The organism is Arthrobacter sp. Leaf337 (assembly GCF_001423745.1).
Classification (GTDB): domain Bacteria; phylum Actinomycetota; class Actinomycetes; order Actinomycetales; family Micrococcaceae; genus Arthrobacter.
The window spans coordinates 169,865-227,535 of the sequence record NZ_LMPC01000027.1; the positions used below are offsets into that span (position 1 = coordinate 169,865).

Sequence of the window (57,671 nt, forward strand, 5' to 3'; positions counted from 1 at the left end):
GCACCCTGATGATCGGCGGCTCGCTGGTCGGAGTCGCCGCCCTGGCCCTGGTGGCCCTTGCACCCGTCCTGCCGCTGTTTGCCGCCGCCTGGCTGTTGGCCGGGACTGCGCCGGCAGCGGTCCTGTACCAGCCGGCGTTCACCGTGATCACCCGCTGGTACGGCACCGGGCGGGTCCGGCCCCTGACCATCCTGACCCTGGCAGCGGGGTTCGCCTCCACCATCTTCGCGCCGCTCACCGCAGCCCTGAGCAGCAGCATCGGCTGGCGGGCGGCCTTCCTGGTCCTCGCCGGGCTGCTGGGACTGATCACTGTGCCGCTGCACGCCCGCTACCTCAACAAAACCTGGAATGCCGGCCCTCGAAGGGGTGCGGGAACCCTGGACCTGAGCAGCGTGCGCGCCATCCGCCGCAGCCCTGAGTTCCGCCGCCTGCAGGGCCTGATGGTGCTGCTTTGCCTCGGCCTCTACGCCACGACACTGAATATCATTCCCCTGCTGATGGAAAAGGGCGCCAGCTATGCCGCAGCCGCGCTGGGCCTCGGACTCGTGGGCGCAGGCCAGGTCGGAGGCCGGCTGCTCTTCGGCTTCATTCCGGTCCGGACGCGCCTGCCTGCCATCACCGGCGCTGCCGCCGGCGCGGTCTTGCTGCTCGCCGCACTGCCGGGACCCCTGCCTGTCCTGATCGCAGCAGGCATCCTGGCCGGCGCTGTCCGCGGCTGCCACACCCTGCTGCAGGCCACTGTCGTCGCAGACCAGTGGGGAGCGCGGAACCTCGGCACCCTGCAGGGAACCTTCGCCGCACCGCTCACAACAGTCACCGCTCTCGCCCCCGCTGCCGGCCCGGCGGCCGCGGTATGGCTCGGCTCCTACACGGGCATGGCGTACGCCATGGCCGGCGTGGCAGCGGTCGCTGCCCTCATGGCCGTTCTGGCCTCACGGGGCCCGGATAGTCCGGCGCGGTAGTCCGGACCGGCGGCCTTGCTACAGTCCCGAGTACGAGTGCAGGCCGTTGAAGAACTGGTTCACGATGGTGAAGTTGAAGACCACGCAGAGGTAGCCCACGATCGACAGCCACGCGGCGCGGGTGCCGGTCCAGCCGCGCGTGGCTCGGGCGTGCAGGTAGCCCGCGTAGACCACCCAGATCACGAACGTCCAGACTTCCTTGGTGTCCCAGCCCCAGAAGCGGCCCCAGGCCTTCTCGGCCCAGATTGCGCCGAACATCAGGGTGAAGGTCCAGCCGACGAAGGCGATGGCGTTGATGCGGTAGGACAGGTTTTCCAGGCTCAGCGCCGAAGGCACCAGGCGCATGAAGCCCAGCTTGTCCGCGCCGCCGGAGGCGATGGTCTTCTGCCGGTGTGCCTGCACCAGCTGCAGCGCGGACATCGCGAACGTCAGCGTGAACAGCGCCGAGGACAGCACCGCGATGGACACGTGGATGACCAGCCAGTAACTCTGCAGCGCCGGCACCAGGTGCCCCACGGGGGTCCAGTAGGCCACCGAGGCCGCCACAAGCATGATGATCGCCAGGCCGATCACGAACGTGCCCAGGAACCGCAGGTCGCGGCGGATCAGGACCAGCAGGAAGACAGCGACGGCAACGAAGGCGCCGGTGGTGAGGAACTCGTACATGTTGCCCCACGGCACGCGGCCCGCACCGAGGGCACGGGTGAGCACGCCGGCGCCGTGGATCACAACGCCCAGCACTGTCAAGGCAACAGCGACGCGGGCGGGAACGCGGCGTTCGGCAGCGTAGCGCATGCCGGCGTCGGCCGTCTGCCCGGCGCCAGCTACGGCCCCCTTGGAGGCGCGTCCGGTGGCCGACGACGGCCGCTCGGCACGGCCGGCAGGTCCGCTGACGTCCGAATCGGCGCGGTCAACCGCGGCGTCGTCGGCGTCGGTAAGGTCACGTCCTGCACGGTCAACGGAGCCTCCGGCACCGACGCCGGCAGCCACGGGGACTTTGGCCGTCGCTGCCGCGGACGCCTCGGCCGCGGCCGCAGCTTTGAGGTCCACCGCGAGGAGCGCCTTGCTGCTCTTGGCCAGGTCCCAGGCGAAGGCGATAAAGGCAACCGTGTACGTTCCGGCGGCCAGCAGCATAAAGAGCTCGCTGTACTGGCCCATGGTTTCGTTGATGGCGAGCATTACTGGTCCTTCTTCGACTCGGATGAGCCGGCTGTTGACTGGATGAAGTCTTCTGGGCGAGATTCCGGGGAGGCGCCCTTGGTGGCACTCTCCGCGGGGCCATTATCTTCCGGCCCGCTGGGAGCTGTCTGTGAAGCCGTCCGGGAGTCCAGGCCCCATTCCTCCGTCAGCAGTCCGCGGATGGTTTCCGCCTCCGCCGCGAGCCGGTGGTCTTCGCCGCGGGCCAGGAGACCGTACTCCACCATGGTGCGGCCGTCCGGGTGCGTACCCGTGCGGACCCAGACCCGCCGGCGGTTCACGTACAGGGAAGTCACGAGCCCGGCCACCGCCAGCAGGGCGAAGATCAGGGCGTAGAGCTGGCCCGGGTTGTGGTGGATGTCCACGCCGATGTAGCGCTTCACGCCGTCAAAGCTGATGGTGCCCTTGCCGTCCGGGAGCGTATAGGTGCTGCCGGGAGCCAGGGTGATGCCGCCGGCGTCGAGGTTCCGGGCATTGAGCGGCGTCAGCTTTTTCACGTCGAGCTCAAACACGTTCTGCGGTGCCCCGGCGTTCAGTCCGAGGTCGCCGAAGTACGAGTTCAGCGTGAGCTGCGGGTTGATCAACTCCGGGTCCCCGCTGAAGGAAACTCCTTCCTCGGTGACGAACGCCGTGGGCAGGAAGAACCCGGCGAACCCGAGCTGGTCCGGCTTGGCGTCCGGGACCTTGATCACCACGGAGGAGTAGTAGTTGTCGCCCTGCAGCTTCGCCACCACCGGGCCCTGCATGGCGACGTTGCCGGCGCCGTCGCGGATGGTCACCACGGGGGCGTAGCCGTTGCCGGTGAGGTAGATGCTGGTGCCGCCCAGGCTGACGGGATCGTTGACCTTCAGCACCTGCTTCTCGGCCGGCGCATCCGGGGTTTCCCGGGTGGTCACGTCCGCCTTGAAGTCGATGGGCTGGCCGAACTTGCCCTTCGATTCACGGTCGAAGGTGATCTGGAACTTGTCCAGCTGGATGGAGTAGGGCTGGAGCTGGCTGCTCTGGAAGTTGGTGCCCGGGGTGAACTGGTCGTAGCCCACCAGGGTGTTCACGAACGTGTCGCCCTCCACCAGGATCCGCTGCCCGCTGTACCCGAACAGGCCACCGGCCGCCACGGAGACCAGCACGCCGATCAGCGACGTGTGGAACACGAGGTTGCCCACTTCCTTCAGGAAGCCGCGCTCGGCCCCCAAAGAGGGCCGCTCGCCGTCGTCGTCCCTGACATCAACGCGGTAACCGCGTTTCTTCAGCTTCGCGGCAGCGTCCGCAATAGCGTCCGACGCCGGGATCCCGGCATCCGCGGGGATCACCAGCGTGCCGTACTCGGGAAGGCGGGAGAGCCTGGCCGGGGTGCGCGGAGGCTGGGAGCGCATGGCCTTGTAGTGGGCGATCGCGCGGGGAACCACGCAGCCGATCAGCGAGATGAACAGCAGGATGTAGATGGCGGAGAACCACGCGGAGGAGTACACGTCGTAGAGCTGGAGGGAGTCCAGGATCTTGCCGTAGTCCGGGTGGTCCGCAATGTACTGGGTGACGATTGAGGGGTTCGCAGGGCGCTGCGGGAACAGCGATCCGGGCACGGCCGCAACGGCCAGCAGCAGGAGCAGGAACAACGCGGTGCGCATGCTGGTCAGCTGGGTCCAGGCCCAGCGCAGCATGCCTTTGACCCCCAGCGCCGGCATGGCAGCTTCGGCCTTGGCCTTCGCCACGGGGTTCGCTGCAGCGTTGTCTGCGGGTGCAGGCTTCTTCTTTTCGTTCACTCGCTCGCTCATCAGATCGGCAATTTCACATCGGTTTGGAACCAGTACTGCAGCCCGGACACCCAGGCTCCCCATACCCCGCTGGCCATCAGCAGGCCGAGGACCACCAGGATTCCCCCGCCGATCCGCTGGATGGCGAGCCGGTGCTTGCGGAAGAAGGACATCACGCCCACGCCCCGGCGTACGGCCAGGGCAATCAGCAGGAACGGGATGCCCAGCCCGAGGCTGTAGACGAAGGCCAGGAACGCGCCCTTGGCGGCCGAGGACCCTCCGGACATGCTCAGGAGCTGGACGGCGGAGTAGGTGGGCCCGATGCACGGCGCCCATCCGAGGCCGAAGGTGATCCCCAGCAACGGCGCGCCCCACAGTCCGGCCGGCGGTTTGGCGTGGATTTTGGCGTCGCGCTGCAGCCAGCTGAAACCGCCCATGAACACGACGCCCATGATGATCACCAGAACGCCCAGCACCTGGGTGATCCAGGCATTCTGGCCACCGCTGATCATCGAGCCCAGCTGGCCGAACGCTCCGCCGAGCAGGACGAATATCACCGAGAAGCCGAGCACGAACAGGCCGATTCCGGCCAGCATGCGGCCGCGCTTCTGCTTCTCCAGGTCCACGCCGGTCAGCCCGGTCACATAGCCCAGGTATCCCGGCACCAGGGGCAGGACGCACGGTGAGAGGAAGGACACGAATCCCGCGAGCAGTGCCACCGGGATGGCAAGCAGCAGGGAACCGTTCAGGATGGCTTCGGCGAAGGGGCTGTTCACGTGGGAGCGCCGCCGTTACTCTGCCACGGCGGCGGCGATCAGGGCCTTAAGCGTGCCCTTTTGGATTTCCCCGAGGACACGGGAGGCCACCCGGCCCTGCTTGTCGAGCACCAGCGTGGTGGGCACGGCACCAGGAGGAACCAGTCCGGACACGGCCAGGAGCACGCCGCCGTCCTTGTCGTGGAAGCTGGGGTAGGTCAGGTTGAACGTCTTGTCGAACGCCTCGGCTGCGGCCTTTTCGTCGCGGAGATTGACGCCGTAGAACTGCACTCCCTGGGGCTTGAACTCCTGGTGGAGGGCTTCGAGGGACGGCGCTTCGACGCGGCACGGCGCACAGGCTGCGAACCAGAAGTTGAGCACGGTGACTTTTCCGACGAAGTCCGCCGGCTCCACGGTGGTGCCGTCGAAGAGCGTCCCCTTGATGCTGACGGCGGATTTGCGGTCGGCAGCAGCGAACTCGGTCACGGATCCGTCACCGGCCACGTAGTTCTTGTTGTCCCCGGCCTTGGCCTGCTTGGCCAGGGCATCCTCCTGGGCGCACGCGGAAAGCCCCAGGGTGAGCGCGGCCAGCCCCAGGCCGCCGGCGGCCAGGACACTGCGGCGGGAGGCGGCGTTGGTCGCTTCGTGTGCGCTGGCTGCCTTGTTGAACTTGAATCCGGCCACGCTCAGGCCCCCGGGGTGTTCGAGGCGCCGGGCAGGAGTGCGGCGGCAGGCTCGCTGTATTCCACGCGCAAGAGGGTGCCGTCGTCGTCGAACACCAAAGACGTGATGGACGTGAGGGTGCATTCGCGCTTGCGCGGATCGTGCCAGAGGGGCTTGCCCTCGGCGCTCAGGCGGGTGGACCAGATGGGGAGCTGGTGGCTGACCAAGATGGCTTCCGCCTGGTCGCCGCCCAGCTCAATGGCCCGGAGGCGTGCATCCTGGACTGCGGCGATGACGCGTGCAGCCTGGGCTTTGTACGGCTCGCCCCAGGACGGGGTGAACGGGTTGCGCAGATGCGGCCAGTGCCTGGGCTTGAGGAGTTCGGCCTTGTTGACCCGGAGCCCTTCGAAGTGGTTGCCGGCCTCGATGATGCGCGCTTCGGTGTGGATTTCGAGGTTCAGCGCTTCAGAGATGGGGAGGGCCGTTTCCTGGGCGCGGGTCAGCGGCGAGGCCACGAGATGCACAATGTTCGCCCCGCCGGCAACGCGGTCGCTGAAGTGCACAGCGAGCGTGTTGGCCATCTGCTGCCCGAGTTCGGAGAGGTGGAATTCCGGCAGCCGTCCGTAGAGGATTCCGTCCGGATTGTGGACCTCGCCATGGCGAAGGAGATGAACAGTGGCTTGGGGCATGTTTACCAGTTTCTCAAAGATGTCGGGTGATCTGAAATCTTCTACAGGAAGTAGAACTGAGAAGTTTGGAGAAATGTTCCCCGGAGTTGGAATAAAAGATGCATATGCATGTTTATACTGGGTGAAGCAGTTAGTTGAGACTTCAAGCAAAGAAGTTTCGGCTGGCGATCAGATGTCCTTCCGCAAGAGAACTTCCACCACAGATCACAAGGAGCAACACCATGGCACTGCCCGCCAACATCACCACCGGCACCTGGACCCTCGACAACTCGCACAGCGAAATCGGCTTCACGGTGCGCCACGCAGGCATCAGCAAGGTCCGCGGCCAGTTCACCGATGCCGTAGCCACGCTGGACCTCGCCCAGAACGTTGCCGACTCCAAGGTCAACGCAACCATTCAGACCGCCAGCTTTGACTCGGGCGACGCCAACCGCGACGGCCACGTCCGCGGCGAAGATTTCTTCGACGTCGAGGCGTTCCCGGAAATCTCCTTCGTCTCCAACGCGATCGTTCCCAAGGGCGACGCCTACGAGCTCCAGGGCGATCTCACCATCAAGGGCGTCACCCGCCCGGTGGCGCTCGAGACCGAGCTCCATGGTGTGGCTGTCGATCCGTTCGGCAACACCCGCGCCGGCCTCACCGCCGAAACCACCATCAGCCGCAAGGACTTCGGCCTGACCTGGAACGCCGTCCTCGAAGCCGGCGGCGTGCTGGTCAGCGACAAGGTTGCCATCAACCTCGAGCTCGCGTTCATCGCTCCGGCGGCCTAGTTCTTCGCCTTATAGTTCTGCACCCCACAGCACCCTGCTCCGTCCCCGCGACGGAGCGGGGTGCTGTGCTTAATCCGGCTGCTGAACCTGACCGGCGAGAATACCTCTGCGGAATGATCCATCGGGCCACCGCAGCGGGGTACGGTGGAACCAAACCATGCTGGGGGCAGGGGAACCGTCACTGATCCCGGTACCCGTTTTGTCAGTAGTCGACCCGCGAAGGACCAACTATGAGCACGCCTCCAGCCACCCCGAACGAACCCGAGAACGGCAAGCCTGGCCCCGACGCTCCCCAGTACGGGCAGAACGCGCCGCAGTCACCTGCCGCCCCCCAGTACGGGCAGCAGCCCCCGGCCACGCCGCAGTACGGCCAAAACACGCCGCCGGCCGCTCCCCAGTACGGGCAGAACGCGCCGCAGTACGGGCAGCAGCCTCCCGCTGCCCCCCAGTACGGCCAGAACGCGCCGCAGTACGGGCAAAACGCACCCCAGTACGGACAGCAGCCTCCCGCTGCTCCCCAGTACGGCCAGCAGCCCTACGGCCAGGCGCCGCAGCAGTACGGCCAGTCCCCCTATGCCCAGTACCCGTCCGAACAGCCGCAGGGTCCCGGAGCCGGCGGGGTTCCGAAGATGGTCAACAATGCCTTCTGGATGATCATTGCAGCGGGCGCCCTCTGGCTCATCTCCCTTCTGGTCGCCATTCCCGCGCTGGATGATCCCGCCATGCGGAGCACGTTCGAGGAGCAGATGCGGGCAGGCGGTGCAGACATCGATTTTGAATCGATCAAGGGCGTTGTCATCGGAACCATGGTTGTGATGGGCCTCATCGGTGCCGGGCTCTACGCACTGGTTGCCTTCAACGTGCGCAAGGGCAAGAACTGGGCGCGCATCCTGGGCACCGTTTTTGCTGCCCTCTCGATCTTCAGCCTGCTTCCGCTCAGCATCGGCACCATCGCCGTCCTGCTCGGGATCGCGGCCATCGTGATGCTCTACCTCCCGGCATCGGCCCCGTACTTCCAGAAGCAGCAGCCGTTCGGCGGTCCGTACACCCAGCCGGGCAACCCCTACGGCCGCTAACTCACACCGAAGCACCACACCACAGCACAGCACAGCACAGCACAGCACAGCACCACTGTTCCACACCCGGAGGGCGTGGACTTTGGACGGCACCCGCGGCATCAGTCGCGAGCCTCCGGAGTCCGCGCCCTCTGTGTTTGGCCGGCAACCTCTTGAGCGGAAATTGAGCCGCAAACTATGCCCAGAACGCCCTTCCGCACGGTACCGTGTTACCAAAATCACGCTGGGGGCAGGTGAGGTGGCTGATCCCGGTGCCGATTACTGAGTAACCGACTCGCAAAGGATCACTAATGAGCACTCCGCCCGTCCCGCCGTCGTATCCCAGCGATCCAAGCGGCGGTTCCTACGGCCAGCAGGCACCGCAGTACGGGCAGGATCCGTCCGCCTTTGCGCAGGCACCGCAGTATGCGCAGGCGCCCCCGTACAGCCAGCCCGCGCCGCAGCAGTTCGGGCAGGCGCAGTACGGGCAGGCTCAATATGCGCAGCCGCAGCAGTCCGGGAAGCCCCAGTACTTCGCCTACCCCTCGGAACTGCCGCAGCAGGGAACCTCGGGCACCGCCGCTCCCCCGCTGGTCAACCTCTCGTTCTGGCTGCTGATCGTCGCGTGCGCGCTCTGGGTGGGCTCCGTGTTCCTGTCAATAGGTTCCATCGACGACCCCGCGATGCGGAGCCAGTTCGATGCCAGGCTGGCCACCAGCGGAGCCGACGTGGATTTCGAGGCCGTGAAGGGCGTCATTGTGGGAATGGTGGTGCTGATTGCCGCCGTCGGCGTGCTGCTGTACGCGCTGGTGGCGTTCAACATCCGAAAGGGCCGCAACTGGGCCCGTGTCCTGGGCACCATCTTCGCGGCGTTCTCCCTACTGGGCGTTCTGCAGATGGGACTCGGAACGCCGTCCATCCTGGCCGGCGTCGCGGCGATCGTACTCCTGTACCTCCCCGGGTCAGCGCCGTATTTCCGGAAGTACCAGCCGTACGCCGGCCCCTACGGGCAGCCGGGCTACCCCTACGGCCGCTAGCGGCGGCACGACTCGACGACGGGATTACCCGACGGCGGGATTCGACGACGGCGGGAGACCCGGCGGCGGGGATTACTCGCCGTCGTCGGGGTTCTGGATCCGCTGGGCGTGGTAGGCCAGGATCTGCAGCTCGGTGGCCATGTCCACCTTGCGCAGGTTCACGCCCGGCGGCACCTGGAGCATCACGGGCGCAAAACTGAGGATGCTTCGCACGCCGGCCGCGATGACGCGGTCGCACACGCCCTGGGCCACGGCGGCCGGCAGGGCGAGCACCACCATGTTGGCACCGGTCCGCTGGAGGACAGGTTCCAGGTCCGCGACGTCGCTGACGCGCAGCCAGCCCACCTCGTTGCCCACCACCATCTGGTCGGCGTCAAAAATCGCCACCACGTCGAAGCCCCGCGATTCGAAACCGCCGTACCGTGCCAGGGCCTTGCCGAGGTTACCGGCGCCCACGATTGCCACTTTCCAGTCCCGGGTGAGTCCGAGTGCGGCCGAGATGTTGCGGCTGAGGTACTGCACTTCGTAGCCGACGCCCCGGGTGCCGTAGGACCCGACGTGCGAGAGGTCTTTGCGGAGGGTGGACGAGCTGACGCCGGAGGCTTCAGCGAGGGACTCGGACGAGACGCGTTCGACGCCTTCGGCCAGCATTGTGGTGAGGGCGCGCAAATAGATGGTCAGCCGGGCCACGGCTGCGGGCGGAATCTGCTTGGCCGCAGTTCCGCTATCCCCATGGACAGCCTCGGGGGATGAATCCAGCGAAGTCACTATCTGCTCCATTGCGTCGCGTTGTGAGTCCACTCTAGAGCCCCCTCCGCACTGCCAACAAAGCAGAAGTCGCTGCGCCTATTTGGCCACAGCCTGGCGTAGGATCCGCTCCAGCCGGGTTTCGTCGATCTTCCAGAAGTCCCGCTGGATGCCGTCCACCAGGACAACGGGGATCTCTTCGGCGTAACGCTCGCGCAGCTCCGGCTGGTTGTCCACCAGTTGTTCCGTCCACTCGAGTCCCAGTGCCGCAGTGACCCGTCCGACGGCGTCGCGCGCCGCCTCGCAGAGGTGGCAGTCAGCTTTGGTGATCAGGACGACGTCGGGTTTTGCCATGCCTTAACCGTAGCCCGGCCGCCGCCCGGCTGCGACGGCAAGCCCGCGACAGCGTGGACTCGACGGCGTGGACTCGACCATTGACTAGACTCAAGTCATGCCCGAGGAGAAGTACGTCGCCGTAATCCGGCAGCCGGCCGGTGCGCTGCAGCACGGCGAGGCCGCCTTCTTCGACGTCGACAACACCCTCATGAAGGGCGCCAGCCTCTTTCACGTGGCCAGAAAGATGCATCAGCGCGGCGCGTTCACCCTGCCGCAGGCGGCAGGCATGGCCTGGAAGCAGTTCAAGTTCATTCTCCGCGGCGAGAACATGGATGACGTCCATGCGGTCCGGGACTCGGCCCTGACGCTGGCGGCCGGCATCACCGTGGAGGACATCAAAGCCCTTGGCGAAGAAGTCTTCGACGAAATGATCGAGTCCAGGATCTGGCCCGGCACCAAGGCACTGGCCCAGCAGCACCTCCGGGTGGGGCGAATGGTGTGGCTGGTGACGGCGACACCCATCGAGGTGGCCACCGTGATATCCACCCGGCTGGGCCTCACCGGGGCCCTGGGCACCGTCGGCGAAGTCAAGGACGGGGCGTACACCGGCCGGCTGGTGGGCGACATCCTGCACGGCCAGGCCAAGGCTGTGGCTGTCCAGGGCATCGCAGACGCCGAGGACCTGGACCTCAAGCGCTGCTGGGCCTACAGCGACTCACACAATGACATTCCGCTGCTGAGCATGGTGGGCCATCCCGTGGCGATCAATCCCGACGCCCGGCTCCGCCGCCACGCCCGGGACAACAACTGGCCGGTGTACGACTTCCGCTCCGGACGCCGCGCGGCCACGCTTGGACTGAAGGCCGCCACTGTCGGCGGCGCCGCCTACGGCCTGTGGCGGGGCTTCACCCGCTTCCGCGGCCCCACGGTTTAGGACTCTGCCGCGGCGGCCGGCCCGGAGGCGCCCGGCGCAGCACTGCGGCCGGGACCTGTCAGGGCCCAAAGAAAAATGCCCGCTGCCAAAGGCAACGGGCATCTCACGCTGTAGGAAGTATCTCTACTTCTTGTTACGGCGCTGGTGGCGGGTCTTACGAAGCAACTTGCGATGCTTCTTCTTGGCCATACGCTTGCGACGCTTCTTAATAACTGAACCCACGAAAGTTCCTTACAAACTAGATGGAGTACCTGTCTGATGGAAGAGGTCCGTGGACTAGGCAACAGACTAAACAACAAACAGATTCTTACAATAACGAAAAACGTTCCCTAACAGGGTACCGCTTATCCGGCGCTCCCACTGACCCCGCCCGACCGCACACCTTGGTTGCGGCCGCTGCGGAGGTTAGGCGGTGTCCGTCTGGCCTTCCACAACAGCACCTTTGACGTACTGTTCGACGGCGGACTCGGGCACCCGGAAGGAGCGGCCGAACCGGACGGCCGGCATCTCTCCGGAATGGACAAGGCGGTACACGGTCATTTTGGAAACGCGCATGAGCTCGGCCACTTCGGCCACAGTCAGGAACTGAGCGTTCGAGAAGTTAGACTCTGCGGACATTTCCCTTATTCCTTTGTTAACAGCTGATAAAGGCAACCCCATTGAAACCCCATTGCGGTGTGCCGATGCTGAGCCATCAACCTACCCTGTGCTAGTTACTCTAGTGGCTGATGGTGCCATTGTGAAAGTCATTTTGAGTAACCACTTTCGCTGAACCACTAGGGACTTTCAGCCCTGGCAGGCGCCCCGGCGCTTGCGGGCTGACGATGCCAGCTGGCCCAGTACCGACGCCGTGACGTCCCATTCCATACAGGCATCCGTCACGCTCTGGCCGTAGACCAGTTCGTCCGTACCGGCGGCGTGCTCGGCCACGTCGAGGTTCTGTGCCCCGCCCACCAGGAAGCTCTCCAGCATGACGCCGGCAATCGCCGCGGCTGCCGCTCCGCCGTCTTCCAGTTGCGCGCCGATTTCAAGGGCCACCTCGGCCTGGCGGTGATGGCTCTTGCCGCTGTTGGCGTGGCTGGCGTCCACAATGAGCCTGGGGTTGAGCTGCTTGGCCGCCAGCTTGGCGGAGGCGGCTTCGACGTCGGCCGCGGAGTAGTTGGGTCCCTTGCGTCCGCCGCGGAGGATCACGTGCGTGTCCGGGTTGCCGGCCGTGGCCACCAGCGCGGCCCGGCCGTCGCCGTCGATCCCGAGGAACGCCTGGGAGGCCGCTGCGGCACTGCAGGCATCCACTGCCACCTGGAGGTCGCCGTCGGTCCCGTTCTTGAACCCGATGGGCATGGACAGCCCGGACGCCAGCTGGCGGTGGATCTGGCTTTCCGTGGTGCGTGCACCGATGGCGCCCCAGGACACAAGGTCGGCCATGTATTGCGGGCTGATGGGTTCCAGGAATTCCGTGGCCGTGGGAAGGCCAAGCGACGTGACCTGCTGCAGGAACCGGCGGGCTGCCCGCAGGCCGGTGGCGATGTCGTGGCTGCCGTCCAGGTGGGGATCGTTGATGAGGCCCTTCCAGCCCACCGTGGTGCGGGGCTTCTCGAAGTACGTCCGCATCACGATCAGCAGGTCTTCCTTGTGCTTCTCGGCCTGGCTCACCAGTCTGCGGGCGTATTCCAGGCCGGCCTTGGGGTCGTGGATGGAGCAGGGGCCCACGATCACCAGCAGGCGGTCGTCCACGCCGTCCATGATGGCCCGGACTTCGTCCCTGCCGCGTTCGACGACATCTGCCACCCGGGCGTCAAGCGGCAGTTCCGCGATCATGTCCTGGGGTGACGGCAGTGCCTGGAATTCGCTGACGCGCAGGTTTGAGGTGGACTTGGAAGGCTGTGTTTCGGTGGCTGCTGCGGTGCTCATGGGTGCGGGGTCCTGTTCCGGAAGGTGCGGAGCGGGCCCAGATCAGAACCCGCCGGAGAAATGGCGAAGGGCAGAGAATGATCTCTGCCCTGTTGGCTCTGAAGGAAAGTTGGATGCGTGTCAGTTAGACGCGGGCCCCTCCAGAGCCAACGAAAAATACGCATACCAACGGTTAGTCATAGCCAAGACCATAACCGCGGAAACCATCCGCCGCAAACCCGGAGGCGTCACAAAACTCCACCGACGCCCTCCCCCGGCTCACCGCCCTCCCCAACTGACTCGCAGTTAACGCTCCGAAATCGCGTTTTCGGAGCGTTAACTGCGAGTCAGTTGGAGGCGTAGGCATTACCCGAGCAGCTTGCGCAGGTACTCGAGCTGGCGGTTCCACTGGTGTTCCTGGCCGCCCTCATGGTTGTTGAACCGGTACACCTCGATGTCCTTGGCCGGCGCCCCGCTGCCAGCGCCCGCGCCGTAGGCGTTGAAGCTGGCAAAAACGGTCGACGGCGGGCAGATGTCGTCCGCCTGCGCGGCCGAGAACAGCGCCGGCGCCGTGGCCGCCCGGCCCAGGTTGACGCCGTCGAAGTAGTTCAGCACGGCGAGGATCGACTCATATCGGTCGCGGTGGCGGGCGAGGAATGCGGCGATTTCCGGATAGGGCCCGCGCGGGGTGATGTCGATGGCGCGGGGGAAGTCCTGCAGGAACGGAACGTCCGGCAGCGCGGCGATCACGCCGTCGAGCCTTCCGGCCGCAAGCCCGGCCACGGCAACGGTGATGCCGCCGCCCTGGCTGACGCCGGCAACCACTACCTTGGAGGCGTCGACGGCGGGATGCGCCTGCGCCGCCTCCACCGCGCGGAAGGCATCCACATAGACCCGGCGGTAGTAGTAGTCCTCGCGGCTTCCGGCGCCGCGGGTCATCAGTCCTGCGTGCGCCACGTCGCCGGCGGAGGGGTGCGGGTCCGCGGTGTGCCCCAGGAGTCCGCCGTAGCCCTGCCCGCGGGTGTCCATGATGAAGTGCGCGTAGCCGGCCTGCGCCCACTTGGTGTCCTGGTTGGACAGCCCGCGGCCGCCCGAATAGCCCGCGTACTGCACGACGACGGGGAGGGGCTCGTCCGCCGGGCGGTTCGCCGGCAAGTGCAGCCAGCCCTTCACCGGGGAACTGCCGAATCCGGCAAACGTAACATCGAACGTGTCTACTACCGTGAGGTAGTTGTCCACGGGCTCGAAAACCGCGTCCAGCGGGTACGCCCGGGCTTCGCTGATGGTGCGGTCCCAGAAGGCATCGAGATCCGCCGGCGCGGTGACGCCGGACGTGTAGTTTCGGAGCTGCTCAAGCGGTAGGTCGAAAAGGGGCATCGGGATTCCGGTTCTGTGAAGCGGGCTGACATAGGCGTTGTAGAGATCGTGTCAGGCAGTCGCAGTGGTTGCCAGCCGCCGTGGCGCCAGGTTGAGGACTGTGTCCGAGTGCGGCCTGGGGTTACGTTCCTGGACGTGGCCGCGCACCTCTCAGACCAGCGCCGCCTGAAAGCTTTCCAGGGGCTGCGAGCCCCGCACCAGGGCCCGCAGCTCGCCGAGCCCTCCCGACACCACGCCTGCCGCCCGGGCCTGGACCAGCACGTTGCCGAGCGCGGTGGCCTCGACCGGTCCGGCGATGACGCGCTTGCCGGTGGCGTCGGCCGTGAGCTGGCACAGGAGCCGGTTCTGCGAGCCGCCGCCCACGATGTGCACAACATCGACGGGCACATCGGCGAGGCGTTCGGCGTCGGCGATGGTCCGGGCGTAACCCGCGGCGAGGCTGTCCAGGATGCAGCGGGTGATCGCGGCGGGGTTGTCGGTGAGGACCGCGCCGGTGTTGCGGACGGCCGCGCGGATCCGTTCAGGCATGTTGTCCGGGGCGATGAAGTAGGGGTCGTCGGCGTTGACCTGGGGTCCGCCGAACGGCAGCGCCGCGGCGCTGGCCAGCAGCTCGTCCAGCGTCGCCGTGTAACCCTGCTGAGCCCAGGTGCGCTGGCATTCGCTGAGCAGCCAGAGCCCGCCGACGTTGCGGAGGTACCGGATGGTGCCGTCCACGCCGCGTTCGTTGGTGAAGTTCGCCTGCCGGCTCGCATCGGTAAGCACGGGCTTCTTCAGCTCGACCCCGACGAGCGACCAGGTTCCCGACGAGATGTAGGCGAAGTTCCCGTGTTCGGCCGGGACGGCGGCGACGGCGGACGCGGTGTCGTGCGATCCGACGGCCACCACTTTCGTGGCCTCGGCCAGCCCGGTGCGGGCGGCGATGCCGGGCAGCAGGGTTCCGACCGTTTCGCCGGGCTGGATCAGCGGCGGGAACAGCTTCTTGGGCAGGCCCAGGGCGGCCAGGAACTCGGTGGCCCACTCCCCCGCGACGGCGTCAAACAGGCCCGTGGTGGAGGCATTCGTTGATTCCGTGCGCCGCTGCCCGGTGAGCAGGAACGCGATCAGATCCGGGATGAGCAGGGCCTGCAGCCCGTCCAGGTCCTTCTCGGTGGCCAGCTGGTAGATGGTGTTGAACTGCAGGAACTGCAGGCCTGTGGTGGCGTAGAGCCGCGCCGGGTCGAGTTTCTTGTGGACCCGGGCGACGGCGGCACGGGACCGGTCATCGCGGTAGCTGAAGGGCTGGGCGATGAGGTCCCCGGCCGCATTCACCAGGCCGTAGTCCACTGCCCAGGTGTCGATCCCGATGCTGCTGATCGTCTCGCCGCGCCCGGCCGCGGTGCGGGCCGCGGCAGTGAGCCCGGTCAGCACCTCGGCGAACAGGGCGTCGAAATTCCAGCGCAGGCCGCCGTCGGACTCCACCACCCTGTTCGGGAAACGGTGCACCGTCTCCAGCTTCGCTGTGCCTTCAGCACCGGCGCTATCCGAACCGGCACGGCCGGAAACACGGCCGAGGATGACCCGGCCGGAGGAGGCACCGATATCGACGGCAGCGAAGACACTGCCGGCGAACAAACCGCCGTCGATATCGGTTGATGGCACGTTACTCATCGCAGGAAGGCGGCGGCCACACCGGCGTCCACGGGAATGTGGAGGCCGGTGGTGTGGGACAGTTCGGCACTCGTCAGGACCGCGGCGGCGTTGGCCACGTGCTCAGGCAGGACCTCGCGCTTGAGCAGGGTCCGCTGGGCGTAGTACTTGCCCAGTTCCTGCTCATCCACACCGTAGACCGCGGCGCGCTTTGCGCCCCAGCCGCCGGCGAAGATCCCTGAGCCGCGGACCACGCCGTCGGGGTTGATGCCGTTGACGCGGATGCCGTATTCGCCCAGTTCGGCCGCGAGCAGCCGGACCTGGTGGGCCTGGTCGGCCTTGGTGGCGGAGTAGGCGATGTTGTTCGGGCCGGCGAACACGGAGTTCTTCGAGGAGATGTAAATGATGTCCCCGCCCATGTCCTGGTCGATCATGACCTTCGCCGCGGCCTTGGCCACCAGGAACGAACCCTTGGCCATGACGTTGTGCTGGATGTCCCAGTCCTTCTCCGTGGTTTCCAGCAGCGGCTTGGAGATGGAGAGCCCGGCGTTGTTGACCACCAGGTCCAGCCCGCCGAACGCCAGCACCGCTTCCTGGATCGCCGCGGCGATCTGGGCTTCGTCGGTGACGTCGGCCTGCACGCCGATGGCCACGTCCGGCCCGCCGAGCTCGGCAGCGACAGCCTGGGCGTTCTCAAGGTTCAGGTCCGCAATCACGACGCAGGCGCCTTCCGCGGCGAGGCGGGTGGCGATGGCCTTGCCGATGCCGGACGCCGCACCGGTCACAAGGGCGATGCGGGTGGCGTGCGACTTCGGCTTGGGCAGGCGGGCCAGCTTCGCTTCTTCCAGCGCCCAGTATTCGATCCGGAACTTCTCGGATTCCTCGATCGGGGCGTAGGTGGAGACCGCCTCGGCGCCGCGCATCACGTTGATCGCGTTGAGGTAGAACTCACCGGCAACGCGGGCGGTCTGCTTGTTGGCGCCGAAGGAGAACATCCCCACACCCGGGACCAGCACGATGGCCGGGTCCGCGCCACGCAGGGCGGGGGAATCTGCGTCGGCATGGCGGTCGTAGTAGGCCTGGTAGTCCTCGCGGTAGTCGGCGTGCAGCTCATGCAGCCGGGCGATGGAGTCCTCCACCGAGGCGTCGGCGGGCAGGTCCAGGATCAGCGGCTTGACCTTGGTGCGCAGGAAGTGGTCCGGGCAGGAGGTGCCCAGGGCTCCCAGCCTTGGGTGCTCCGCAGACTCCAGGAACTCAAGCACGACGGCGTCATCACTGAAGTGCCCCAGCTGCGGTTTGTCCGTGGACGCCAGCCCGCGGATCACCGGTGCCAGCGCGGCGGCCTTGGCCCGGCGTTCTGCTTCGGGGAGTGCGGCGTAGCCGGGAAGCTTCGCGCCGAACGGCTGCGGACGGCCGTTTTCGGCGATGTAGTTTTCGGCCTGGTCGATGATCCAGAGCGAGTTCGCTTCCGCTTCCTCGCTGGTGGCGCCCCAGGCGGTGATGCCGTGGCCGCCCAGGATGGTGCCGACGGCCTGCGGGTTGGCTTCCTTGATCGCGGCGATGTCCAGGCCAAGCTGGAAACCGGGGCGGCGCCACGGCACCCACACCACCTTGTCACCGAAGATCTTGGTGGTCAGTGCCTCCCCGTCCACCGCGGTGGCAATGGCGATGCCCGAGTCCGGGTGCAGGTGGTCCACGTGCGCCGCGTCCACCAGGCCGTGCATCGCGGTGTCGATCGACGGCGCAGCGCCGCCCTTGCCGTGCAGGCAGTAATCAAAAGCGGCCACCATTTCGTCTTCGCGGTCCACCCCGGGGTAGACATTCTTCAGTGCGTTCAGCCGGTCCAGGCGGAGCACTGCCAGGTTTTCGGCTTTCAGGGTGCCGAGGTCCCCGCCGGAGCCCTTGACCCAGAGCAGCTGGACGTCCTCGCCCGTGACCGGGTCCTTCTCGGTGCCCTTCGCAGAGGTGTTGCCGCCGGCGAAGTTGGTGTTCCGCTTGTCCGCACCCAGGCGGTTGGAACGTGCAATCAGGTCTTCAACAGTCTTGTTAGTCATGCTCTTATGCGCCCCATCCGGCCTGGTGACCGCCCACGCGGTCTTCGTTGATCTGTTTCTGGTAGCCGCTGGCCCTGAAGGCCGCCAGCGGGTCCGCGGGCAGGCCGCGGGACTCGCGCCAGTCGGCCAGGATGGGCCGGACGTCTGTGTAGAAGGCATCGTTGAACACCGCATTCGCGGCCAGGACATCGCCGGCGCGCTGGGCTTCGCCCAGGGCGGCGGTGTCGATCAGCAGCGCCCGCGCGGTCATTTCCTGGACGTTGAGGACGGAGCGGATCTGGCCCGGGATCTTCTCTTCCAGGTTGTGGCACTGATCCAGCATCAGGGCCACACCGGAGTCCTTCCCGAACCCGCCGCCGCGGATCACCTCGTGCATGATGCGGAACAGCTGGAACGGGTCCGCCGCACCGACGATCAGGTCATCATCGGCGTAGAAGCGGGAGTTGAAGTCGAAGGAACCGAGCTTGCCCAGGCGCAGCAGCTGCATGACGATGAACTCAATGTTGGTGCCCGGCGCGTGGTGGCCGGTGTCCAGGCAGACGAACGCCTTCTCGCCCAAAGCGAGGGTCTGGGCGTAGGACGTGCCCCAGTCCGGAACGTCGGTGTGGTAAAAAGCCGGCTCGAAGAACTTGTACTCCAGCACCAGGCGCTGGTTATCGCCCAGGGCGGCGTAGATCTCCTGCAGGGACGCGGCGAGGCGGTCCTGCCGGCCGCGCATGTCGTCCTGGCCCGGGTAGTTGGTGCCGTCCGCCAGCCAGATCTTCAAATCGCTCGAGCCCGTGGCGTGCATGATCTCCAGGCACTCGAGGTGGTGATCGATGGCCCGGCGGCGCACTGAATCGTTCGAGGAGGTCAGGGAACCGAACTTGTACTCGTCGTCCTGGAACGTGTTCGAGTTAATGGTGCCCAGCCCCACGCCCAGGCCCGCCGCGTACTCGCGCAGGGCGGCGTAGTCATCCACCTTGTCCCACGGAATGTGCAGGGCAACGGTGGGAGCCAGGCCGGTCAGTTCGTGCACCTTCGCGGCGTCGGCGATCTTCTCCTGCACGGTCCGCGGGGTGCCCGGCGTGCCGAACACCTTGAAGCGGGTGCCCGAGTTGCCATAGGCCCAGGAGGGTACTTCAATGGCAAGCTCTTCCAGCCTGCCCAGCGCCGTTGCTACGTCATTCATGTTGGTTATTCCGGTCTCTTGTGTTGCTGCGGTATGGGGGTGGTGGTGCTGCGGCCCCGCTGCTGGAGCCTGGGTGACTCAGCGTGCTGTGGCCTCCGCCGCCGCAAGCTGATCGTCAAGATTGAAGACTTCTTCGAGGACCAGGAACCCTTCGTCGGGGGCTTGATCCGTGTTGTCCGGATTGTCAAAAAGAGAGGCCATCTCCGCCTGCCAGCGGGCGTTGACTTCCGTGAGCGCCATCCGCGCCCTCACGGCGTCGAAGTCGTCGCATTCCACGTAGCCCACCAGCAGCCCGTCCGTGCCCAGGAACAGCGAGTAGTTGTGCCAGCCCGCATCCTTGAGCGCGCCCAGCATCTCCGGCCAGACGGCCGCGTGCCTGCGCCTGTACTCATCGATCAGTCCCGGTTGGACGGAGGAGCGGAAACACACCCTCATCTGCGACTCTCCTGAATTTCGGATTCTTTGAATCGTTTCATTGTTACGATTCAAAGTACTCTTGAAGTCGAGTAGGTGTCAAGCATTTGTCAGTGGATGAAAACCGTTTATCCGGGAATGCCGTTTCGCTCGCAAGGGAACCCGCACCGGGCAAGGACAATTGGCGCGAGGGGTGTGATCCGGGCGTTTGCACACGCGGCCCCGCACGAGAGAGCTTGGAGAAACATGTCACGGTCAGCCAGCATCAAGGATGTTGCGAACCATGCCCGCGTAGCGGTGGGCACGGTTTCCAATGTCCTGAACTACCCGGACCGGGTGTCACAGCGGACCAAGGATCGGGTTCTGCAGGCCATCGACGAGCTCGGGTTCGTCCGCAACGACGCAGCGCGCCAGCTCCGGGCCGGGCACAGCCGCACCATCGGCCTGATCGTGCTCGACGTCGGCAACCCGTTCTTCACTTCCGTGGTCCGCGCCGCCGAGGATGCCGCCGCCCTGCAGGGAAGCGCCGTCCTGCTCGGAGACAGCGGCCATGATGCGAGCCGCGAGTCGAACTACATCGACCTCTTCCAGGAACAGCGGGTCCAGGGCCTGCTCATCTCGCCGGTGGGCGATGTCACCGAGCGCCTCGACCAGTTGCGCGAACGCGGCGTGCCCACCGTCCTGGTGGACCGGCTGGCCGACGAGTCCAGGTACAGTTCCGTTTCCGTTGACGACGACGCCGGCGGCTACCTTGCGGCGCGGCACCTGCTGGACATCGGCCGCCGTCGGCTCGCTTTCGTGGGAGGCCCGACGTCGATACGCCAGGTGGCGGACCGCCTCCAGGGGGCGCAACGCGCCGTCGCCGAGGTTCCGGACGCTTCCTTGGAAGTGTTGGATTCCGCCGGGCAAACGGTCCTGGCGGGCCGCGGCGTGGGCGACCAACTGGTCCGCCGCAGCGCCGGCGAACTTCCGGACGGAATGTTCTGCGCCAATGACCTGCTCGCCCTGGGCGTGATGCAGTCCCTCACCATGCTCCACACGCTGCGGATTCCGGAAGACATCGCCCTGATCGGCTACGACGACATCGACTTCGCCGTGTCCGCCGTGGTGCCGCTCTCGTCCATCCGCCAGCCCACGGAAGCACTCGGCCGGACCGCCATCGAGCTGCTGACCGAGGAAGTGGACGCCATGGGATCCGCCTCGGACCGACCCCACCACCGCGCCGTGATCTTCACTCCTGAACTGGTGGTGCGGCAAAGCACGGCGGGTGCCGCCACCCCGGAGTAGGCGCGCCGGGAGGACGCTCAGGCCCTTGCCTGCGATACCCCATGGGGGTATCTTGAACTATGCCGTTGCGCTCCTTTTTCCGCCGCACCCGTTCAGCGCCGGGCCGGCCGCTGCCTCACGGAAATCGACGACGGCGGGCACTCCGGATCGCCGTCGCGGCCGTGTTGACGATCATCGGTTTGCTGGTGGCCTCCACAGCGGCGAATCTCGTCCTGGAAGGGACTGAACGCTCGAATGCCGTGGCGTACGGGGAGAAAGTCCGGATCGACCAGGGCACCATCAATGTCTCCCGTTCCGGGGAAACCGGTCCGACGATCGTGCTGCTCAGCGGGCTGGGCACGCCCGCCCCGGTGCTGGACTTCGCTCCGCTGGTGCGGGAACTGACAGGTTTCCGGGTGGTGGCGGTGGAGGGTTTCGGCTACGGCTACAGCGACATGACCGCCCGGCCCCGGACCATCGAGAACATGAGCGAGGAACTTCATACCGTGCTGTCCACACTCGCCGTCGACCGACCGTACATCCTTGCCGGGCATTCAATAGCAGGCTTTACCACCCTGTACTACGCCAACAAGTACCCTGCGGAAGTGTCTGCCGTTATCGGCATCGACCCCTCGGTGCCCGCCGGCATGGCCTCCGAACAAGATCCCGCCCACACCGATGCGCCGGCCGCAGGCAACTTCTGGGAACGGCTTCCTTCGACCACCGGCCTGGTCCGCTGGGCCGCGGCGTTGGGCCTGGCAGACCCGGCAGGCGACAACCACACGCCGGAAGAACGCGAGCAGATGCGCATGCTGGCCAGCTGGAACTACGGCAACGGGGCGCTGACCGACGAAACGAACCGGGTGGCCGAGAACGCGGCGAAGCTCCGAGCGCTCAGCTACCCTGGCCACGTTCCCGTCCTTGAGTTCCTGTCCCGGGAAACGATCAACCAGCAGCCGGCATGGCTGGGCTCCCACGAACGCCAGCTGCAACATGTGGCGCGCCACGAGCTGGTCATCCTCGACGGGAACCACTACCTGCACTGGACGCAGTCCAAGGCCATGGCGACGAAAATAGCCGAATTCCTGAAACCGGCCGGCACCGTTCCCTGACCATCCGCGGTCCAATCGTGCGCCGGATCATCAGTTCGGGAGGGGCTACCAGTACCCGTATCAAGAGGCCCTCCCGCCGGGGATCCACTTCCAGTTGTATGGGCATAAACAACGAAAGGAACACCCATGGCTACCTGGCTCATCACAGGATGCTCCACCGGACTCGGCCGCGCCCTCGCCCAGTCCGTGCTCGCCCGCGGCCACAACGCGGTCGTCACCGCGCGCAACGCCTCCACGCTGCAGGACATCGCGGCTGCTTACCCCGACACAGCCCTGGCCCTCCCCCTTGACGTCACCGACACAGCACAGATCAGCTCAGTGGTGCAGCAGGCGCGGACGCGGTTCGGCGGCGTCGACGTGCTGGTCAACAATGCCGGCTACGGCTACCGCGCCGCCGTTGAGGAAGCGGACGACGCCGACATCCGGCAACTGTTCGACACCAACGTTTTCGGCGCCGTCGACATGATCAAGGCAGTCCTCCCGGACATGCGGGCAAAGAGGGCCGGGCACATCCTGAGCATCTCCTCCATCGGAGCGCGGATCAAGCCGGCCGGCTCCGGATACTATTCGGCCACCAAGGCGGCCCTGGAGGGCCTGTCCGGTTCGCTCCACAAGGAACTGCAGCCGCTCGGCATCAACGTCACCGTCATCGAGCCCGGCGCGTTCCGGACTGACTTCGCCGGCCGCTCCCTCACCCAGTCCGCGACGGCCATCGCGGACTATGCGGAGACGGCCGGGAAGCGACGCAAGGAGAACGACACGGTCCACGGCACCCAGCCCGGCGACCCGGCGAAGGCCGCCGAGGCCATCTTGGCGATCGCCGAAAGCGCGACCCCGCCGTCCCTCCTGGTCCTCGGCCAGGACGCGTTCAACGCCTTTGGCGCCGTCGCCCAGGCAGAGCGCGCGGAACTGGACGAATGGCGGGATCTCAGCCTCAACACGAGCATCGAAGGCTAGAGCTTCTCCACCGTGAGGTTCCGGTAGGCGGCACGTAGCGGCGCCATCTGCCGGAACCCGAGATAGCCCCCGCCCAGCACCCTGTCCGAGGAATCGGTCCATTCGAAGAGGGGCAGCCCGTTGATGGAGAACGCCACGCGCGGGCCGTCCTTCACCAGTTCCATGCGGTAGAAATCCCTGGCGTCCTCCGCCGGCGGCAGCGGGTCCGCGCCCTGGGCCACCAATTCGAAGCCGGCACTTTTCCGCAGGTTGCAGGTCCGGAAGGCACGCTCGGACTCGTACTTGTGCCGGAAGTAGGACACATGGAGGGCATCGATGTCACCCGAGTGGTATTGCGGGTAGAAGCCCGTGCGCCGGGCGAGTCCAGCCGAAAACAGGTCCTGCCCGCCGTGACCCGTCGCCGAAAAGAACAGCATGGCCAGCCCCGGCTCCGCCAGGGGCAGGAACTCCCAGCTGATCCGGATGCCGTCCGGGAACTCCACCGGACACCAGAAGGTCCAGTGCGCGTGGTCCCCGAACTCTTGATCGTCCAGTGCGCCGGAAAGCTCCAGGGCACTCCCCGTGCTGCCCTGCCGGAGCGGCCCCTCGGCCACCCAGCCGGACACGTCCGCCGGACCGGCAAGCGGGTTGCCGTAAAGCAGTTCCGTACTGGCCGGGTCCGTCCTGACCGGGCCCGTCGTGAGCCGCGGCGCGCCCACTCAGCCCCGTCCCGCCGTCGTGAGTCCCGCCGTCGTGAATCCCGCCGTTGTGCTCGTTTGCGAGCCCGGCAGGGCATCCGGTCCGAAGCCGAGCACCCCGAGCCGGCCGGCCACTTCGCCGGCGACCAGGGAGGCACCGTACCCGGAGAAGTGCGTGTTGTCGGCCAGTCCGTCAGCCCAGTGGGCGTGCCCGCCGGGACCGAAATGGCAGAACAGCGGCTTCGATTCCTCGACGCCCAGCCCCGGGTAGAGCGCGCGGGTCCAGGCGTTGAGGTCGACGACGGCGAGGTGCAGTTCGAGCGCGATCTCACGGACCACTTCGGGATAGTCCTCCAGGCTGTCTTCCAGGGTGCCGTCCGCCAGGAAGTGCCGGCGCTCCACCGACGTGCAGAGCACCGGCACCGCCCCGAGCGCCTGCACCTCCGCCACCATCCGGCGCAGGTTTGCCGCGTAGCCCGTCCTCGCGGCCAGATGGGGGCGTTTCTGGTCGTTGTGGCCGAACTGGATGAGCACCAGGCTGCCCTCCTCCGCTGTGTCCAGGAGCTGGCCCCAGAGCCCCTCTTCAACGAAGGACTCCGTGCTGGCACCGCCTTTCGCGAAGTTGTGCACGGCAGCCCAGGGGTGGACGTACCGGGGCAGCTGCGCGCCCCAGCCGCTCATGGGGTACTCGTGGGTGGGACAGTTGGCCACAGTGGAATCACCGGCGAGCAGTATTTTCATGCTGTTCTTTCTGTTGGGGCGTCCTGGAGGTGCTAGCTCAGCCCTTGACGGAGCCGATGAGCATGCCTTTGGCGAAGTGTTTCTGCAGGAAGGGGTAGAAGATCAGGATGGGCAGGGTGGCCACCACGATCACTGCGAATTTGATGCCCTGTTCGGGCGGGATGTAGTTCGGGTCCACGTTGCCGGCGCCCAGGAGGTCGGACGAGGCGGTGACCTGGCGCAGGTACATCTGCAGGGTCCATTTGGAGTTGTCGGACAGGTACAGCAGGGGCGACATGAAGTCGTTCCAGATGCCCACGGCGTAGAAGAGCGCGAACGTGGCCAGCACGGGTTTGGACAGCGGCAGCAGGATCCGCCAGAGGATTCCGATTTCCGTGGCGCCGTCCATCTTGGCGGACTCTTCCAGCTCGGCGGGGAGTTCCTGGAAAAAGTTCTTGATGATGATCAGGCTGAACGGGTTGATGGCTGCCGGCAGGATCAGCGCCCAGTAGCTGTTGAGCAGGCCGAGGTCCTTGATCAGCAGGAAGGTGGGGATCATGCCGCCGGAGAACACCATGGCGAAGACCACCAGGGACAGGATCAGCTGGCGGCCGCGGAGGTTCCGCTTGGCCAGCGGGTAGGCCATGGTGACCGTGAGGATGAGCTGGACCACGGTGCCCACTGCCGTGACCAGCACGGTGGTGACAAGCGCCCGGATGAACGCGGGCGTGGAGAAGATGTACTCATAGGCTCCCAGGCTGAACTGCTCCGGCCAGACGAAGAAGGCCCGGCGGGTGATTTCCGCGTCGGTGGCAAAGGAGCCGGCGAACACGTAGACGAACGGCAGCAGTGTCAGGACGCCGATCAGGGCCAGGAAGACGTAGTTGGCGGCGTCGAAGATCCGGCCGCCGGTGGTGTTGTGAATCTTCATTAGAACAGTCCGCTCTGGTTGAACCGCTTGGCCAGGGCGTTGGTGCCGAAGATCAGCACGATGCCCACCAGGGACTTGAACAGGCCCACCGCGGTGGAATAGGAGTACGCGCCCTGGGTGATGCCCACGAAGTACACGTAGGTGTCGAAGACGTCGGCCACGTCGCGGTTGAGGGCGTTGGTCATGAGGTAGATCTGCTCGAAGCCGGTGTTTAGCATCTGCCCGATCGCCAGGATGAGCATCACGATGATGGTGGATCGGATCCCGGGCAGGGTGATGTGCCAGACCCTGCGGAACCTGCCGGCGCCGTCGATGATCGCGGCCTCATACTGGTCCTGGTCCACGGTTGCCAGGGCTGCCAGGAAGATGATGGTCCCCCAGCCGGTGTTCTTCCAGATCTCCTGGAGCACAATGAGCGGCCGGAACCATGCGGGGTCGGACAGGAAGTCGATGTCCGTGCCAAGCACTGAGTTGATGAACAGGAACAGCGGCCCGAAGTCCAGGGCGAACAGCAGGAAGCTCAGCGACGCCACGATGGTCCAGGACAGGAAGTGCGGGATGTAGACGAGCGTCTGGACCGTGCGTTTGAGGATGGACAGGCGGACCTCGTTCAGCAGCAGCGCCAGGACGATGGTCAGCGGAAACGCGATCCCGAGGTTCAAGAATGCGAGGATCAGGGTGTTGCCCAGCAGCCGGCCGAAGTCCGGGTTGGAGAAGAAATCCTGGAAGTGCTGGAAACCCACCCAGGGGCTTGCGTTGACGCCCAGGAACGGGACGTAGTCCTTGAACGCGATGGACACCCCGTACATCGGGGCGTACCGGAACACCGCAAAGTAGATGACCCCCGGCAGCAGGAGCAGGTACAGCCACTTGTAATGCGCGAAGTGGACGGCAAAGCGGCGTCGCCGCCCCGGGGCAGGCGCTGGTGGCGGCGCCTGCTCCGGGGCTTTGACGTCAACGGTGGACGTTGTCACTTGCTGTCCTGCCAGAGCTTGTTGATCTCTTCCTGGACCTTGTCGCCGCCGCTGGTCTTCCACAGCTTGATGGCAACTTTCAGGCCCTGCTCGTCGGTCTGGCCGGCCAGGTATTTGATCCGGGCGTCAGCCACGATGTTGTCCAGCTGCGCGCCCTTGGCAACGTAGGTGGGCGAAACGAACGCCGCGGCCGGGTTGTAGACGGCGCTCTTCAGGTCCTCCGCCATGACCTCGACCCGCTTGTCAAAGACTTCCTGTTCGTAGGCCGAGGCCTGCTTGACGGGGTAGAAGTTGTTGCCCGTGACGTTGGTACCCAGCTGCGCGTAGCTCTTGATGTCCGTGGCCACGGTCTTGCCTTCGGGGGTTTCGGGTTTGATGGTGGCTGCCTTGCCGTCCTCGACAGTGAAGTTGACGCCTTCGATGCCGTTGTTGAGGAGCGCGGCCACTTCCTTGGAGTTCATCTTGTCGAGGAACTGCAGAACGTTCTTCAGTTCAGCCTCGGTGCGGACGCTGGTCTTGGGCACCGCCAGGAAGCCGGAGTAGCCATCCGTGGGATGCGTGTGCAGTTCGCCGTCCGGGCCTTGGAGCCCTCCGACGAAGCCCACCTTGTTCTGGAAGTCGTTCGGGTTGGCCTGCTTGAACAGGTTGATCAGGACGCTGACGCGGGAGTCGACGTCGACGATGATGCCGCCCTTGCCGTTGAAGAACGGTTCGTTCCACTTGGTGCCGTCAAAGGTGGCAAAGTCCGGGTTGATGAGCTTCTCGTCTACCATCTTCTTGACGAAGCGGTTGGCTTCCAGGAACTCCTCGGTCTCGAAGCTCGGGATCAGTTTTCCGTCCCTTTCGGTCCACCGGTTGCCCGCGCCGTACCAGGTTTCAATCATGTCGTACGGACTGTTGGTGCCCAATGCCCCAAACTTGGGAACGGTGATGCCCCACGTGTCGTTCTGGCCGTTGCCGTCCGGGTCCTGTTCGGTGAACGCTTTGGCCACCTTGTACAGGTCCTCCGTGGTTTCGGGAGCCTTCAATCCGAGCTTGTCCAGCCAGTCCTGGCGGAACATGACGGCCGACCGGATGGGGTTGCGGGCACGGAAGACGCCGTAGACCTTGCCGTTGACGCTGGCGTTCTTCTCGACCTCCGGGAAGGTGGTCTTCAGGTTGGGGTACTCCTCCAGCTTGTCCGTGAGGTCCCAGAAGGCCCCGGCCTCGGCGTTCTTGACGAAGCCCGGGGACTTGCCCTGGACCACCATGACCTGCGGGATCTCGGAGGAGGCGAGCGTGATGTTCATCTTGTCCTCGTAGGACGCGTTCGGCGTCCAGGTGATGCTCACGTTCTTGCCGGTGAGCTCCTCCAGCTTCTGCTGCACGGCGCCGTCGGCGGACGGCGGCTGCGCCTCCAGGAACGGCGCCATGATGGTGATCTTCGAGGAATCCGCAGCCGGCGCTTCACCTCCGCTGCAAGCCGTGAGGGTCAAGGCGGTGGCGGTCACGACGGCGGCCGCCAGGCTGAGTTTTCTACGGGTCATGATGTTTTCCTTTTCCACTTCTTCGAGGTCGGTTGGGTCAGTTTTTGGGGCTGACTCTGGAGTCAGATGGGTGTTCGGGAAGTCCGGGGCAACTTTTGATACGTTTCATTTGGTTGCCCGAAAAAGTTAGCAACGCTAAAGGCGGAGGACTCCACGCGGCAGATCCGGCAGCTCATGCGGGCGTCGGATGGCTCAGCCAAGGGGAGCTCCAGCCATTGCAGCCGGGAACCTGGCGGCCGCGGCAGCCTCGTCAACATTGCCAGCGACGGATTCGTCGTTCGCAGTGAAAAACCGGTCGCACAGCCAGCCGGTCACGTAGAGCCACGCTCCGACAGTGAAAAACGGAATGAGACCCGGCACGGCCTGGCTGGCGAATAGCGCGACGGCAGTCACGAACAGCAGGATTGCCGTGCCTGCCAAGTGCCGGAGGGCAAACCGCGAGGACATCAGGAGGTACTGCGGAAGCGGCAGCTCGTAGCGGGCAAACAAGGGAAAGAGGTGGCAGGCGACGGCCACCAGGAAGATCGCGGCCAGGAAAGCACCCGCCGCCATCAACTGCGACAGGAGGTCGCCGGAGCGGGAGAAGTAATTCCAGTTCAGCGCCAGGGCCGCACCGGCCAACAGGACCGGCAGCATCAGGCCATTGGCGCGGCCGAAGTTGCGTCCAAACTCCCCGGCGAATGAGCGGAGCAGCGGAGCAGCCTCGCCCCTGACCCTGCGGCGCACCAGGATCTGCGCCGCTGCCGTGGCAGGCCCTACCCCGAGGACGCCCAGCCCGGCGAGCGAGAACACCATCCACAGCAGATTCAAGCAGGCAATCCACAGCAGGGTATCGAAAAATGAGTACGCCTTGGCATTAAAACTTCCAGCCAGCACAGCCAGCCCCCTTCGGATCTCCATCGTTGCAGAAACGGGGGCCGCAGTGGTCCACGTCACGTCAGTAAGCGGTTTCTCGAAAATCTAGACGCTTTTGCAGCGGCGGTCAAGGCACAATTTGAATCGTTACATATTCACCGGAGCCGGGTTAGACTGGTGGCGACAACAATTTGGAAAGCGCTTACCAGCAGCTGGAGCGGGACCCACGGCCTACTCTGAAAGCGACGGGCACGGGCCTGCGCCCGGCGAATTCCGCATCGACACCGACGTCAGACCCGGCCCTGGGAAAGGGAAATACCGGGAACAGAAGAGGAGAGCCATGGGCACCCTGTCCGAGCCCGTCCCGGAAGAACGCAAAATGCCCACCGAAGAACGCAAGACCACCTCCGCCCCGGCCAGGGTGGCACTCGTCGGCGTTCACGGCTTCGGCACCCACCACCTCCGCAACCTTGAAAGGCTCCAGCAAGGCGGAGCCGTCACCCTCGTGGCTGTCGCCGACCCGAATCCCCCGGCCGCCGGCGCGCTCCCTCCCGGGACCGCGGTGTTCGGCACCCTGGACGAACTCCTTGCAGCAACCCCTGCGCTGGACCTCGTCATTGTGGCCACTCCCATCCAGACGCACGCACCCCTGGCTCTCACCGCCCTCCCCCACGCCGACGTATACCTGGAGAAACCCCCGGTAGCATCGCTGGCCGATTTCACCCGGCTACAGGACGCCGCCGCAGCCGCCGGACGGAGTGTCCAGATCGGCTTCCAGAGCCTGGGCTCGCAGGCCCTGCAGGCCATCGAAGACCTGCTCGCGGCCGGGGAAATCGGCACCCTCCTGGGAATCTCCGCCACCGGCCGCTGGGTGCGCGACCGCGCGTACTACAAGCGGTCGCGCTGGGCGGGCAAACGCAGCCTCGACGGTGTCGACGTCGTTGATGGCGTGGCTACCAACCCCCTGGCGCACGCCATCGCCACTGCCTTGCGGATAGCCGGCGCGCGGACCGGGGACGATCTCGCCTCGGTGGAAACGGACCTCTACCGCGCCAATGACATCGAGTCGGACGACACCTCCGTCATCCGGGTCCACACCACGTCCGGCCTTCCGATCACCTGCGCACTGACCCTCTGCGCCACGGAGTCCGTGGAACCGTACGTCACCCTGCAGGGCAGCGAAGGCACGGCAGTGTTCCACTACACCGAAGACCGCGTGACCGTCAGCACCGCCGCCGGCGAACGCCACGAGGTGTTTGGCCGGGACGACCTCACCGAGAACCTGCTGGAGCACTCGCGACACCGCCGCCTGCAGGACCTGCCGACGGGCGCACCGTTGATCAGTTCCCTCGCGGACAGCGGAGCATTCATGCGCGTACTGGAGGCCATCCGCACCGCCGAGGCCCCTGCCCTGGTCCCGGACCGGTACCTCGACTGGGTAGGCCAGGGCGACTCCGCCCACGCCGTGATCACCGGCGTCGAAGATGCGCTGGAACGCGCGACGGCGGCGCACGCCACCTTCAGTGAACTCGGCCTGCCCTGGGCGCGGCCTTCCGCCGACAGTGCGGACACATTGTCACTTTCCACAGTGCCGCTCGTTACTGCCCGAACCGGTTCCGCCCTCGCGGCCCGTCTCTCGCCCCGCCCGTACCTGCATCCGGTGCGGTCGCTCGGCGGCGTCACTGTCACCGACCACCTGCCCGCGGACCACCCGTGGCACCTGGGCGCCGGCATCGCACTGCAGGATGTGAACGGCATCAATTTCTGGGGCGGCAAGACCTACACCCGCGCTGCCGGGCGGTACGAGGAACGCCCGGACCACGGCCGGATTGTGCTGCTCGCGGCAAGGTCAGAACCGCCATCACCGGGCGGCGACTCCCTCCACCAGGACCTGAGCTGGCAGGCACCGGACGGCAGCGAACTCCTCCGCGAGCGCCGCACCACCCGCGCCGGCAGAGTGGACCACCGCACCTGGCGGCTGGACCTGGCAACTGAACTGACCGCCGTCGTCGATGCGTCGCTGGGCGGTCCCGGGTCCAACGGTGCCGCGGGCAGCGGCTACGGCGGGTTCTTCTGGCGGTTGCCCGCGTGCTCCGCGGCGGACGTCTTCACGGCGGACCGGCAAGGTGAGGCGGCCGTCCACGGCTCCGTCTCGCCCTGGCTGGCCTGGACCGCGGAGTTCCCGGAGGGCGCGGCGAGCCTGGTGTTTGCCGCGCCGGCCGAGGCACCCGATCCCTGGTTCGTCCGGCTGCACGGCTACCCGGGGGCGGGTTCGGCCCTGGCCTGGGACCGTCCGGTAATCCTCAGCGCGGGAGAATCCGTCCGGCGCTCCTTCACGGTGTGGATCGCCGACGGCGTGCTGACCCCCGCCGAGGCTGCCGCATTGGCTGCTGACAGGTGACGGGCCTTCTTGCCGCCGTCGGCCTTCTCACCGACGGGCTTGAAACCTGCCTGACGGCAGCGAGGCGCCCTCACTTCGGCTGGGCGCTCGAGGCCGGGAAAGGCAACGATCCGGCCTCCTGCTATCAAGGCGCCTACCAGCTCCGGCTCAGCGACGCGGCCGGTACGCTGCTGTGGGACTCGGGCACCGTGGACTCCGGCGAGCAGCACTACGTTCCCTACGGCGGTCCGGACCTCGCGCCGGACGCCGACTACCGCTGGGCCGTCCGTGTCCACGACGCCGCGGGCGTCCCCGGGCCCTGGTCCGCGCCGCAGGGTTTCAGCACGGGCCTCGACACTCCGGACTGGAATGCCGAATGGATCCGCCGGGCGCCCGGCGGCCGCGCTCCATTGGAGGTGCACGACGGCGCCTTGCGGGTTGCCGGTTCGCCCTACCTCCCGCTCCCCTGCCCGCCCGTCCGCCAGCTCCGGCTGGAGGCGCGCCTGAGGCCGGTGATGGGATGGGCGGGCCTGCTCCTACGCACCACCGGCCCCGGTACCGGCCTGCTGCTGGAACTGAATTCGGCCGGGACCGTGGTTCTCCGGCGCGCGGCCCCGTGGGAGATCCCCTCCGCTTCCGTGCCCGCGACCGAGATCCTGGCCAGCGCCCACCAGGAACGCGGCGTGAACATCAGCCAGGAACGGCTGCCCGGCAAGGACCTGGTCCCCGGCAACTGGCAGGACCTGACAGTCACTGATGACGGACGCACCATCACGGTGACGCTCGACGGCGCGCAGTTGCTCACCGTGGATGAGCCCGTCCCCGCCGGGTTCCGGGGAAGCCTTGCCCTGCACCAGGGCCCGCGTAGCCAGGCCGAATACGGCTCGATCGTGGTCACGGACGGTGCCGGGTCGGAGCTCAACGGCTACACCGGCAGCCCGGCCGGCCAGTTTCTTCTTGACCACCGGTTCGACGCCGGAGCTAACCACGTCAGTGCCTGCCTCGCCGAGTGGACCCGCACCACAACCCACCGCCAGCCCGACGAGTGGACGCTGGCCCGAGCGGACGTACCGCTTTCCGGCAAGGTGGTGCGCGCCAGGCTGTTCGCCGCCGCCAGCCACCAGGCCGTGTTCAGCATCGGCACGGCATTCTCCGGCAGGGCAGTCCTGGAGACGTCGTCCTTCGGCTACCCGGGTGAGGGCTATTACGATGCCGCCGACGTCACCGCCCTGCTGCAGACCGGGGTCCGCAATGTGGTCCTTTCCGCCCGGGTGCACTGGTACGGGCCGGGTCAGGGCAGGGCTGCCGGAGTTCCCGGGTTCCTGGCCCAGCTCCACGTCGACTATGACGACGGCCGCCGCGAGGTGTTCGGCACAGGTCCCGGCTGGCAGGTGGCGGAAGGTCCGTACCGGCAGTCCGGTTACCGGAACGATGAAGGCGACCCGGTGGAGCATCTGGACGCCACAGCCCCGGGCGCTCACGCCACCGCCCCGGCCGTCTGGGAACCAGCCACGTCGCTCGGCAGGCACCCGGTCACCGACTTTCCCGCCGTACTCCCCCGGCGCACGTTCCTGGCCCGGACACCCGTCCGCGCGGCCAGGCTGCTGACCGCGCACGACGGTACAGTCGTGGCGGACTTCGGCCGCGTACTCCCCGCCCGGCCAACGGTGGACTTCGCCGACGGCCTGGCCGGCCGCACCGTGATGATCCGCGCCGGCTACACCCTGGGTCCGGACGGCCGGGTTGACCGCGCCAAGTCCGCCAGCCAGAACACCGATATGTCCTTCCCCTACACCCAGATTTCCGGGCCGCAGCGCTATGAAGCCGCCGTGCATCTGGGGTTCCGGTACCTCGAAGTACCCGGGATTCCGGCGGGGGAAATCGCCGCGGTGAGCGGCGTCGTCGTACATTCCGAACATCCCGGAAGCGGTCAGCGGGAGGGCAGCTTCAGCAGTTCCGATCCGGCCCTTGACGCCGTGTTCACGCTGCTGCGGGACTCCGCGCTGTACGGCGTGCAGGAACAGTTCGTGGATACCCCCACCCGCGAAAAGGGCCAGTTCCTCGGCGACGCCGTCAACATCTCCTACGCCACCATGGCGCTCTTCGGCGAACGGAACCTGACGGCCCAGGCCTTGCGCGAGTTTGCGGCATCGGCCGGGCGGTACTGGTCCGACGGCGGCGAGCACGGCCGCTACAACGCTGTGTATCCCAACGGCGACGGCAAGCGCGACATCCCTGATTTTTCCCTGATGATGCCCGAATGGGTGGAGGACTACCACCGGAACAGCGGCGACACCGCGCTGGTGGAAGAGCTGCTGCCGGCCCTGCGCGCCACCGCCGGTTACGTCCTGCGCCACATCCCGGCAGAAGGCCCGACGGCGGGGCTCGTCACCTGCCTCGGCGGCGGCTCGGGCCCCTACCTCCACGGAATCGTGGACTGGCCGGCGCCCGGGCGGTTCGGCTACGACATGGAGTGCGCCGCGAAAACCACGGTTAACGCCCAGGCTGTCTCCGTCCTGGATGCAGTGGCCGGGTTGTGCGAGCTGACCGGTCGACGCCGGGAGGCCTCTGAGTACCGCGCGCACTCGGACGAGCTGTCCGCCGCCATCAACATCCGCCTGCGCGTGGACGGCACGATGGTGGACGGACTGCACGCCAACGGCACACCAAGCGGCCATGCCTCCCAGCACGCCACGTCCTTCCCGATGTCGCTGGGCATCACCCCGGAGATCTGGGTGGAGCGGGACGGCCGGCGGCTGGCCGGGATGGGAATGCGGCAGGGTCCCATGACTGTGCACCGCCTGGTGCGGGCACTGCTCGCGGCGGGGATGGTGGACGAGGTGCTGGACCTGCTGACCAACCCCGGGCAGCCCGGCTGGGCCCGGCTGCTGGAATCCGGCGCCAGTTTCACGTGGGAAGCCTGGGAGCTGGACGAGGCCACGGACTACAGCCAGTCGCACGCGTGGTCAGCTTCCGTGATCCGGGAAATCCTTAGCCACGTGCTCGGCGTCCGGGTGGCAGACGGCGGAACTGAGGTCTGCATCGAGCCGCCGTCCTGCCGGCTGCAGCATGCCAGCGGGAGCGTCCCGCTCCAGCGGGGAATGGTTTCGGCCAGCTGGCGCCGCGGGGGCGCCGGCATGGAACTGAGCTGTACGGTGCCCGCCGGAGTCCGCGCCGCCGTTGTGCTGCCGGCCGGCCGTTACGCGGTGGAGGGCCCGATGCCGGATGCCGCCGTCGTCGGGCCCTCCACGGGAGCTGATCCCGCCACGTTCCGGATCGATCCGGGGACCTGGCTGTTCCGGCCGGAACAGCCGGATCCTAGCCCGGCCCGCTAGCTGAGTCCGCTCTTGATCTCCTCGATCGACTTCTTCGCGGCTTCCTCCGGGCTCAGCCGGCCGAAGTGGACCTCGGTGACGAAGCGGGTGAGGATTTCCGAGGCCGGGCTGGACCCTGCGGGCGGGACAACGGGGGCGTCGCCCACTTCATCCGCAATGTCGTTGATGAAGGAAGCCGTGGCGGCGTCCGCCGGGCTGAGCTTCGACTGAATGGCGTCGCGCACCTCGGAGTTGCCGGGAATGCCGCGGTCAGCCAGCGCAATCTCGCCCGCCTCAACGCTGTTCGCCAGGAAATCGATGAACTGTTGCGCCTCTTTCGGGTGCTTGGTGCGCGAGCTCGCCGACCAGAGCTGGGACGCTTTGTAGTACTGCTGTGCCGACTTCGCGTCACCGGCGGTGCTCGGCGGCCGCTTGATCTCCAGGGGCTGGCCGGAGGCCTTGGTCAGGGCACCCAGCTGGTTGGACCACAGCCAGCCCATGGCGAACTTGTTGGTAGCCAGGCCTGTCTGGTCCAGCGAGGCGCTGGCCTCTTCAGTCATGACGGACGCGGGCGGTACCGACTTGGCGTCGCGAAGTCCGGCCTGGAACTCGAAGTAGGACGTGGCGTCAGCCTCCTCGAACCCCAGCTTCCCGTCCGGGGTGAAGAGGGACTTTCCGTGCTGCCGCAGCCAGAGGTTGAATGATGCGTCTCCTGTGATGGGCCCGGACCCGAAAGTGCCCGCCTTGCCTTTGGCTGTGATGTCGGCAGTCGTCTTCTCGTAGTCCTGCCAGGTCCAGGACTGGTCGTCCGGCAGCGGCACGCCGCTGGCTGAGACCAGCGAGGGGTTGGCCAGCACCACCAGTGCATTCATTCCCGCCGTCACGGCAAACTGGCCGTCCGGTGTCTTCCCCGCGTCGGCCGCAGCCTTGTCGAATTTGGACAGGTCCACCTCCTTCAAGTCCAGCAGCGCCCCGCGCTTGGCGTATTCACCCAGGTACTGGAGGTCCATCTGGATGACGTCCGGAGCCTGCTGCGAAGCCACCTGGGTGGCCAGCTTGTCCCAATAGCCGGACCAGTCCCCGTATTCGCCTTCAACCTTGATGTTGGGGTTCTTGGCCTCGAACGCGTCAATCAGCTTCTGGGTCATTTTGTGCCGGACATCCGAGCCCCACCAGGTGAAGCGCAGCGTCACGGGGCCGCCGGCATCGGACTGGGCACCACCTCCGCAGCCGGAAAGGGTCAGCGCGAGGGCGGCTGCCACTGCCGCTATCTTGGGAGTCCGGGATTTCAGGGCGCGAAAAATCATTCGATGTCCTCTTCGACGGGTGGAGTGGGACGAGCGAGAAAGCGCTTTCTCATCCACCCTAAATGTGCTCCGGGTCACAGTCAATAAGGATGCGCTGCCGAGTTTCTGTCCGGCTCAAGGGAGGTCGGCGGATGGTTAGCTCCGCGTTAGCTGGACAAAAACCCGGCGCCGGACCGCCGTCGGGCATTGAGCCACAGCAGCATCCCGATGACTGCAGCGGACAGCATCCCGAGCGCGCCGGTCACCACCAGGCCGGTCCTGACGCCGAACTCTTCCGTCAGCCAACCGGCCAGCAGCCCGCCGAGGGCGTGTCCGCCCAGCAGCAGCGGCAAGTACAGGGCAAGGACGCGGCCCCGGACGTCGGCGCCGGCCTCCAGCTGGACGGTGGTTGCCGCGCTGGTCAGGAAGAGCAGCGTCATCACCCCCACCAGCACCAGCATGGCCACAAACAGCTCCTGCGTCGGCATCAGGGCAGCCACCAGCTGGGTCAGCCCGAACAGCCCCGCGCTCACCACTATTCCGCGGCGCCCCAGGGTGCGGAGCCGCGCCGCCAGCAACGCGCCGGCCAGGGCACCGCCGGCGCTGAAAGTATTGAACATGCCAAAGCCTGCGGCGCCGCTGTGCCAGACGTCGTTGGCGAACGCCGCAAGCACCACGGGTCCGTTCATGCCGAACGCGCCCAGGAGTCCGGCCAGCAGCATCACCAGCAGGAGGGAGTGCCGGTGGCGCACGTAGCGGAAGCCGGCCAGAACCTGCCCGCGCCCGCGAAGGGGCGGCTCGCTGGGGTGGAGCTGGGAGGTACGGATGGCAGTAATCATGCCCAGTACCGCCAGGCACACCAGCGCGTTCGCGGCGAACGCGGCAGCCGAACCCGCCTTGGCGATCAGCAGGCCGCCGAGGGCGGGGCCCACCATCGCGCCGAGCTGGCCTATCGCGTTGTTCAGGCCGATCGCGGGACGCAGCGCGGCATCCCCCACCACCTCGTTGACGAACACCTGACGGGCAGGGCCATCAACGGCGGACGTAATGCCCAAAGCCACACAGCAGGCATAGACGGCCCAAACGGTGATCCCGCCGCCGGCATCCAGCACGGCGAGGGCCAGGGCCAGGACGGCGGTGACGGACTGGCAGATCAGCAGGATGCGGCGCTTCGGGAAGAGGTCGACCAGGACGCCGCTGAGGGGGCCCACCACCAGCATGGGCAGGAACTGGAGCGCCACCGCAACGCCCACGGCCGCGGGGCTTCCGGTCAGCTGGAGCACCAGCCAGTCCTGGGCAAGGCGCTGCATCCAGACGCCGGTGCTGCCGGCGAGCTGAATGGCGACGAACAGGCGGTAGTTGCGCTGCGCCAGCGGGTGGTACCAGCGCGGCGGCCGTTCTGAGCCTGGCGCGGGGGCTTGCGCAGAGGCCTGTTCGGGGGCTCGTCCTGAATCTTGTTCGGGGGCTTGGAGGGACTCTTCGGACGGGTGGCGCTCGGAAGTCACGTCTGGCTCAACTCGGTTGTGAAGTGGACCTGCTGGGACGAAATAGTGCTATGCGCGCGCCGAGCGCATCTTGACTGCGGCCGAGGCCAGGATGAGGGTGCCCGGCACCACGACAAACAGGGCGGCCAGCATCCAGACGAACACCACCGCGGCAAAGAGGGCGGCGGCCAGCAGGAGGGAGCCGCTCCAGTCCCGCAGCGAGAGTGCTTTGGCGGCATCAAGGGCGGACGGCCAGCCCCGGCCTGGCGCCGGGCCGCCCGCAAAGTCTGACCACGCTGCGGCAGTGCGCAGCAGCAGGATGGCTCCTGCGGCCGCCAGGATGACCGTGGCCGGAAGGACCACCGAACTCCCCGGCAGCTGCCCGACTATTGCGAGCAGGAGGTTCAGGACAATCACGACGGCGGCTGCCGCCGTCGCGATTCCCAGCTTCCAGCTGCCCGGCAGGGCCGAGCGGAACGTGCCCCAAAGGGAACGGAGGGAGTCATCCCTTCCGGAGAGGTGCCGTTCGAGGTGGGCGATGCCCGCGGCGTAGGCGGCCGGGATGGTGACCAGCGGAATGGACAGCACCAGCACCAGTACTCCGGCCAGCAGGGTCTCGGAAAACAGTGCGAAGCGGTTGACCGGGATCGGTTCCTCGCGGCCGGACGCGGGTGTGGTGCTGTCCACGCCGTCAGCCCTTGAGGCCCTGGGTGGAGACGCCTTCGACGATGTAGCGCTGGAAGACGAGGAAGAAGATCAGCACCGGCAGCAGGGCCAGGACGGACATGGCGATCATTGCTCCGTAGTCCGAGCTCTGGGTCTGGTCCACGAAGAGGCGCAGGGCCAGTGGCAGCGGGTACTTCTCCGGGGTGTTCAGGTAGAGGAGCGGGCCCAGGAAGTCGTTCCAGCTCCAGATGAAGGAGAAGATCGACGTTGAGATCAGGGCCGGTCTCATCAGGGGCAGCATGATGGAGGTGAAGATCCGGACGTGGCCTGCGCCGTCGATGCGTGCCGCTTCATCGAGTTCGGCCGGGAGGTTCCGCATGAACTGGACCATGAGGAAGACGAAGAACGCGTCGGCGGCGAGGAACTTGCCGATCAGCAGCGGGATGTAGGTGTCCACGAGGCCCAGCTGCTGGAACACGATGTACTGCGGGATGATCACGACGTGGAACGGCAGGAGCAGGGTGGCGATCATCATGCCGAAGAGCACGCTGCGGCCCGGGAACTTGATCCGTGCGAACGCGTAGGCCGAGACGCTGGCCGAGAGGATGGTTCCCACCACCGCGCCGATGGCCAGGACCAGGGAGTTGGTGAAGAACTGCAGGGTGGAGACCCCGCCGATCCCGTCCATGGCGGTGACGAAGTTATCGAAGCTGAAGTTTTCCGACCACAGCGACGTGTTCGCGCCACCGATCTCGGAGTTCGGCTTGAACGATGAGGCGATCATCCACAGTGCGGGGTAGAGCACCACACCGGTCAGGGTGAGGGCGAGGATGTGGAAGATGACGCTCTTGGCGCGCTTGCCACCCGCGGACTCGGACTTCGGGTTGTACACGGGCGCCGGGGCGTGTGCTGCCGGCTTGATGGGTTTCGGCTGTGTGGGGGTTGCCATGGTTGTCATTTTGCATCACCGCTGTAGTGGACCCAGGATTTGGAGGTTTTGAAGAAGATCAGCGTGATGATGCCGACGACGATCACCAGGAGCCAGGCCATCGCCGAGGCGTAGCCCATCCGGAAGTCGCTGAAACCGCGCAGGTAGAGGTAGAGGGTGTAGAAGAGGGTGGAGCCGGCCGGGCCGCCTTCACCGTTGGAGATGATGTAGGCCGAGGCGAAGATCTGGAACGCGTGGATGGTCTCCATCAGCAGGTTGAAGAAGATCACCGGGGAGAGCATGGGCCAGGTGATGTTGAAGAACTTCCGGACCGGGCCGGCACCGTCCATCGACGCGGCCTCGTAGAGGTCCGCGGGGATCTGCTTGAGGCCGGCCAGGAAGATCACCATCGGGGCGCCGAACTGCCAGACGGTCAGCAGGATCATCATCGGCATGGTCATGGAGGGGTTGCCCACCCAGCCGCCGAGGTTGATGCCGAAGAAGGACAGGCCCTGGTCCACCGGGCCGGAATCGCCGAACATCGCCTTCCACACGATCGCGATGGAAACGGAAGCGCCGATCAGGGACGGGGCGTAGAACGCTGACCGGTAGAAGCCCTGTCCCTTGCGCTTGCTGTTCAGGAGCATGGCGACAGCGAGTGCGGCGGCGAGCTTGAGCGGGGTGCCGAAGACGACGTAGGACAGGGTTACGCCCACGGACTGCAGGAACCGTTCGTCCTGGAACAGGGTGGTGTAGTTGTCCAGCCCGATCCACTTGGGCGGGTCGAAGAGGTTGTAGTTGGTGAAGGAGAGGTAGAGCGAGGAAATCATGGGCCCGACAGTGAGGGCGATGAATCCCAGCAGCCAGGGCAGCAGGAAGGTGTATCCGGCGCGGGCATCCGCACCCCGCTGCCGCGACTTGCGCGGCAGCGGCGGCGTGGACGACGTCGAACGCCTGTTCAGGGTTGGGCTTTGAGTCATGTCTATTCCGTCAGTTGCGAATGCCTGGATCAGGAATTCTGCTTGATGAGGTCTTCGGCTTCCTTGAACCAGGCATCGGCTGCACCATCGACGGTCACCTTGCCGAAGTTCAGGTCGGAGCTGATGCGCTTGAAGGAGGTTTCCAGCGTGCCGAAACCGACGATGGGCGGCTCGGGGGCGTCCTTGAGGTACTTTTCGATGGACTTCTCGTAGTCGACAACGAGCTTGTCCGTGCCCTCGAAGGTGGTTCCGTCGCGCTGGGTCTTCGACGCCGGGACGCCGCGGGAGGTCTTGAAGATCTGGCCGACCTCGGGGTCGTTGACCATAAAGTCGATGAACCGGGCGGCCGCGTCCTTGTACTTGGTCTTGGCACTGGCAACCATCAGCATCGAGGGCTTGAGGAACAGGCCCAGGTTGTCCTTGTCATCGGAGGGAACCGGGACAAGCTTGAGTTCCTTGGCGCCGCTGTCTCCAAGGTAGGCGGCCATGAAGTTGTCCCAGGTGGATTCGGTGGCGGAGACGTTGGAGCCGAACGGCGACTTCGGGGCGAGCTGGGTGACGCGCTCCTCGGAAACGATGGCAGGGGTGCCGCGGAGAGCCGCTGTCTGGTTCCACCACTTCTTGAGGTCGTCCTTGCTGAAGCCGAGCTTGCCGTCCTCGGTGAAGGCTTCGATGTTGTTCTGGCGCAGCCAGATGTTGAACATCCACCAGATGCCCGTGTAGTCCGTGCCGCCGAAGAGAGCCCCGTTGCTTTTTGCCCCGACCTCGGCCAGGAAGGCGTTGTACTCCTTGTAGGTCCAGGTGCCGTCCGGTTCCGCGATACCCAGGGACGCGAGCTTGGCCGGATCGTAGTAGACGGCGAAGGCGTTGGTGCTGGTGGGAATGCCGTAGGTCTTGCCGCGGATCTGGCCGGAGGGCAGCAGCGACTTATCGAAGGCGTCCGTGTTGATCTTGACGGTACCGAGGTCCAGGAGCTGGTTGCGCTGGCCGTAGTCCCGCAGGTAGGAAAGGTCCCACTGCATCACGTCCGGCAGGCCGCCGCCGGCGGCCTCGGTGGCCCGCTTCTGCCAGTACCCGGCGAAGTCGGTGAAGTTTCCGTTGACCTTGATGTCCGGGTTCTTCGACTCGAACAGTGCAATCGCCTTGCGGGTGCGCTCCGCGCGGTCGTCGTTGCCCCACCAGGTGTAGTTGATGGTGACCGGGTTCGACGCGGAACCAGTCTGCGCCGGAGCGGGCTGTCCGCAGGCCGCCAGGACAGCGGCAGATGCGGTGCCCAGTGCCACGGTGGTGAGGAAATTCCGTCTGTTGATCATAAGAGCCTCCTTGCTCGGTTGTGTAAGCGCGATTCCCTGTGATTCTCTACAACGAGAGTAGTGATCTGGCTTACACGCTTTCTGAAACGATACAATATCCTCATTCCCACATTTGGGCAAGCGTTTTCCAAACATCTGCTTTCATGCCATGATCGTGCACCAGCATCGACGAAGGAGTCCCATGTCATCCCAGCAAGAATCCACTCCGCCACCGGTGTGGAACAGCCTCGAAGGCATTGCCTTCGGAGGCGACTATAACCCTGAGCAGTGGCCGGTCAGCACCCGGCTGGAGGACCTGGAACTGATGCAGGAAGCCGGGGTCACCTTCCTCAGCGTCGGCATCTTCTCCTGGGCACTGCTGGAGCCCTCCGAAGCCGAATATGACTTCGGCTGGCTGGACGACGTCCTGGACAACCTGGCCGCGGCCGGCATCAAGGTGGCCCTCGCAACCGCCACGGCCGCTCCCCCGGCCTGGCTGGTGCGCAAGCACCCGGAAATCCTCCCGGTCACGGCTGACGGCACCGTGCTGGGTCCCGGCTCACGGCGGCACTACACGCCGTCGTCGGCCGCTTTCAGGCGGTACGCAACCGGCATCACCCGGGTGCTGGCGGAACGCTACAAGGACCACCCGGCGCTGGCGCTGTGGCATGTGGACAACGAACTCGGCTGCCATGTTTCGGAGTTTTACGGTGACGAGGACGCCGCCGCCTTCCGCCGCTGGCTTGAACAGCGCTACGGGACCATTGACGCGCTGAACGCCTCATGGGGAACGGCATTCTGGTCCCAGCATTACGCCTCGTTCGAGGAGATCCTGCCGCCCGGCGTGGCACCGTCCACCCTCAACCCGGGTCAGCAACTGGACTTCCAGCGCTTCAGTTCCTGGTCCCTGATGGACTACTACCGCACCCTGCTCGGGGTACTGCGGGACGTGACGCCGGAGGTGCCCGCCACCACCAACCTCATGGTGTCCAGCGCCACGAGGTCCATGGACTACTTCGCCTGGGCCACGGACCTGGACGTGATTGCCAACGACCACTACCTCGTGGCCGCCGATCCGGAGCGGCAGATCGAACTCGCGTTCAGCGCGGACCTCACCCGCGGCGTTGCGGGCGGTGACCCGTGGATCCTGATGGAACATTCGACGTCGGCAGTGAACTGGCAGCCGCGCAACCAGCCCAAGATGCCAGGCGAAATGCTGCGCAATTCCCTGGCGCATGTGGCCCGCGGCGCGGACGCCGTGATGTTCTTCCAGTGGCGGCAGAGCTTCGCCGGCTCGGAGAAGTTCCACTCCGCCATGGTCCCCCACGGCGGACGGGACACCCGGGTGTTCCGGGAGGTGGTGGAGCTCGGCTCCGCGCTGCAGAAGCTGGCGTCGGTGCGCGGATCCCGCGTGGAATCGCGGGTGGCCATCGTGTTCGATTACGAGGCCTGGTGGGCCAGCGAAATTGACTCCAAACCCAGCATTGATGTGAAGTACCTGGACCTGATGCGCGCCTTCCACCGGTCCCTGTTCCTGCGCGGGATTTCGACGGATTTTGTGCACCCGTCCGCGTCGCTGGAGGGTTACGATCTGGTGCTCGTGTGCACCCTGTACAACGTCACCGACGCCGCCGCGGCCACCATTGCGTTGGCTGCCGAAGGCGGTGCCACGGTGCTGGTCAGCTACTTCAGCGGGATCGTTGACGAGCAGGACCACGTCCGGCTCGGCGGGTACCCGGGCGCGTTCCGTGACCTGCTGGGTGTCCGGGTGGAGGAATTCCATCCGCTGCTGGCCGGGTCCACCGTCAAGCTCAGCGACGGCGGCGTGGGGACGGTATGGAGCGAGCATGTCCACGCGGCGGGCGGGGCTGCCGGTGACGCCGGTACAGAGGTCCTCGCGACGTTCACCGAGTACCCGCTCGACGGCGTTCCAGCACTTACGCGGCGCTCGGCGGGTTCCGGATCAGCGTGGTACCTGGCCACTTTCCCGGACCCGGACGGCATCGAAGCGCTGGTGGACCGCCTGCTCGCCGAGTCCGGAGTTTCCGCTGCGGCCCACGCGGACCAGGGCGTCGAGTTGACGCGGCGCCGCAATGCTGACGGCACCAGCTTCGTGTTCGCCATCAACCATTCGCGTGCGGACGCCAGGGTGGAGGTGGCCGGGGCCGATTTGCTGTCCGGCGAACGGTTCACGGGATCGGTTCCTGCCGGCGGCGTGGCGGTGGTTGTGGAGGCGGTGGTCGCGGAGGACTAGCCCCGCACCGAGACGGCATGCAGAAGTGCCCCCACCCGATTCGCAAGGATCGGATGGGGGCACTTTCAGCAGGAACTGCTAGCTGATGGCCGACTTCATTTCGTCAACAGCCTTCTTGCCGGCTTCCTCAGTAGACAGCCGGTTGAAGAGAACCTCCGAGGTGTAGCGTTTGACGATCTCCGCGATGGCGCCGGCTCCCTTCGGCGGCGGGGCCGGGGCTTCACCGAGCTCGTCCTTGATCTGGTCGATGAACTTGACCACCTTGATGTCGGCGGGGGTCAGCTTGGCCGCGATTGCCGCCCGGACTTCGGAGTTGGGGTAAACGCCGCGGTCGGCCAGGAGCGTTTCGCCGGCCTTGGTGTTGTTGGCCAGGAAGTTGATGAACTTGGCGGTTTCTTCCGGGTGCTTGGTGCGTGACGACGCGGACCAGAACTGGGAGGCCTTGTACCAGAGCTTGGCGTCGGCGGACGTGCCGGTCTTGGACGGGAACCGCAGGATCTGCAGCTCACCGCCTGCAGCCTTCTCCAGGGCCGGCAGCTGGTTGGACCACCAGAAGGCGAGCCCGTTCTTGCCCGTTGCCAGGCCACTCTGGTCCAGCGGCGCCGCTTCGGCCTCAACCACCTCGGATGCCGAGGGCACAGCCTTCTTCTCGCTGAGTTCCTTCAGGAACGCCCACCACTCGGCGATGTCGCCCGGCTCGAAGCCCAGCTTCCCGTCGCTGGTGTACAGCGACTTTCCGTTCTGCCGGAGCCAGACGCCGAGCGACGCCTCGTCGGTGCCGTAGGCTGCGGCGCCGTAGGTGCCCTTCGGCGACTTCGCGGTGACCTCGGCGGAAATGCGCTCGAAGTCTTGCCACGTCCAGGTGCTGTCGTCCGGCAACTCAACGCCGGCAGCCTTGAACACGGCAGGGTTGGCCAGGATGGTGGCTGCGTTGATGCCCGCGGGAATGCCCGTCAGGCCGTCCTCGTTCTTGCCGGCGTTGAGGGCGGCTTCGTTAAGCTTCGAGGTGTCAATGTCGTACTTGGACAGATCCAGGAGAGCGCCGCGGCTGGAGTACTCCGTGATGTATTTTTCGTCCATCTGGATGATGTCCGGGGCGTCGTTGGCCGCCACCTGGGTGGCGAGCTTGTCCCAGTAGCCGCTCCAGTCGCCGAACTCCGGCTTGATCTTGATGTTCGGGTTCTCGGCTTCGAAGGCGGCAATCGCGGCCTGCGTCAGCTGCGCCCGCTTGTCCCCTCCCCACCAGGAGAACCGGAGTTCGACTTTGCCATCGGCGCTCTGCGGCGCCGCTCCCCCGCCACAGGCACTGAGGGCCAGGACGACGGCGGCAGCTGCGGCGACCGCGCCGGTTCGGCGCAGCCTCCGTCCGGCTGGGGCGGATGTTGCCTCTGCTGCACCACGACGGGCGGCTGAGGCGGGGCGGGAAAATAGCGGCACTTGAGTCTCCGATCTTCTTTGATCTTGAAAGCGGATGGGGTTCGGTACTGATTGGTCTGGAAAGTCTGTGAGAAAACGCTTTCTCATAACTGAGAATACAAGCAAGACACTTGTAATACAAGGTGTTTCGCCGGGCCAATTTGAACTGCCACCTAACGCGCCGGGGTGGACGGACAACGAACATCCGCCCACCCCGGGAACTGCTGCAAAGCTAACTGCCAGGAGCTACCGCAAGCCGCCCGGAAGGCCACGCACAGAGCACGGCTGGTGCACGGGCAGGCCTACTTGATGCCCGTCGTCGCGATTCCCTTGATCAGGAAGCGCTGGCCGAACAGGAACACCAGGAACACCGGCAGCAGGGACACGATGGACATTGCGAAGAGCGAGCCCCAGCTGGTGGCCGACTGCGAGTCCACGAAGGCACGCAGGGCAACCGGCACGGTGAACATCTCGGGATCGGTCAGGTAGATCAGCGCGCCGAAGAAGTCGTTCCAGGTCCAGATGAACGTGAAGATGGTGGTGGTGGCCAGCGCCGGAACCATCAGTGGCAGGATGACCCGCAGGAAGATGCGCGGGTGGCCGGCGCCGTCGATGCGGGCAGCCTCGTCCAGCTCCTTGGGAATGCCGCGGATGAACTGCACCATGAGGAACACGAAGAATGCGTCCGTGGCCAGGAGCTTGGGCACAATCAGCGGCCAGAAGGTGTTCACCCAGCCGATCTGCGAGAACAGGATGTACTGCGGAACGATGATCACGTGGAACGGCAGCATGATGGTCAGCAGCATGACGCCGAAGAACAGCTTCTTGCCGCTGAACTGCAGCCTGGCGAAGGCGTAGGCGGCCATGGAGCAGGAGATCAGGTTTCCCAGGATGGAGCCGATCACCACCACCGCCGAGTTGAGCATGTAGTGGCCGAAGGGATGGGTCAGCGCGGACCAGCCGTCGACGTAATTGCCCATCTCCAGGCTGTTCAGCCAGAGGCCCGGTTCGCGGAAGATCAGGTCATTGGGCCGCAGCGACGAGACAACCATCCACAGCAGCGGGTAGATCATGATGCCGCCGGTGAGGATCAGGACGGCATGTTTGGCCAGGGCCTTGATGCGCGCGCTGCGGCTGAAGGCCAGGGTTCCGCGGGATTCGCGTTTCCGGCTGCCGCCCTTGGAGCCTTTGCCCTTCGTTTTCTCTCCGGCGGACGGCACTTTCTCCGGAGCCGGCTTGGTCTGTAGTTCAGTCATCGTAGAACACCCAATACTTTGAAGCGATGAAGTTGATGGCCGTGAAGGCGCCGATGATTACCAGCAGGAACCACGCCATCGCCGAGGCGTACCCCATGTCGAACTGGCCGAATCCCTTCTGGTAGAGGTAAAGCGTGAAGAACATGGTGGAGTCGGACGGTCCGCCGTTGCCGCCCGAGACGATGAAGGCCTGGGTGAAGGACTGGAACGAGCCGATGATCTGCAGGACCAGGTTGAAGAAGATGATCGGGCTCAGCATGGGCAACGTGATCCGCCAGAACTTCTGCAGCGTGGTTGCTCCGTCAACCTCGGCCGCCTCGTAGTACATGTTGGGAATCTGGCGGAGGCCGGCGAGGAAGATGATCATGGGGCTGCCGAAGGTCCACACGTGGAGCAGGATGATGGATCCAAGGGAGGTGGACGGGTCCGAGATCCAGCCCGGCCCGGTGATTCCGAACATGGCCAGCACCTGGTTCACCAGGCCGGAGGTTCCGAAGATCTGCTTCCAGAGGATCGCTACGGCCACCGAGCCACCGAGCAGGGACGGCAAGTAGAAAATGGACCGGTAGAACGGCAGGCCCCGCAGGCCCTTGTCCAGCACCAGTGCGATCAGCAGCGCAACGGCCAGCTGGAGCGGAACCCCGACCAGGACGTAGGTGAATGTTACGCGAAGTGAATTGTGGAGCCGCGCATCACCAAGCATGCGGGTGAAGTTGTCCAGCCCCACCCATTCCGGCGGCTGCAGCAGGTTGTAGTCCGTAAAGGAAAGGTAGAGGGACATGATCATGGGGCCGACAGTGATGGCCACGAGGCCGATCAGCCACGGCAGCAGGAAGATGTAGGCAGCCTTGTTGTCGCGGCGGTTCGCGCGTTTTTCCTCGGGCGTGGCCGGCCCTTTGCGCCGGCTGATGGAGGACAGTTCGCTGATAGCGCTCATTGCCTCCCCCTCGGTTGACGGACGCCTGCCGGCGTCCCGGGGTGATGCTGTGCGGCCATGTGGTCTCCTTTGGTCATCGTGGCCTTCCACGGCGGGCTGGTGTGAAGTGCTTTTCGCCGTCCCGGGCCGCGCGGACCGTTCCGACACTACCCGTCTGCGTGGCTTCCGGAGTGACCGGGCCAACAGCGGCTTTGTACCAAAGTAAACGCTTTCTTGACCGCTGTACAGCCTTTTGCTAATTTTTGAGAAAGCGTTTTCTGACTTTCGGCTACCTCCGGATCAGAGCACAGCGAAAGGCAGGACAACGATGTTTGCACCCGGCACCGCGCCGCGGCCCAGCGCCATCGGCGGCTACGAGGACTGGCCGTCCTATCTGCGCACCCATCCGCGGCACATTGCGGAGACTTCCGCGGGGCAGGAACTGGCGGACGCGCTCGGTGTTCCTGCGGCGCCGGAGTCCGCCGCACTGAGCACGGCGGTGATCGAGTCGGAAGCAACGCACGACGGCGTCACTACTTCGCGGGTCAGCTGGCAGTTGGGCTTCGGTCCCCGCACCCGCGCCTGGTTCCTGCGCCCGGCCGGCGCAACAGGGCCTTTGCCCGGAATCCTGGCGCTCCATTGCCACGCCGGCATCAAGTCCGTCGGCGCGGGCCGCCTGGTTGATCGGCGCTTGGCGGATCGGCAGGTCGCGGACCTTCAACAATGCCTCTACGGCGGCCGCCCTTTTGCCACCTGGCTCGCAATGCAGGGCTTCGCCGTCCTGGCCCACGACACCTTCTCGTGGGGCAGCCGCCGCTTCAACCTCGGCACGCCCCCGCGGCGGACTGCCGCCGTTGTGGAGGGCCGCAAGGCGCTCTGGCGGGAGGCCGGCGTCGTGCCTTCCGAAACGGAGCTGTACGACGCCGCCGCGGCGGCCCATGAGGACACGGTGGCGAAAGCGGCGGGACTCCTGGGCACGAGCTTCGCCGGGATGGTGGCGCACGACGACCTCGCTGCCCTGCACGTCCTTGCCGGCCTCCCGGGCGTGGACGCCGGCCGGCTGGGCAGCGTCGGATTCTCCGGCGGCGGCGGCAGGTCACTCGTGCTGGCCGCACTCAGCCCGCTCGTCCGAAGCTTCGTCGTCACCTGCATGATGACCACCTACCGCTCGCTGGTCCCGGCCTACCTGGACGCCCATTCCTGGCTCCTCCAGACCCCTGGCCTGTCCCGGCTGGGCGATTATCCCGAACTGGCGTCACGCTCCACCGCGGACAGCTTCCTGGTGCAGTACGCGCTGGCGGACGATCTGTTCCCCGAGCACGGAATGCGCGACGCCGACGCCGTCCTGGGCGCCCGGCCCACCGGCCGCTACACCGGCAGCTTCTGGCCGGGCGGACACGCCTTCACCGCGGACATGCAGGAGGAAGCCGCCGGCTTCCTCCTGCAGCAGCTTTCCCCGGTTCCCCTCACCACAGCCCGCCAGAACGGACTCTCATGACAGCCGATACTTTCAGTTCTGCCACCACCGGCCAACGCCGGCAGGCCACTGCCCCTGTGCCGCGGGTCGCCCTTGTGGGCGCGCACGGCTATGGGGCCCGCCACCTGGACAATCTGGCCCGCCTCAGCGCGCTCAACTTCGTGCAGCTCGTGTCGGTGGCGGACCCCCGCCCGCCGGCCGAGGGCACGCTTCCTGACGGCGTGGCCACGTTCGCGTCGCTGGAGGAACTGCTGGCAGCCGGGCCGTCGCCCGACGTCGTAATTCTGGCCACGCCCATCCAGACCCACGCGCCGCTTGCCCTGGCGGCGATCGCCGCCGGTGCCGATGTCTACGTGGAAAAGCCGCCCATGGCGTCCCTGGCCCAGTTCGATGAAGTGCTCGCCGCGGCCCGGCGAGCCGGCCGAATGGTCCAGGTAGGCTTCCAAAGCCTCGGCTCCCACGCCCTGCCGGCCCTGGACCGGCTCGTGGCCTCGGGTGAAATCGGCGAGGTCCGCGGAGTAGGCGCCGTCGGCACGTGGGTGCGCACCAAGGGCTATTTCAAACGCTCACGCTGGGCCGGCAAACGCAGCCTGGACGGTACGGACGTGGTGGACGGCGTAGCCACCAATGCACTGGCGCATGCCGTGGCCACCGGGCTGAAGATCGCCGGCGCGGAATGGGCGGACGATGTCCTGTCCGTGGAGACGGACCTCTACCGTGCCCACGCAACCGAAAGCGACGACACCTCGGTGATCCGGGTCCGCACGGCCCGCGGCGGCGTCCTCCTCTGCGCGCTGACCCTCTGTGCCGACGAACAGACCGCGCCGGTCGTCACCGTCCACGGCACCCTGGGCAGGGCCGATTTCTTCTACACCGAGGACCGTCTGACCGTTACAACGGCCAGCGGCGAGCGCACCGAAACATTCGGCCGCACCGATCTGCTGGAGAACCTGCTGGCGGCCCGCCGCTCCCCTGCCAGTGCGCACCAGCTGCTGAGCCCACTGGCCGGGAACGGCGCCTTCATGACGGTGCTGGACGCCATCCGCACCGCGGAGCTTCCCCGTGCGATCGGCGCCGCACACGTCACGTGGGAAGGCGAGGGCGACGACGCCCATCCGGTGGTCCGCGGAATCCGCCAGCTGGTGCGCCGGGCCGCTGCGGCGCAGGCAACTTTCGCGGAACTCGGCGCACCGTGGGCCCGGGAGCTGCCCGGTGATCAGCCCGCATTCACGGTGAACGGCCGCGCAGTGGCCCGCGGAAACGACGGCGGCCGGATAGCACCCACATCATCGCCCCGCCCGTACCTCCACCCGATCAGCACCCTGGCGGGCACCGTAGTGACGGACCATCTACCCGAGGACCATGTGTGGCACCTCGGTTCGGGGGTTGCCATCCAGGACGTGGACGGCGTGAATTTCTGGGGCGGCCGCACCTATACCCGCGACGCCGGCGCCTACGTCTGGCGTCACGACCACGGCCGCATCGTCACAGTCGCGGCTGACCTTGACGAGAATGTGCGGACCGAAACCCTGAGTTGGCTCCGGCCGGACGGCACTCCCCTCCTGAGCGAACAGCGGACGTGGAGCTGGGCCGCCGTCGGCACCTCCACGTGGCGGCTCACGCTGGACTTCACGCTGACGCCGAACGGACCGAACCCGGTCTCGTTGGGCAGTCCGGGCTCGAACGGCCGGCCGCAGGGCGGCTACGGGGGCTTCTTCTGGCGACTTCCCGCCGTCGACGGGTCAAGGGTGTGGACAGCGTCCGCGGAAGGGGAAGAATCCCTCCACGGCGCGGTCCCCTCCGCCGCGGCGCCGTGGCTGGCGTGGTCAGGCGCCTTCCGGAAGGGAGAGCCCGACGGCGGTCCCGCCACGCTGGTCTTCCTGCCGCGGCTGGAGCCCGAGCAGCCCGGCGACCCCTGGTTTGTCCGCGTGGCGGGGTATCCCGGCGTCGGCCTCTCCCTGGCATGGGAGCAGCCGGCAGTGGCCAGCCACGCCAACCCGCTCCATCGGACCGTCACCGTGCTGGTGGCCGACGGGCTCCTGTCCACCAGCGATATCGAACAGCTCATCAATACCTTGGGGGAAACCGCATGAACACCGTTACACAGCAAACGCAGCAGACACAGCAGTCGCAGCAGTCGTCGAAACCCGTCAACGCCGCGGCCCCGGGAAACCCGGCCGACCGGGCCGTCAAACGCCAGCGCATCCTGGACATCCTGGACGCTGCGGGCCGGGACTCGCTCCTGCTCACCACCAACACGGCGCTGACCTGGTACCTGGACGGGAGCCGGGTCCACATCAGCCTCGCCGGCGACCCCGTCGCGGCCATGCTGGTTGACCGCGACGGCGACCATCTGGTCACCTTCAACAACGAGGCCGCCCGGATCTCGGCGGAGGAACTACCCGACGGCGTCGCCCTCCACACGGTGCCCTGGCACGGGCAGCTGCACGCCGCCGCTTCCATGCTCGCTCCGGAAGGGAAGCCGCTGTCGGAGGCCGACGTCACCGCCGAGCTGAGGACCGCACGCCAACAGTTCCTGCCCGGCGAAAGCGCCCGGTACGCCCGGCTCTGCGCCGACGTGGCTGCTGCCATGACCGACGCCCTCGCCGGGGCCACACCCGAAACCACCGAGTTCGCCGTGGCTTCCGCCCTGGCCGCACGGATCGTGGCGATGGGGGCCGAGCCGCTGGTGCTCCTGTGCAACGGCGCCGGCCGCAGCGGGTTCCGGCATCCGCTGCCCACCCATGCGCCGATCGGCCGGCGGGCCATGGCGGTGGTGTGCGCGCGGCGCAACGGGCTGGTGGCCAACGTGACCCGCTGGGTCCGGTTCGACCCCGGCACCCCGGCCGAACTCGATGCCGAAACCCGGATTGCCGCGGTGGAAGCGGACATCTTCGACGCCACCGTTCCCGGGGCACGCCTTGACGGCATCTTCGCGGAAATTCGGGAGGCCTACGTCCGGCACGGCTTCGGCGCGGACCAGTGGACCTTGCACCACCAGGGCGGTCCGGCCGGATATGCAGGCCGCGACCCCCGGGCGACTCCCGCAACCGACGACGCGGTGGTTCTCAACCAGACCTTCACCTGGAATCCGTCCGGTCCGGAAGTGAAGATCGAGGACACGGTGCAGCTCACCGGGGCCGGGATCGCCGTCCTCAGCGTGGATCCACGCTGGCCCGCCGCCGTCGTGAACGGCGTCCGGCGGCCTCTCACACTGGAGCTGTGAGCACGCAACATGGAGTCACCGGTATAGACCGGTAGGCAGTATCGGGAGAAAACCAGGGAGATTTTTCTGCGCCGGACGGCGACTATATGGCCCATCGATTGGATTTGACTTGAAAACCGAGTGCGATTCGGTGGGGCCCGGCGACTCCCGGCAGCGCTGAAACGTGCGGCTGCACGATCCGCGGCAGCGGGGTTGTTGAGCCTCCGTTACATGGCCGGCAGCGGGTTTTTTGGCGTGTTCTTTCTCACGATCGGTTCCCTTGCGGGCCGCACTGGAGCGTCAATAGCGTGGCACGGGACCGCGACGTACCAGCGAAGGACTGCAATGCCATCAGCACCCGCCAAGACGGACCCGCCCGCCCCGACAAAACCACCGACAGAGGACAAGGCGGCTAACCGTAGCCCGACAAACCGGCGCCCGTTCCTGACCGACGGACTCCGCTGGGACCTGCCGGCATCCCTTGTGGTGTTCCTCGTGGCCGTCCCGCTGTCCCTGGGCATCGCGGCCGCCTCGGGCGCCCCGGTCATGGCCGGCCTGATCGCAGCCGCCGTCGGCGGGATCGTCGCCGGAAGCCTGGGCGGTTCACCGCTGCAGGTCAGCGGACCCGCCGCCGGACTGACAGTCATCGTCGCCGGCCTGATCGAACAATTCGGCTGGCCGGCCACCTGCGCCATCACCGCGGCGGCCGGCGTGCTCCAGGCGCTGCTGGGCCTGGCACGGGTGGGCCGCGTTGCGCTTGCCATCGCGCCGGTGGTGGTCCACGCCATGCTCGCCGGCATCGGCATCACCATCGTGCTGCAGCAGCTGCACGTGATGCTCGGCGCCGAGTCCGCCAGCGAGGCGTGGGACAACATCATGGCCATGCCGGGCAGCATTTTCGCCGCCGACCTCGCCGCGGCAGTCCTCGGCGCGGTGGTCATTGCCCTGCTGCTCGGCTGGAAACACCTCCCCGCGGCAGTACGCCGGGTTCCCGGGCCCCTGGTCGCCGTCATCGCGGCCACCGCCCTCTCCCTGCCCTTCAACGTGGACCGGATCACCTTCGACGGTTCCCTGCTGGCCGCGTTGTCCCTGCCCGAGATGCCCGGCGGGAACTGGACCGCCGTGGTCATTGGCGTGGTCACTGTGGCACTGATTGGCAGCGTTGAATCCCTGCTCTCCGCCGTGGCAGTGGACAAGATGCACCACGGACCGCGCACGGACTTCAACCGCGAACTCCTGGGGCAGGGCGCCGCCAACGTGACCTCCGGAATGCTGGGCGGGCTGCCCGTCACCGGAGTGATCGTGCGGAGCGCCACCAACCTCGAGGCCGGGGCCCGGACGCGGAAGTCGGCCATACTCCACGGCGTCTGGGTGCTGGTCTTCTCGCTGCTGCTGGCAGGACTCATCCAGCTGATTCCCCAGGCCGTCCTCGCGGGCCTGTTGATTGTGATCGGTTCCCGCCTGGTCCGGGCGGCCGACATCCGGACAGCACGGCGGACCGGTGACCTCACCGTCTACGGGGTCACCCTGTTCAGCGTCGTGTTCATCAACCTCCTCGTGGGCGTGTTGACCGGATTGGTCCTTGCCGTCGCCCTGGTTCTCTGGCGCGTGGCGCGGGCCAGCATCCATGCGGAACGGACCGGCGGCGGCGACGGCAACCGCTGGCGGGTGGTGATCGACGGGTCCTGCAGTTTCCTCTCGCTGCCGCGCCTGAGCACTGTCCTGGCGTCTGTTCCGGCCGGCACCCACGTCACGGTCGAGCTGGAGGTGGACTTCCTCGACCATCCCGTGCACGACACCCTTGAGGCCTGGCGCAGCCGCCACGTGGGCAACGGCGGCACGGTAGTCATCGAGGAAAGCGGCACCGCCACGCTGCACGATGCCCAGGCGGGCCCGCCGAGCCGCGGCAGTTCGCGTTCCGCCCTGAGAAGCGGCTTCGCCCCGTGGCGCAGCTGGCAGCGGCGGCTCATCGGGCACGCCGCTGCCGGACAGGACGCGGCGGGGCAGGACGTTGCTGGAGCACACGTTTCAGTGCCTGACGTTCCGGGGCCGCTGCGTTCGGTGCTGGACGGCGTGGACAACTACCACCGCCGGAACGCCCATCTGGTGCGTCCCCATGTGCAGGAGCTGTCCTCGTACCAGGATCCGGGCACCCTGTTCGTGGCCTGCTCGGATTCGCGTCTCGTGCCGAACCTGATCACCAGCAGCGGCCCGGGTGATCTCTTCACCGTGCGGAACGTGGGCAATGTGGTGGGCGACGACGGCCGGGACGCCTCCATCGAGGCGGCCCTGGAGTTTGCCCTCAACGAACTCTCCGTGGAGTCGATTGTGGTCTGCGGGCATTCAGGCTGCGGTGCCATGACCGCCCTGTGGGCGGACCCGGAGGGCACGGTTGATCCGGACGGCGCTGTTGACCCGGACGGCGCGGGGGATCGAGGCGCCATCGACGTCTGGCTCGACCACGCCCGGCCAAGCCTGACGGCTTTCCGCGACGGGCACCCCGTACAGGCAGCTGCAGCCGAGGCGGGTTACGGTGCCGTGGACCAGCTGGCCATGGTGAATGTTGCGGTCCAGCTCGACAGGCTCCAGCGCCACCCCGGTCTGCAGGAACCGCTTGAGTCAGGACGCATCCATGTCGCCGGGCTGTTCTACGACATCTCCACGGCCAGGGTCCTGCAGATCACGCCCGAGGGAGTCGGCCATCTGGACCCCGCCGCAAGCAGCCGCTAAGCGGGCCTGCTCAGGCGTTGGAGAACCACACGACGTGCGGTTCCCGCCGGGCCGCGCGCGGAGCGGCGAGCCGCTCCGCGCTGGCCACCTTGTCCACTCGGGCAGAGTCCACGCGGGCAGATCCGCGCCTCGCGGCCGCAGGCTTGGCGGGTTCAGACCTCGCGGCCGCAGGCTTGGCGGGTTCAGGCCTCGCGGCCGCAGGCTTGGCGGGTTCAGGCCTGGCCGGTTTAGGCGTCACAGGCTCAGCCCGGGCGGCCTCAACCGCAACAGACTTTTCGACCCTGACAATTTCCAAGGCCTCCACGTCCAGCAGCTTTCGCGCCCCCGTTCGCGAATCCACGATCCAGAAAAGGTCCGTGGAAGGAATAGTCTCCGTCACGCTCCCCCGGTGGAACAACCGGCCCTTGTGCCAGGCCTCAATTTCTTCCCCGACTGCCAAATCCGAACACGTCCGGATGGTTGAATGTCCGCTTGCTTCCACTGTGTGCCTCCCCTGGCGATACTCCTGGGATCAGCTTCCCCCAACAAGATTGCGGCTACGTTTCCGGGCGGTGATCTTCCTGTGTCGCCTGCCCGTGAACTGACCTGTGAAGCTACGGAAGCACCAGCACACCGTCCACACGGCGCGGAATGCCGAGCGGGTTGGCTTCACGCAGGGCAGGATGGAGCACCGCTTCGGGAGCATCCTGGTAGGCAACGGGACGCTGGAAGCGGCGCACCGCCGTCGAGCCCACCGAGGTGAACAGCGAGGTGGTGGCCGGGTACGGCCCGCCATGCTGCTGCGCCCAGTTCACGGCGACGCCGGTGGGCCAGCCGTCAAACAGCACACGGCCGGCGAGGCCGGAGAGCTGCTCCACCAGGCCGGACACATCCTCGCCCGGCTGCGCGTGGACCGTGGCGGTCAGGCTGCCGGGCACCAGGGCGAGCGCTTCGGTCAACTCGTCCGGGCCCGAATACTCGATCAGCAGCGTGGTGGGTCCGAAGCACTCCTCCAGCAGTTCCTCCGGGCGCTCCAGCACGTTGGCCGCGGAAGTCAGGAAGACCACCGGCGCGGCACCGTTTGCAGCAGCGTCCTGGTCGACTGACCCGACGACCACCTCGACCGCGGCCGCACCTGTTGCATCGGTCAAGGAAGCGACGCTCCGCAGCCCGTCCGGGTAGGCCTCGGCGATGCGCTCCGTCAGCATGGGCGCCGCCCCCTTGTCCTTGGAAGCTTCCGCCAGCAGCGCCGGGAAGTCGGTGCCGGCCGGGATGAACACAAGCCCAGGCTTGGTGCAGAACTGCCCGGCGCCGAGGGTGAAGGACCCTGCGAGGCCTGCGGCCAGTTCACCGGCACGTTCCTGCAGTGCGGCCGCCGTGATGACCACCGGGTTCAGGCTGCCCAGTTCGCCGTAAAACGGAATGGGTTCGGGCCGGGATACGGCCAGGTCAAACAGTGCCCGGCCGCCCGGAATGGAGCCGGTGAAGCCCACAGCCTTGATCGCCGGATCCTGCACCAGCGCGGTGCCGGCTTCCCGGCCGCTGACCAGCGCGAAGAAGCCGTCCGGGGCACCGGCCGCGGCCAGCGCCTCCGTGACGATTTCCGCCGTCCGCTCGGACAGCCTGAGGTGGCCGGAGTGCGCCTTCACAATCACGGAACAGCCGACGGCGAGCGCAGACGCCGTGTCACCGCCCGCCACCGAGAACGCGAACGGGAAGTTCGACGCCGAGAAGACGGCCACCGGCCCGATCGGCTTCAGCAGCCGCCGCAGGTCCGGTTTGGGCGGCGTGGCCGAAGGGTCGGCGTGGTCGATCACCGCTTCAAGGTAGGACCCTTCGGTGATCACCGCGGCGAAGAGCCGCAGCTGCCCGGTGGTGCGGGCCACTTCCCCGGTCAGCCGTGCGGTACCCAGCCGGGTTTCCGCATCGGCAATGGCCACCAGTTCCGTTACGTTGGCGTCCAGAGCGTCGGCGACGGCATTCAACCAACGGGCCCGTTCGACGTCGGACGCTGCCGCGGCCGCTTTGGCCGCCCGGGTGGCGGCAGCCGTCAGGGCGGTGAGGTCGAGGGTTGCTGTTGTCACAATGAGTTCCTGTCCTGATGGTCGGAGAGGTCCGAGAAGGCGAACCCCAGCCCTGGCCGGCCGGCGAGCGTGAGCCGGCTGTTGCTGACGTGCACGGGCGAGGGCGCGTCCAGCACGCCGAGCTGCTCGAACGAGGCGTCCTCGACGTCCTCCACCAGCGTGGGCTCGGCCATGGTCAACGCGAGCTGGCCGGAGAGCTCCGGCAGCAGGTGCGGCATGACCCTGATGCTGTGCGTGCGGGCGAGTTCCACGATGCGCCGGAAGGGGGTGATACCGCCGACCCGGATGATGTTGGGCTGGATGATGTCCACCGCACCCGCCTCGATGAAGTCGCGGAAGCGGTAGATGGTGTGCAGGTTCTCGCCCAGCGCGATGGGCACGGTCGAGTGTTTGCGCAGCCTGCGGTAGGCCCAGAGGTCGTCCGCGCGGAGCGGTTCTTCCAGCCATTCGAGGCCGAACTCCCCCAGCACGTCCAGGGCCCGGAAGGTGGCGGGCAGGTCCCAGCGCTGATTGGCGTCGATCATGAGCTTCCGGTCCGGGCCCAGGACCTTGCGGACGGCGGCCACGCGCTCGGCGTCCTCCCGGATGTCCGGCTTTCCCACCTTGATCTTGACGGCGTTGTGCCCGGCCGCCACCCAGCGTTCCACCTGGGCCACGAGCTCCCCGAGTGAATAGTGCAGGTTCACGCCGGAGCCGTACATCTCCACGGAATCCTGGCGCTGGCCCAGCAGCCCGGTCACAGAGGTTCCGGCGCGGCGTGCCTGCAGGTCCCACAAGGCAAGGTCAACACCGGCCATGGCGATGGTGGTCAGTCCCCCGCCGCCGGCTTCGTGCAGCCGCTTCCACAGCTGGTCCCACACTCCTTCGGGATTCGCGTCGAGCCCCGTGATGAAGGGCGCGACGTCGAAGTCGAGGAGGGCTTTGACCGCCTGCGGGCCGATGGTTGGCGTCCAGGAGAAGCCGTGGCCGGTGCCGCCGTCGTCCGTTTGGAGTTCGGTGACGATCACATGGTTTTCCGGTGCCTCCGCACCCCAGCTCCGCAGGAGCGGAACCGTCAGGAGGCGGCTGGACAGTCCCGTAATGAGCGGTGCGGTCCGGACCGCTTCGGCAACTGGCGCTTCGGCAACTGGCGAGCCCATTAGCGGCCGGCCAGCTCGTAGCCCTTGGCCAGGATGGACTTGAGCTGGACGAGCTGGTCCTCGGAGGGGTCAACGAGCGGGGCGCGGACCGGACCGACCGGCAGGCCGCCCAGGCGCAGCCCGGCCTTGATCAGGGAGACACCGAAACCCGGGGTCTGGTCGCGGAGGCGGACCAGCGGAGCGTAGAAGCCCTCCAGCAACGCGTGCCGGCGGTCCTCGTCGCCGGAGATGTAGGCATCGTAGTAGGCCTTGGCGATTTCCGGCGCCATGGCGAACGCAGCCGAGGAGTACAGCGGGATGCCGAGCCCGCGGTAGGCGCCCTGGGTCAGTTCCGCGGTGAGCAGGCCATTGAAGAGCAGGAAGTCCTGGCGGCCGGTGGCGTTGATGGCACTGACGATTTCCTGGGCGAGGCCAACGTCGCCCAGCCCGTCCTTGAAGC

At 66.6% G+C, this 57,671-nt stretch carries 49 protein-coding genes (2 of these 49 running past the window's edge); 15 read left to right on the forward strand and 34 right to left on the reverse strand.

Going from position 1 to position 57,671, the window contains the following annotated elements; all coding sequences use genetic code 11:
- Positions 1-962, forward strand: partial view of an MFS transporter gene (locus tag ASF98_RS18125; protein ID WP_082506923.1) — the 3' portion only. 250 nt of this gene lie to the left of the window's left edge; 962 of the gene's 1,212 nt are visible here — the last part of the coding sequence; its start codon lies beyond the left edge, outside the window; its stop codon occupies positions 960-962.
- Positions 963-980: 18 nt separating this feature from the next.
- On the opposite strand, the gene ccsB is transcribed toward ASF98_RS18125, so the two are convergent.
- The 5 genes from ccsB to ASF98_RS18150 form a co-directional block, all read right to left on the reverse strand.
- A complete protein-coding gene (ccsB, locus tag ASF98_RS18130; protein ID WP_055804760.1) occupies positions 981-2,141 on the reverse strand; it encodes a c-type cytochrome biogenesis protein CcsB in 1,161 nt (386 codons plus the stop codon).
- The gene (gene resB, locus ASF98_RS18135) at positions 2,141-3,931 is read right to left on the reverse strand and encodes a cytochrome c biogenesis protein ResB (protein ID WP_055804763.1); all 1,791 of its coding nucleotides are present in this window, start codon (positions 3,929-3,931) and stop codon (positions 2,141-2,143) included. Before resB ends, ccsB begins: the two co-directional genes overlap by 1 nt.
- Complete coding sequence (locus ASF98_RS18140; protein WP_028269989.1) at positions 3,931-4,686, reverse strand: cytochrome c biogenesis CcdA family protein; 756 nt, start codon at positions 4,684-4,686, stop codon at positions 3,931-3,933. The genes resB and ASF98_RS18140 overlap by 1 nt, the downstream gene beginning before the upstream one ends.
- Before the next feature lie 15 nt (positions 4,687-4,701).
- On the reverse strand, positions 4,702-5,277 hold the full coding sequence (locus tag ASF98_RS18145) for a TlpA family protein disulfide reductase (RefSeq protein ID WP_055805119.1): 576 nt from the start codon (positions 5,275-5,277) through the stop codon (positions 4,702-4,704).
- Positions 5,278-5,351: 74 nt separating this feature from the next.
- Positions 5,352-6,017 (reverse strand): histidine phosphatase family protein, encoded by a 666-nt coding sequence (locus tag ASF98_RS18150; protein WP_055804766.1) that lies wholly within the window; start codon positions 6,015-6,017, stop codon positions 5,352-5,354.
- A 221-nt stretch (positions 6,018-6,238) separates the two neighbouring features.
- Here ASF98_RS18150 and ASF98_RS18155 point away from each other — a divergent pair, with 221 nt between their 5' ends.
- From ASF98_RS18155 to ASF98_RS18165, 3 genes are all read left to right on the forward strand, one after another.
- Positions 6,239-6,787 carry a YceI family protein gene (locus tag ASF98_RS18155; RefSeq protein WP_055804769.1) on the forward strand — a complete coding sequence of 183 codons (549 nt, stop codon included), beginning with the start codon at positions 6,239-6,241 and terminating at the stop codon, positions 6,785-6,787.
- A gap of 230 nt (positions 6,788-7,017) precedes the next feature.
- The gene (locus tag ASF98_RS18160; protein ID WP_055804771.1) at positions 7,018-7,863 is read left to right on the forward strand and encodes a hypothetical protein; all 846 of its coding nucleotides are present in this window, start codon (positions 7,018-7,020) and stop codon (positions 7,861-7,863) included.
- A 290-nt stretch (positions 7,864-8,153) separates the two neighbouring features.
- Positions 8,154-8,879 (forward strand): hypothetical protein, encoded by a 726-nt coding sequence (locus tag ASF98_RS18165; RefSeq protein ID WP_055804773.1) that lies wholly within the window; start codon positions 8,154-8,156, stop codon positions 8,877-8,879.
- A gap of 72 nt (positions 8,880-8,951) precedes the next feature.
- On the opposite strand, the gene ASF98_RS18170 is transcribed toward ASF98_RS18165, so the two are convergent.
- Both ASF98_RS18170 and ASF98_RS18175 read right to left on the reverse strand, forming a co-directional pair.
- Positions 8,952-9,647, reverse strand: a complete 696-nt coding sequence (locus ASF98_RS18170) for a redox-sensing transcriptional repressor Rex (protein ID WP_055804776.1) — start codon at positions 9,645-9,647, stop codon at positions 8,952-8,954.
- 78 nt (positions 9,648-9,725) lie between these two features.
- On the reverse strand, positions 9,726-9,980 hold the full coding sequence (locus ASF98_RS18175; protein WP_043483637.1) for a glutaredoxin family protein: 255 nt from the start codon (positions 9,978-9,980) through the stop codon (positions 9,726-9,728).
- Positions 9,981-10,077: 97 nt separating this feature from the next.
- Here ASF98_RS18175 and ASF98_RS18180 point away from each other — a divergent pair, with 97 nt between their 5' ends.
- Positions 10,078-10,896, forward strand: a complete 819-nt coding sequence (locus ASF98_RS18180; RefSeq protein WP_055804779.1) for an HAD family hydrolase — start codon at positions 10,078-10,080, stop codon at positions 10,894-10,896.
- A gap of 123 nt (positions 10,897-11,019) precedes the next feature.
- On the opposite strand, the gene ASF98_RS23820 is transcribed toward ASF98_RS18180, so the two are convergent.
- From ASF98_RS23820 to ASF98_RS18215, 8 genes are all read right to left on the reverse strand, one after another.
- Positions 11,020-11,118, reverse strand: coding sequence for a 30S ribosomal protein bS22 (locus ASF98_RS23820; protein ID WP_003792170.1), 99 nt, complete (start codon positions 11,116-11,118; stop codon positions 11,020-11,022).
- Between the two features lie 183 nt (positions 11,119-11,301).
- Positions 11,302-11,514, reverse strand: coding sequence for a helix-turn-helix domain-containing protein (locus ASF98_RS18185; RefSeq protein WP_055804781.1), 213 nt, complete (start codon positions 11,512-11,514; stop codon positions 11,302-11,304).
- Positions 11,515-11,682: 168 nt separating this feature from the next.
- Entirely contained in the window at positions 11,683-12,807 is a 1,125-nt protein-coding gene (locus ASF98_RS18190; RefSeq protein ID WP_055804784.1) for a 3-deoxy-7-phosphoheptulonate synthase, read from the reverse strand.
- A gap of 345 nt (positions 12,808-13,152) precedes the next feature.
- Positions 13,153-14,163, reverse strand: a complete 1,011-nt coding sequence (locus tag ASF98_RS18195; protein WP_055804787.1) for an acetylxylan esterase — start codon at positions 14,161-14,163, stop codon at positions 13,153-13,155.
- 150 nt (positions 14,164-14,313) lie between these two features.
- Entirely contained in the window at positions 14,314-15,810 is a 1,497-nt protein-coding gene (locus tag ASF98_RS18200) for a rhamnulokinase (protein WP_055804789.1), read from the reverse strand.
- Positions 15,807-17,843, reverse strand: coding sequence for a bifunctional rhamnulose-1-phosphate aldolase/short-chain dehydrogenase (locus tag ASF98_RS18205; RefSeq protein ID WP_055804791.1), 2,037 nt, complete (start codon positions 17,841-17,843; stop codon positions 15,807-15,809). Before ASF98_RS18205 ends, ASF98_RS18200 begins: the two co-directional genes overlap by 4 nt.
- A 4-nt stretch (positions 17,844-17,847) precedes the next feature.
- The gene (gene rhaI, locus ASF98_RS18210; protein WP_055804794.1) at positions 17,848-19,014 is read right to left on the reverse strand and encodes an L-rhamnose isomerase; all 1,167 of its coding nucleotides are present in this window, start codon (positions 19,012-19,014) and stop codon (positions 17,848-17,850) included.
- 78 nt (positions 19,015-19,092) lie between these two features.
- Complete coding sequence (locus ASF98_RS18215; RefSeq protein WP_055804797.1) at positions 19,093-19,449, reverse strand: L-rhamnose mutarotase; 357 nt, start codon at positions 19,447-19,449, stop codon at positions 19,093-19,095.
- A 225-nt stretch (positions 19,450-19,674) separates the two neighbouring features.
- Here ASF98_RS18215 and ASF98_RS18220 point away from each other — a divergent pair, with 225 nt between their 5' ends.
- From ASF98_RS18220 to ASF98_RS18230, 3 genes are all read left to right on the forward strand, one after another.
- Positions 19,675-20,715: a LacI family DNA-binding transcriptional regulator gene (locus ASF98_RS18220; RefSeq protein ID WP_055804799.1), complete on the forward strand. Its 1,041-nt coding sequence runs from the start codon at positions 19,675-19,677 to the stop codon at positions 20,713-20,715.
- Positions 20,716-20,774: 59 nt separating this feature from the next.
- The gene (locus ASF98_RS18225; protein ID WP_055804801.1) at positions 20,775-21,806 is read left to right on the forward strand and encodes an alpha/beta fold hydrolase; all 1,032 of its coding nucleotides are present in this window, start codon (positions 20,775-20,777) and stop codon (positions 21,804-21,806) included.
- A gap of 126 nt (positions 21,807-21,932) precedes the next feature.
- On the forward strand, positions 21,933-22,763 hold the full coding sequence (locus ASF98_RS18230) for an oxidoreductase (RefSeq protein WP_055804804.1): 831 nt from the start codon (positions 21,933-21,935) through the stop codon (positions 22,761-22,763).
- Here the strand turns inward: ASF98_RS18230 and ASF98_RS18235 are convergent.
- The 6 genes from ASF98_RS18235 to ASF98_RS18260 all read right to left on the reverse strand — a co-directional run bounded on the left by ASF98_RS18235 (position 22,760) and on the right by ASF98_RS18260 (position 28,527).
- Entirely contained in the window at positions 22,760-23,461 is a 702-nt protein-coding gene (locus ASF98_RS18235) for a DUF1961 family protein (RefSeq protein ID WP_082506924.1), read from the reverse strand. The two genes, ASF98_RS18230 and ASF98_RS18235, sit on opposite strands and share 4 nt — an antisense overlap.
- A complete protein-coding gene (locus ASF98_RS18240; protein WP_055804807.1) occupies positions 23,462-24,181 on the reverse strand; it encodes a rhamnogalacturonan acetylesterase in 720 nt (239 codons plus the stop codon).
- A gap of 37 nt (positions 24,182-24,218) precedes the next feature.
- Entirely contained in the window at positions 24,219-25,091 is an 873-nt protein-coding gene (locus ASF98_RS18245) for a carbohydrate ABC transporter permease (protein WP_055804810.1), read from the reverse strand.
- Positions 25,091-26,065 (reverse strand): ABC transporter permease, encoded by a 975-nt coding sequence (locus ASF98_RS18250; RefSeq protein WP_055804813.1) that lies wholly within the window; start codon positions 26,063-26,065, stop codon positions 25,091-25,093. Before ASF98_RS18250 ends, ASF98_RS18245 begins: the two co-directional genes overlap by 1 nt.
- Positions 26,062-27,591: an extracellular solute-binding protein gene (locus ASF98_RS18255; protein ID WP_055804816.1), complete on the reverse strand. Its 1,530-nt coding sequence runs from the start codon at positions 27,589-27,591 to the stop codon at positions 26,062-26,064. Before ASF98_RS18255 ends, ASF98_RS18250 begins: the two co-directional genes overlap by 4 nt.
- A gap of 192 nt (positions 27,592-27,783) precedes the next feature.
- Entirely contained in the window at positions 27,784-28,527 is a 744-nt protein-coding gene (locus ASF98_RS18260) for a YesL family protein (protein WP_235506075.1), read from the reverse strand.
- Positions 28,528-28,786: 259 nt separating this feature from the next.
- Between ASF98_RS18260 and ASF98_RS18265 the strand changes: the two genes are divergently transcribed.
- On the forward strand, positions 28,787-30,847 hold the full coding sequence (locus ASF98_RS18265) for a DUF6807 family protein (protein ID WP_082506925.1): 2,061 nt from the start codon (positions 28,787-28,789) through the stop codon (positions 30,845-30,847).
- Positions 30,844-34,161 (forward strand): family 78 glycoside hydrolase catalytic domain, encoded by a 3,318-nt coding sequence (locus ASF98_RS18270; protein ID WP_055804821.1) that lies wholly within the window; start codon positions 30,844-30,846, stop codon positions 34,159-34,161. The genes ASF98_RS18265 and ASF98_RS18270 overlap by 4 nt, the downstream gene beginning before the upstream one ends.
- Here the strand turns inward: ASF98_RS18270 and ASF98_RS18275 are convergent.
- The 6 genes from ASF98_RS18275 to ASF98_RS18300 form a co-directional block, all read right to left on the reverse strand.
- Positions 34,158-35,447, reverse strand: a complete 1,290-nt coding sequence (locus tag ASF98_RS18275) for an ABC transporter substrate-binding protein (RefSeq protein ID WP_055804824.1) — start codon at positions 35,445-35,447, stop codon at positions 34,158-34,160. The two genes, ASF98_RS18270 and ASF98_RS18275, sit on opposite strands and share 4 nt — an antisense overlap.
- Before the next feature lie 146 nt (positions 35,448-35,593).
- Positions 35,594-36,799 carry an MFS transporter gene (locus tag ASF98_RS18280; RefSeq protein WP_082506933.1) on the reverse strand — a complete coding sequence of 402 codons (1,206 nt, stop codon included), beginning with the start codon at positions 36,797-36,799 and terminating at the stop codon, positions 35,594-35,596.
- A 180-nt stretch (positions 36,800-36,979) separates the two neighbouring features.
- Entirely contained in the window at positions 36,980-37,597 is a 618-nt protein-coding gene (locus ASF98_RS18285) for a hypothetical protein (protein WP_055804826.1), read from the reverse strand.
- A gap of 4 nt (positions 37,598-37,601) precedes the next feature.
- Positions 37,602-38,534 carry a carbohydrate ABC transporter permease gene (locus ASF98_RS18290; protein WP_055804829.1) on the reverse strand — a complete coding sequence of 311 codons (933 nt, stop codon included), beginning with the start codon at positions 38,532-38,534 and terminating at the stop codon, positions 37,602-37,604.
- On the reverse strand, positions 38,531-39,484 hold the full coding sequence (locus ASF98_RS18295) for a carbohydrate ABC transporter permease (protein WP_055804832.1): 954 nt from the start codon (positions 39,482-39,484) through the stop codon (positions 38,531-38,533). The genes ASF98_RS18290 and ASF98_RS18295 overlap by 4 nt, the downstream gene beginning before the upstream one ends.
- 29 nt (positions 39,485-39,513) lie before the next feature.
- A complete protein-coding gene (locus ASF98_RS18300) occupies positions 39,514-40,797 on the reverse strand; it encodes an ABC transporter substrate-binding protein (RefSeq protein WP_055804835.1) in 1,284 nt (427 codons plus the stop codon).
- A 181-nt stretch (positions 40,798-40,978) separates the two neighbouring features.
- Here ASF98_RS18300 and ASF98_RS18305 point away from each other — a divergent pair, with 181 nt between their 5' ends.
- Complete coding sequence (locus tag ASF98_RS18305; protein WP_055804839.1) at positions 40,979-43,030, forward strand: beta-galactosidase; 2,052 nt, start codon at positions 40,979-40,981, stop codon at positions 43,028-43,030.
- A 78-nt stretch (positions 43,031-43,108) separates the two neighbouring features.
- Here the strand turns inward: ASF98_RS18305 and ASF98_RS18310 are convergent, their stop codons facing one another.
- From ASF98_RS18310 to ASF98_RS18320, 3 genes are all read right to left on the reverse strand, one after another.
- Positions 43,109-44,467 carry an ABC transporter substrate-binding protein gene (locus ASF98_RS18310; RefSeq protein ID WP_055804842.1) on the reverse strand — a complete coding sequence of 453 codons (1,359 nt, stop codon included), beginning with the start codon at positions 44,465-44,467 and terminating at the stop codon, positions 43,109-43,111.
- Positions 44,468-44,748: 281 nt separating this feature from the next.
- A complete protein-coding gene (locus ASF98_RS18315; protein ID WP_055804845.1) occupies positions 44,749-45,702 on the reverse strand; it encodes a carbohydrate ABC transporter permease in 954 nt (317 codons plus the stop codon).
- Positions 45,695-46,639, reverse strand: coding sequence for a carbohydrate ABC transporter permease (locus ASF98_RS18320; protein WP_028269956.1), 945 nt, complete (start codon positions 46,637-46,639; stop codon positions 45,695-45,697). Before ASF98_RS18320 ends, ASF98_RS18315 begins: the two co-directional genes overlap by 8 nt.
- Before the next feature lie 307 nt (positions 46,640-46,946).
- On the opposite strand from ASF98_RS18320, the gene ASF98_RS18325 reads away from it, so the two are divergent.
- From ASF98_RS18325 to ASF98_RS18340, 4 genes are all read left to right on the forward strand, one after another.
- Positions 46,947-48,116 (forward strand): acetylxylan esterase, encoded by a 1,170-nt coding sequence (locus tag ASF98_RS18325; RefSeq protein ID WP_055804847.1) that lies wholly within the window; start codon positions 46,947-46,949, stop codon positions 48,114-48,116.
- Complete coding sequence (locus ASF98_RS18330; RefSeq protein WP_055804849.1) at positions 48,113-50,188, forward strand: DUF6807 family protein; 2,076 nt, start codon at positions 48,113-48,115, stop codon at positions 50,186-50,188. Before ASF98_RS18325 ends, ASF98_RS18330 begins: the two co-directional genes overlap by 4 nt.
- Complete coding sequence (locus ASF98_RS18335) at positions 50,185-51,321, forward strand: M24 family metallopeptidase (protein WP_055804852.1); 1,137 nt, start codon at positions 50,185-50,187, stop codon at positions 51,319-51,321. The genes ASF98_RS18330 and ASF98_RS18335 overlap by 4 nt, the downstream gene beginning before the upstream one ends.
- Positions 51,322-51,645: 324 nt before the next feature.
- Positions 51,646-54,030, forward strand: coding sequence for a SulP family inorganic anion transporter (locus tag ASF98_RS18340; RefSeq protein ID WP_055804855.1), 2,385 nt, complete (start codon positions 51,646-51,648; stop codon positions 54,028-54,030).
- Positions 54,031-54,040: 10 nt separating this feature from the next.
- Here ASF98_RS18340 and ASF98_RS24895 read toward each other — a convergent pair whose 3' ends face one another.
- From ASF98_RS24895 to ASF98_RS18360, 4 genes are all read right to left on the reverse strand, one after another.
- Positions 54,041-54,409 (reverse strand): hypothetical protein, encoded by a 369-nt coding sequence (locus tag ASF98_RS24895; RefSeq protein WP_235506076.1) that lies wholly within the window; start codon positions 54,407-54,409, stop codon positions 54,041-54,043.
- 214 nt (positions 54,410-54,623) lie between these two features.
- Complete coding sequence (locus ASF98_RS18350) at positions 54,624-56,093, reverse strand: aldehyde dehydrogenase (NADP(+)) (protein ID WP_055804861.1); 1,470 nt, start codon at positions 56,091-56,093, stop codon at positions 54,624-54,626.
- On the reverse strand, positions 56,090-57,232 hold the full coding sequence (locus tag ASF98_RS18355) for a mandelate racemase/muconate lactonizing enzyme family protein (RefSeq protein WP_055804864.1): 1,143 nt from the start codon (positions 57,230-57,232) through the stop codon (positions 56,090-56,092). Before ASF98_RS18355 ends, ASF98_RS18350 begins: the two co-directional genes overlap by 4 nt.
- Positions 57,232-57,671, reverse strand: partial view of a 5-dehydro-4-deoxyglucarate dehydratase gene (locus ASF98_RS18360; protein WP_055804868.1) — the final stretch only. 466 nt of this gene lie beyond the right edge of the window; 440 of the gene's 906 nt are visible here — the last part of the coding sequence; its start codon lies beyond the right edge, outside the window — the gene reads right to left on this strand; its stop codon occupies positions 57,232-57,234. Before ASF98_RS18360 ends, ASF98_RS18355 begins: the two co-directional genes overlap by 1 nt.

Bases quoted from the DNA above. Each gene is read 5' to 3' on its own strand.
- ccsB (WP_055804760.1), bottom strand. From the start codon at position 2,141: ATGCTCGCCATCAACGAAACCATGGGCCAGTACAGCGAGCTCTTTATG.
- ASF98_RS18275 (WP_055804824.1), bottom strand. From the start codon at position 35,447: ATGATTTTTCGCGCCCTGAAATCCCGGACTCCCAAGATAGCGGCAGTG.
- ASF98_RS18325 (WP_055804847.1), top strand. From the start codon at position 46,947: ATGTTTGCACCCGGCACCGCGCCGCGGCCCAGCGCCATCGGCGGCTAC.
- ASF98_RS18175 (WP_043483637.1), bottom strand. From the start codon at position 9,980: ATGGCAAAACCCGACGTCGTCCTGATCACCAAAGCTGACTGCCACCTC.
- ASF98_RS18300 (WP_055804835.1), bottom strand. From the start codon at position 40,797: ATGATCAACAGACGGAATTTCCTCACCACCGTGGCACTGGGCACCGCA.
- ASF98_RS18335 (WP_055804852.1), top strand. From the start codon at position 50,185: ATGAACACCGTTACACAGCAAACGCAGCAGACACAGCAGTCGCAGCAG.
- ASF98_RS18290 (WP_055804829.1), bottom strand. From the start codon at position 38,534: ATGACAACCATGGCAACCCCCACACAGCCGAAACCCATCAAGCCGGCA.
- ASF98_RS18195 (WP_055804787.1), bottom strand. From the start codon at position 14,163: ATGCCCCTTTTCGACCTACCGCTTGAGCAGCTCCGAAACTACACGTCC.
- ASF98_RS18160 (WP_055804771.1), top strand. From the start codon at position 7,018: ATGAGCACGCCTCCAGCCACCCCGAACGAACCCGAGAACGGCAAGCCT.
- ASF98_RS18185 (WP_055804781.1), bottom strand. From the start codon at position 11,514: ATGTCCGCAGAGTCTAACTTCTCGAACGCTCAGTTCCTGACTGTGGCC.
- ASF98_RS18265 (WP_082506925.1), top strand. From the start codon at position 28,787: ATGGGCACCCTGTCCGAGCCCGTCCCGGAAGAACGCAAAATGCCCACC.
- ASF98_RS18315 (WP_055804845.1), bottom strand. From the start codon at position 45,702: ATGACTGAACTACAGACCAAGCCGGCTCCGGAGAAAGTGCCGTCCGCC.
- ASF98_RS18320 (WP_028269956.1), bottom strand. From the start codon at position 46,639: ATGAGCGCTATCAGCGAACTGTCCTCCATCAGCCGGCGCAAAGGGCCG.
- ASF98_RS18180 (WP_055804779.1), top strand. From the start codon at position 10,078: ATGCCCGAGGAGAAGTACGTCGCCGTAATCCGGCAGCCGGCCGGTGCG.
- ASF98_RS18330 (WP_055804849.1), top strand. From the start codon at position 48,113: ATGACAGCCGATACTTTCAGTTCTGCCACCACCGGCCAACGCCGGCAG.
- ASF98_RS18230 (WP_055804804.1), top strand. From the start codon at position 21,933: ATGGCTACCTGGCTCATCACAGGATGCTCCACCGGACTCGGCCGCGCC.
- ASF98_RS18200 (WP_055804789.1), bottom strand. From the start codon at position 15,810: ATGAGTAACGTGCCATCAACCGATATCGACGGCGGTTTGTTCGCCGGC.
- ASF98_RS18305 (WP_055804839.1), top strand. From the start codon at position 40,979: ATGTCATCCCAGCAAGAATCCACTCCGCCACCGGTGTGGAACAGCCTC.
- ASF98_RS18340 (WP_055804855.1), top strand. From the start codon at position 51,646: ATGCCATCAGCACCCGCCAAGACGGACCCGCCCGCCCCGACAAAACCA.
- ASF98_RS18220 (WP_055804799.1), top strand. From the start codon at position 19,675: ATGTCACGGTCAGCCAGCATCAAGGATGTTGCGAACCATGCCCGCGTA.
- ASF98_RS18255 (WP_055804816.1), bottom strand. From the start codon at position 27,591: ATGACCCGTAGAAAACTCAGCCTGGCGGCCGCCGTCGTGACCGCCACC.
- ASF98_RS18355 (WP_055804864.1), bottom strand. From the start codon at position 57,232: ATGGGCTCGCCAGTTGCCGAAGCGCCAGTTGCCGAAGCGGTCCGGACC.
- resB (WP_055804763.1), bottom strand. From the start codon at position 3,931: ATGAGCGAGCGAGTGAACGAAAAGAAGAAGCCTGCACCCGCAGACAAC.
- ASF98_RS18190 (WP_055804784.1), bottom strand. From the start codon at position 12,807: ATGAGCACCGCAGCAGCCACCGAAACACAGCCTTCCAAGTCCACCTCA.
- ASF98_RS18225 (WP_055804801.1), top strand. From the start codon at position 20,775: ATGCCGTTGCGCTCCTTTTTCCGCCGCACCCGTTCAGCGCCGGGCCGG.
- rhaI (WP_055804794.1), bottom strand. From the start codon at position 19,014: ATGAATGACGTAGCAACGGCGCTGGGCAGGCTGGAAGAGCTTGCCATT.
- ASF98_RS18155 (WP_055804769.1), top strand. From the start codon at position 6,239: ATGGCACTGCCCGCCAACATCACCACCGGCACCTGGACCCTCGACAAC.
- ASF98_RS18150 (WP_055804766.1), bottom strand. From the start codon at position 6,017: ATGCCCCAAGCCACTGTTCATCTCCTTCGCCATGGCGAGGTCCACAAT.
- ASF98_RS18165 (WP_055804773.1), top strand. From the start codon at position 8,154: ATGAGCACTCCGCCCGTCCCGCCGTCGTATCCCAGCGATCCAAGCGGC.
- ASF98_RS18205 (WP_055804791.1), bottom strand. From the start codon at position 17,843: ATGACTAACAAGACTGTTGAAGACCTGATTGCACGTTCCAACCGCCTG.
- ASF98_RS18295 (WP_055804832.1), bottom strand. From the start codon at position 39,484: ATGACTCAAAGCCCAACCCTGAACAGGCGTTCGACGTCGTCCACGCCG.
- ASF98_RS18245 (WP_055804810.1), bottom strand. From the start codon at position 25,091: ATGAAGATTCACAACACCACCGGCGGCCGGATCTTCGACGCCGCCAAC.
- ASF98_RS18240 (WP_055804807.1), bottom strand. From the start codon at position 24,181: ATGAAAATACTGCTCGCCGGTGATTCCACTGTGGCCAACTGTCCCACC.
- ASF98_RS18215 (WP_055804797.1), bottom strand. From the start codon at position 19,449: ATGAGGGTGTGTTTCCGCTCCTCCGTCCAACCGGGACTGATCGATGAG.